This is a genomic window from Streptomyces sp. NPDC002671 (assembly GCF_053592475.1).
Map to the genome: position 1 here is coordinate 468,063 of NZ_JBSFVU010000001.1, position 57,255 is coordinate 525,317.

Annotated in this window: 50 protein-coding genes and 1 riboswitch (1 of these 51 cut by a window edge); of the genes, 12 read left to right on the top strand and 38 right to left on the bottom strand. The window is 71.4% G+C overall.

From position 1 onward, the window contains the following. Positions 1 to 1,150: 1,150 nt before the first annotated feature. From ACWD35_RS01980 to ACWD35_RS01995, 4 genes are read right to left on the bottom strand one after another with little or no spacing between them, the layout of a single operon-like run. A complete protein-coding gene (locus ACWD35_RS01980; RefSeq protein WP_451349166.1) occupies positions 1,151 to 1,309 on the bottom strand; it encodes a DUF6760 family protein in 159 nt (52 codons plus the stop codon). Further along, a complete protein-coding gene (locus tag ACWD35_RS01985; RefSeq protein ID WP_451349167.1) occupies positions 1,306 to 1,797 on the bottom strand; it encodes a hypothetical protein in 492 nt (163 codons plus the stop codon). The genes ACWD35_RS01980 and ACWD35_RS01985 overlap by 4 nt, the downstream gene beginning before the upstream one ends. Beyond that, complete coding sequence (locus ACWD35_RS01990) at positions 1,794 to 2,234, bottom strand: phage tail protein (RefSeq protein WP_041127466.1); 441 nt, start codon at positions 2,232 to 2,234, stop codon at positions 1,794 to 1,796. Before ACWD35_RS01990 ends, ACWD35_RS01985 begins: the two co-directional genes overlap by 4 nt. 41 nt (positions 2,235 to 2,275) lie before the next feature. Continuing rightward, entirely contained in the window at positions 2,276 to 3,826 is a 1,551-nt protein-coding gene (locus ACWD35_RS01995) for a phage tail sheath family protein (protein ID WP_451349168.1), read from the bottom strand. A 244-nt stretch (positions 3,827 to 4,070) separates the two neighbouring features. On the opposite strand from ACWD35_RS01995, the gene ACWD35_RS02000 reads away from it, so the two are divergent. Then, positions 4,071 to 6,101 carry an eCIS core domain-containing protein gene (locus tag ACWD35_RS02000; protein WP_451349169.1) on the top strand — a complete coding sequence of 677 codons (2,031 nt, stop codon included), beginning with the start codon at positions 4,071 to 4,073 and terminating at the stop codon, positions 6,099 to 6,101. A 16-nt stretch (positions 6,102 to 6,117) separates the two neighbouring features. Here the strand turns inward: ACWD35_RS02000 and ACWD35_RS02005 are convergent, their stop codons facing one another. The 4 genes from ACWD35_RS02005 to ACWD35_RS02020 form a co-directional block, all read right to left on the bottom strand. Then, entirely contained in the window at positions 6,118 to 8,214 is a 2,097-nt protein-coding gene (locus ACWD35_RS02005) for an ATP-binding protein (protein WP_451349170.1), read from the bottom strand. After that, positions 8,211 to 8,918, bottom strand: a complete 708-nt coding sequence (locus ACWD35_RS02010; protein ID WP_451349171.1) for a DUF4255 domain-containing protein — start codon at positions 8,916 to 8,918, stop codon at positions 8,211 to 8,213. Before ACWD35_RS02010 ends, ACWD35_RS02005 begins: the two co-directional genes overlap by 4 nt. After that, positions 8,915 to 12,124, bottom strand: a complete 3,210-nt coding sequence (locus ACWD35_RS02015) for a hypothetical protein (protein WP_451349172.1) — start codon at positions 12,122 to 12,124, stop codon at positions 8,915 to 8,917. Before ACWD35_RS02015 ends, ACWD35_RS02010 begins: the two co-directional genes overlap by 4 nt. Before the next feature lie 170 nt (positions 12,125 to 12,294). Continuing rightward, the gene (locus ACWD35_RS02020; protein ID WP_451349173.1) at positions 12,295 to 12,987 is read right to left on the bottom strand and encodes a LuxR C-terminal-related transcriptional regulator; all 693 of its coding nucleotides are present in this window, start codon (positions 12,985 to 12,987) and stop codon (positions 12,295 to 12,297) included. Between the two features lie 235 nt (positions 12,988 to 13,222). Between ACWD35_RS02020 and ACWD35_RS02025 the strand changes: the two genes are divergently transcribed. Then, the gene (locus tag ACWD35_RS02025; RefSeq protein ID WP_451349174.1) at positions 13,223 to 14,572 is read left to right on the top strand and encodes a COG1470 family protein; all 1,350 of its coding nucleotides are present in this window, start codon (positions 13,223 to 13,225) and stop codon (positions 14,570 to 14,572) included. Positions 14,573 to 14,613: 41 nt separating this feature from the next. Here the strand turns inward: ACWD35_RS02025 and ACWD35_RS02030 are convergent, their stop codons facing one another. The 5 genes from ACWD35_RS02030 to ACWD35_RS02050 form a co-directional block, all read right to left on the bottom strand. Further along, positions 14,614 to 14,952, bottom strand: a complete 339-nt coding sequence (locus ACWD35_RS02030; protein ID WP_451349175.1) for a hypothetical protein — start codon at positions 14,950 to 14,952, stop codon at positions 14,614 to 14,616. Positions 14,953 to 15,075: 123 nt separating this feature from the next. Further along, positions 15,076 to 15,744 carry a discoidin domain-containing protein gene (locus ACWD35_RS02035; RefSeq protein WP_451349176.1) on the bottom strand — a complete coding sequence of 223 codons (669 nt, stop codon included), beginning with the start codon at positions 15,742 to 15,744 and terminating at the stop codon, positions 15,076 to 15,078. A 284-nt stretch (positions 15,745 to 16,028) separates the two neighbouring features. Continuing rightward, on the bottom strand, positions 16,029 to 16,196 hold the full coding sequence (locus ACWD35_RS02040; protein ID WP_451349177.1) for a hypothetical protein: 168 nt from the start codon (positions 16,194 to 16,196) through the stop codon (positions 16,029 to 16,031). A 335-nt stretch (positions 16,197 to 16,531) separates the two neighbouring features. Further along, complete coding sequence (locus ACWD35_RS02045) at positions 16,532 to 17,863, bottom strand: class I SAM-dependent RNA methyltransferase (RefSeq protein ID WP_451349178.1); 1,332 nt, start codon at positions 17,861 to 17,863, stop codon at positions 16,532 to 16,534. 118 nt (positions 17,864 to 17,981) lie between these two features. Continuing rightward, positions 17,982 to 20,033 (bottom strand): APC family permease, encoded by a 2,052-nt coding sequence (locus ACWD35_RS02050; protein ID WP_451349179.1) that lies wholly within the window; start codon positions 20,031 to 20,033, stop codon positions 17,982 to 17,984. Between the two features lie 372 nt (positions 20,034 to 20,405). On the opposite strand from ACWD35_RS02050, the gene ACWD35_RS02055 reads away from it, so the two are divergent. Continuing rightward, positions 20,406 to 21,077 carry an NAD-binding protein gene (locus ACWD35_RS02055; RefSeq protein ID WP_451349180.1) on the top strand — a complete coding sequence of 224 codons (672 nt, stop codon included), beginning with the start codon at positions 20,406 to 20,408 and terminating at the stop codon, positions 21,075 to 21,077. After that, positions 21,077 to 21,748, top strand: a complete 672-nt coding sequence (locus ACWD35_RS02060; protein WP_451349181.1) for a potassium channel family protein — start codon at positions 21,077 to 21,079, stop codon at positions 21,746 to 21,748. Before ACWD35_RS02055 ends, ACWD35_RS02060 begins: the two co-directional genes overlap by 1 nt. A 73-nt stretch (positions 21,749 to 21,821) precedes the next feature. On the opposite strand, the gene ACWD35_RS02065 is transcribed toward ACWD35_RS02060, so the two are convergent. From ACWD35_RS02065 to ACWD35_RS02100, 8 genes are all read right to left on the bottom strand, one after another. Next, positions 21,822 to 22,589: a DUF3159 domain-containing protein gene (locus ACWD35_RS02065; protein ID WP_451349182.1), complete on the bottom strand. Its 768-nt coding sequence runs from the start codon at positions 22,587 to 22,589 to the stop codon at positions 21,822 to 21,824. Between the two features lie 3 nt (positions 22,590 to 22,592). Next, the gene (locus tag ACWD35_RS02070; protein WP_451349183.1) at positions 22,593 to 22,991 is read right to left on the bottom strand and encodes an OB-fold nucleic acid binding domain-containing protein; all 399 of its coding nucleotides are present in this window, start codon (positions 22,989 to 22,991) and stop codon (positions 22,593 to 22,595) included. Between the two features lie 43 nt (positions 22,992 to 23,034). Then, a complete protein-coding gene (locus ACWD35_RS02075) occupies positions 23,035 to 23,754 on the bottom strand; it encodes a response regulator (RefSeq protein ID WP_451349184.1) in 720 nt (239 codons plus the stop codon). Continuing rightward, positions 23,748 to 26,291: an ATP-binding protein gene (locus tag ACWD35_RS02080; protein WP_451349185.1), complete on the bottom strand. Its 2,544-nt coding sequence runs from the start codon at positions 26,289 to 26,291 to the stop codon at positions 23,748 to 23,750. The genes ACWD35_RS02075 and ACWD35_RS02080 overlap by 7 nt, the downstream gene beginning before the upstream one ends. A gap of 126 nt (positions 26,292 to 26,417) precedes the next feature. Then, on the bottom strand, positions 26,418 to 27,110 hold the full coding sequence (locus ACWD35_RS02085) for an ABC transporter ATP-binding protein (RefSeq protein WP_451349186.1): 693 nt from the start codon (positions 27,108 to 27,110) through the stop codon (positions 26,418 to 26,420). Between the two features lie 213 nt (positions 27,111 to 27,323). Further along, positions 27,324 to 28,088 carry a DUF3710 domain-containing protein gene (locus ACWD35_RS02090; RefSeq protein ID WP_451349187.1) on the bottom strand — a complete coding sequence of 255 codons (765 nt, stop codon included), beginning with the start codon at positions 28,086 to 28,088 and terminating at the stop codon, positions 27,324 to 27,326. A 1-nt stretch (position 28,089) separates the two neighbouring features. Further along, on the bottom strand, positions 28,090 to 28,641 hold the full coding sequence (gene dut, locus ACWD35_RS02095; RefSeq protein WP_451349188.1) for a dUTP diphosphatase: 552 nt from the start codon (positions 28,639 to 28,641) through the stop codon (positions 28,090 to 28,092). Then, the gene (locus ACWD35_RS02100; protein WP_451349189.1) at positions 28,638 to 29,222 is read right to left on the bottom strand and encodes a PaaI family thioesterase; all 585 of its coding nucleotides are present in this window, start codon (positions 29,220 to 29,222) and stop codon (positions 28,638 to 28,640) included. Before ACWD35_RS02100 ends, dut begins: the two co-directional genes overlap by 4 nt. A gap of 112 nt (positions 29,223 to 29,334) precedes the next feature. Between ACWD35_RS02100 and ACWD35_RS02105 the strand changes: the two genes are divergently transcribed. Continuing rightward, positions 29,335 to 29,793: a DUF3093 domain-containing protein gene (locus tag ACWD35_RS02105; RefSeq protein ID WP_451349190.1), complete on the top strand. Its 459-nt coding sequence runs from the start codon at positions 29,335 to 29,337 to the stop codon at positions 29,791 to 29,793. Positions 29,794 to 29,832: 39 nt separating this feature from the next. On the opposite strand, the gene ACWD35_RS02110 is transcribed toward ACWD35_RS02105, so the two are convergent. From ACWD35_RS02110 to ACWD35_RS02125, 4 genes are all read right to left on the bottom strand, one after another. Then, positions 29,833 to 30,729, bottom strand: coding sequence for a hypothetical protein (locus tag ACWD35_RS02110; protein ID WP_451349191.1), 897 nt, complete (start codon positions 30,727 to 30,729; stop codon positions 29,833 to 29,835). Between the two features lie 13 nt (positions 30,730 to 30,742). Continuing rightward, positions 30,743 to 31,039 carry a DUF4193 domain-containing protein gene (locus ACWD35_RS02115; protein ID WP_005481602.1) on the bottom strand — a complete coding sequence of 99 codons (297 nt, stop codon included), beginning with the start codon at positions 31,037 to 31,039 and terminating at the stop codon, positions 30,743 to 30,745. Between the two features lie 392 nt (positions 31,040 to 31,431). Then, on the bottom strand, positions 31,432 to 32,697 hold the full coding sequence (locus ACWD35_RS02120) for a sensor histidine kinase (RefSeq protein WP_451349192.1): 1,266 nt from the start codon (positions 32,695 to 32,697) through the stop codon (positions 31,432 to 31,434). 5 nt (positions 32,698 to 32,702) lie between these two features. Further along, positions 32,703 to 33,356, bottom strand: coding sequence for a response regulator transcription factor (locus ACWD35_RS02125; RefSeq protein ID WP_161297296.1), 654 nt, complete (start codon positions 33,354 to 33,356; stop codon positions 32,703 to 32,705). 412 nt (positions 33,357 to 33,768) lie between these two features. Between ACWD35_RS02125 and ACWD35_RS02130 the strand changes: the two genes are divergently transcribed. Then, positions 33,769 to 33,942: a hypothetical protein gene (locus ACWD35_RS02130; protein ID WP_451349193.1), complete on the top strand. Its 174-nt coding sequence runs from the start codon at positions 33,769 to 33,771 to the stop codon at positions 33,940 to 33,942. 77 nt (positions 33,943 to 34,019) lie between these two features. On the opposite strand, the gene ACWD35_RS02135 is transcribed toward ACWD35_RS02130, so the two are convergent. Further along, positions 34,020 to 34,835: an inositol monophosphatase family protein gene (locus ACWD35_RS02135; RefSeq protein ID WP_451349194.1), complete on the bottom strand. Its 816-nt coding sequence runs from the start codon at positions 34,833 to 34,835 to the stop codon at positions 34,020 to 34,022. An 8-nt stretch (positions 34,836 to 34,843) separates the two neighbouring features. Continuing rightward, positions 34,844 to 35,971 (bottom strand): ferrochelatase, encoded by a 1,128-nt coding sequence (locus tag ACWD35_RS02140; protein WP_451349195.1) that lies wholly within the window; start codon positions 35,969 to 35,971, stop codon positions 34,844 to 34,846. 161 nt (positions 35,972 to 36,132) lie between these two features. Between ACWD35_RS02140 and ACWD35_RS02145 the strand changes: the two genes are divergently transcribed. Both ACWD35_RS02145 and ACWD35_RS02150 read left to right on the top strand, forming a co-directional pair. Continuing rightward, on the top strand, positions 36,133 to 37,371 hold the full coding sequence (locus tag ACWD35_RS02145) for an MFS transporter (RefSeq protein ID WP_451349196.1): 1,239 nt from the start codon (positions 36,133 to 36,135) through the stop codon (positions 37,369 to 37,371). Further along, a complete protein-coding gene (locus tag ACWD35_RS02150; protein ID WP_451349197.1) occupies positions 37,331 to 38,659 on the top strand; it encodes a D-arabinono-1,4-lactone oxidase in 1,329 nt (442 codons plus the stop codon). The genes ACWD35_RS02145 and ACWD35_RS02150 overlap by 41 nt, the downstream gene beginning before the upstream one ends. Here ACWD35_RS02150 and ACWD35_RS02155 read toward each other — a convergent pair. Next, positions 38,583 to 39,332, bottom strand: coding sequence for a hypothetical protein (locus tag ACWD35_RS02155; protein ID WP_451349198.1), 750 nt, complete (start codon positions 39,330 to 39,332; stop codon positions 38,583 to 38,585). The genes ACWD35_RS02150 and ACWD35_RS02155 overlap by 77 nt on opposite strands. Before the next feature lie 479 nt (positions 39,333 to 39,811). Here ACWD35_RS02155 and sepH point away from each other — a divergent pair, with 479 nt between their 5' ends. Next, positions 39,812 to 40,852, top strand: a complete 1,041-nt coding sequence (gene sepH / locus ACWD35_RS02160) for a septation protein SepH (RefSeq protein ID WP_451349199.1) — start codon at positions 39,812 to 39,814, stop codon at positions 40,850 to 40,852. A gap of 96 nt (positions 40,853 to 40,948) precedes the next feature. Here the strand turns inward: sepH and ACWD35_RS02165 are convergent, their stop codons facing one another. Further along, positions 40,949 to 41,800 (bottom strand): sulfurtransferase, encoded by an 852-nt coding sequence (locus ACWD35_RS02165; RefSeq protein ID WP_451349200.1) that lies wholly within the window; start codon positions 41,798 to 41,800, stop codon positions 40,949 to 40,951. 256 nt (positions 41,801 to 42,056) lie between these two features. Here ACWD35_RS02165 and ACWD35_RS02170 point away from each other — a divergent pair, with 256 nt between their 5' ends. After that, on the top strand, positions 42,057 to 42,860 hold the full coding sequence (locus ACWD35_RS02170; RefSeq protein WP_451349201.1) for a VOC family protein: 804 nt from the start codon (positions 42,057 to 42,059) through the stop codon (positions 42,858 to 42,860). A gap of 67 nt (positions 42,861 to 42,927) precedes the next feature. Here ACWD35_RS02170 and ACWD35_RS02175 read toward each other — a convergent pair whose 3' ends face one another. The 4 genes from ACWD35_RS02175 to ACWD35_RS02190 form a co-directional block, all read right to left on the bottom strand. Continuing rightward, positions 42,928 to 43,578, bottom strand: a complete 651-nt coding sequence (locus ACWD35_RS02175) for a thymidine kinase (RefSeq protein ID WP_451349202.1) — start codon at positions 43,576 to 43,578, stop codon at positions 42,928 to 42,930. 64 nt (positions 43,579 to 43,642) lie between these two features. Then, entirely contained in the window at positions 43,643 to 44,833 is a 1,191-nt protein-coding gene (locus ACWD35_RS02180) for an alkaline phosphatase family protein (protein WP_451349203.1), read from the bottom strand. After that, positions 44,833 to 45,429, bottom strand: a complete 597-nt coding sequence (locus ACWD35_RS02185; protein WP_451349204.1) for a DUF5998 family protein — start codon at positions 45,427 to 45,429, stop codon at positions 44,833 to 44,835. Before ACWD35_RS02185 ends, ACWD35_RS02180 begins: the two co-directional genes overlap by 1 nt. Before the next feature lie 107 nt (positions 45,430 to 45,536). Further along, positions 45,537 to 48,380 carry a bifunctional acetate--CoA ligase family protein/GNAT family N-acetyltransferase gene (locus ACWD35_RS02190; RefSeq protein WP_451349205.1) on the bottom strand — a complete coding sequence of 948 codons (2,844 nt, stop codon included), beginning with the start codon at positions 48,378 to 48,380 and terminating at the stop codon, positions 45,537 to 45,539. A 179-nt stretch (positions 48,381 to 48,559) separates the two neighbouring features. On the opposite strand from ACWD35_RS02190, the gene ACWD35_RS02195 reads away from it, so the two are divergent. After that, entirely contained in the window at positions 48,560 to 48,841 is a 282-nt protein-coding gene (locus tag ACWD35_RS02195; RefSeq protein ID WP_451349206.1) for an HPr family phosphocarrier protein, read from the top strand. Positions 48,842 to 49,016: 175 nt separating this feature from the next. Here the strand turns inward: ACWD35_RS02195 and ACWD35_RS02200 are convergent, their stop codons facing one another. The 4 genes from ACWD35_RS02200 to ACWD35_RS02215 form a co-directional block, all read right to left on the bottom strand. Then, positions 49,017 to 49,712, bottom strand: coding sequence for a GntR family transcriptional regulator (locus ACWD35_RS02200; protein WP_451349207.1), 696 nt, complete (start codon positions 49,710 to 49,712; stop codon positions 49,017 to 49,019). 190 nt (positions 49,713 to 49,902) lie between these two features. Beyond that, positions 49,903 to 50,655: a M23 family metallopeptidase gene (locus ACWD35_RS02205; protein ID WP_451349208.1), complete on the bottom strand. Its 753-nt coding sequence runs from the start codon at positions 50,653 to 50,655 to the stop codon at positions 49,903 to 49,905. A 13-nt stretch (positions 50,656 to 50,668) separates the two neighbouring features. Continuing rightward, positions 50,669 to 50,831, bottom strand: a riboswitch (cyclic di-AMP (ydaO/yuaA leader). A 235-nt stretch (positions 50,832 to 51,066) separates the two neighbouring features. Beyond that, complete coding sequence (locus ACWD35_RS02210) at positions 51,067 to 52,455, bottom strand: M16 family metallopeptidase (protein ID WP_451349209.1); 1,389 nt, start codon at positions 52,453 to 52,455, stop codon at positions 51,067 to 51,069. Continuing rightward, positions 52,452 to 53,858, bottom strand: coding sequence for a M16 family metallopeptidase (locus ACWD35_RS02215; RefSeq protein ID WP_451349210.1), 1,407 nt, complete (start codon positions 53,856 to 53,858; stop codon positions 52,452 to 52,454). Before ACWD35_RS02215 ends, ACWD35_RS02210 begins: the two co-directional genes overlap by 4 nt. Before the next feature lie 257 nt (positions 53,859 to 54,115). Between ACWD35_RS02215 and ACWD35_RS02220 the strand changes: the two genes are divergently transcribed. After that, positions 54,116 to 56,575, top strand: coding sequence for a DNA gyrase/topoisomerase IV subunit A (locus ACWD35_RS02220; RefSeq protein ID WP_451349211.1), 2,460 nt, complete (start codon positions 54,116 to 54,118; stop codon positions 56,573 to 56,575). On the opposite strand, the gene ACWD35_RS02225 is transcribed toward ACWD35_RS02220, so the two are convergent. Further along, positions 56,572 to 57,255: the 3' portion of a CobW family GTP-binding protein gene (locus ACWD35_RS02225; RefSeq protein WP_451349212.1), read on the bottom strand. The gene runs 408 nt beyond the window's last position; only the last 684 of its 1,092 coding nucleotides appear in the window; its start codon lies off the right edge, out of view; its stop codon occupies positions 56,572 to 56,574. The genes ACWD35_RS02220 and ACWD35_RS02225 overlap by 4 nt on opposite strands.

Below are 57,255 nucleotides of genomic sequence, written 5' to 3' on the forward strand. Positions count from 1 at the left end.
CACGGGTCCCGCAGCGGGCACGACGGAGGCATCCTCCACCGGCGACGCACCCAACGGCGGGCGGCTTCCCGCACGCTGTACGGCGGCGCTCGGCGAAGGGCTGACGGAGGAACTCTGGACGTCCTCGGCCTGCCGCTGAACCACGGGAAACACCGGACCGGGCACGGGTCCCGCAGCGGGCACGACGGAGGCATCCTCCGCCAGCGGCGCACCCAACGGCGGCCGGTTTCCCGCACGTTGTCCGGGCGTGCTCGGTGCGGCCGTCTCGGCGACCACCGCAGACCTCAGGGCAGGGACATGGCGTACAGGCCCCGTCACCCGGGGGGCGACCGTCAAGTGGGGCCCCACCCACCGTGGCTGGACGGCGGGGAGGGACACCTTCGACCGGTTTCCGCTCGGCGCGGGCTGCGCACCCGTCTCCGGCGCCTCCTTCGCGGCACGCTGGACGGACGGTCCGGCCGCCCCGGGGATCACCGCGATACGTCGTACGAGCGGAATCGGCGCGGCGGCCGACGGGGCAACGGGCCGTTGGACAGCGGGAGTCGGGGAGGAAAGGACAGTGGGGGAACCCACGGACGACGTGATGTCACGACTCTGCGAAGTTCCGCCCGACCTCCCCTTCCCCACAGTGCGGTTGGCACCGGAGGAGCCACCACGAGCTGGACGTACCGACGCCGACGTCGACTTCGAGCGAGAATCCCCCTGCGCCCCGTCCTCCGACTCCTCGCCCCCTTCGGTCCGCACCGCCCGAAGCACCAGCGCCCCCCCGTCAGCGCTCACAGCGCGCGGGCCGGCCGGGCGAGCCACACCCCGCACCAGCCCAGCCGGAGCCGTCGGCAGCAGCGCATGCCCGAGCCCGCTGTCAAAGGAAGGGTTCTGCCAGGCGGCGAGCGCCGCACGGAAGGTGAGGCCGTCACTCACGCCCAACGGAGCGCGGGAGACCGTCAGTTGAGGTGGGGCGGTGCGGCGCCAACCGCCGTCCCAGTCGCCAGGCATGGAGGAACCCACAGTACCTGATGTACCCGATGCACCCGAAGGATCCGAACCGCCGTCGCCACCGGCATCCGAGCCCCCAGGCACGGCAGAGTCCCGGGCCCCCGACCCGCCCGCCCCGGCGCGGCGGCGCAGCCTGTCCCGCCATGCCATCTACTCAACCGCTTTCGTTCATACGGGTGTTGATACGGGCGATCTCGGCCACCCACTGCTGGCGTTCACCATGCGTGAGATCGAGGATCTCGTCGCGCTCCCAGTGGAAGTGGTAGGCGATGTACGCGATCTCCTCCCGGAGCCGGGGAAGGGCGTACGTCACGATTCCCCCAGGCGCCCACCCGAGAGGTCGACCTCGAAGCCGCCCTCGCAGTGCGGACAGGTGACCGCCGCGCGGGTGTGGCCCTCGCTGTTGACGCGGCGGTAAAAGTCCTGGAGGAACGCCACGTCTGTGGCGTACATCCGCTCGACGATCCCGGCGTGCACATCCGTGATCGTGCCGAGCCGGGTGATCACCTGGCTCAGCAGCACCACGCTCAGATACGCCGGGTTCTCCTTGACCCGCAGGTCGATCTGGGGCCGCAGTTCGTCGCGGGCCGTGGCCAGCCGCATCGAGCCGTACCGGTGCACGGTGCCCGCCTCGTCGACGTACCCGCGCGGCAGCTCGAACTCGAACTCCGTGCGCAGCCCGCTGTTGTCGTCCTCACGGCGCGGCGGGGTGGGGGCCGCCGTCTGCTCCGGCGCCTGGGCGGGCGCCGTCACCTGGAGGAGATCCTCCAGGTTGCCCGCCGTCACCGTACGGCGTCTCATTCGACGACGATCTCCTCGAACGTGATCGTGACCGACTCGGTGGCCGGGGACGACTCGCCCGCCTTAAGGGAGGGGCCCTCCCACTTGGAGGCCCAGCCCTGCATGAGCTGGATACGGCGGACGGTGTTGCCCTCGGTGTCCTTGATCTCGATGGTGAGGTTCTGCCGCGCGGTGTTGACGGCCCCGTTGTTCAGGGTCTCCTTGATCCACTGGGTGAACTCGCTGCTCTGGTCGAGTCCCCGCGTGATCGTGATCTCACCGGCCTGCCGGGCACCCGGCTGCTTGCGAATGATCTGCTTGCCCTCCGCGGTGACCTGCTTGACCTCGACGACATCCTCTTCGACGGTGAACCCGCTGATCTCCTGGATGGACTCCACCAGGTATCCGCCGAGCTGCACGCCGAAGACGTGAGTGGAAAGAGCATCGCCCGTTGCCATGACTGTCTGTCAACCTTTCCTTACAGAACCGGACTCGCGGATCACTCGTCGATGAGGCTGGTGGTGTCGGAGAACTGGGCCAGCCGGAAGACCACGAACTCGGCGGGCTTGACCGGCGAGACGCCGATCTCGCAGACGACCCGGCCCTGGTCGATGGACTCCTGCGGGTTGTTGTCGCGGTCGCACTTGACGTAGAACGCCTCGTCGGCGGTACGACCGAACAGCGCGCCCCGGCGCCATTCCTCGGTGAGGAACGCGGTGACGTTGCGACGGATGCTGGACCACAGCCGGTCGTCGTTGGGCTCGAACACGACCCACTGGGTGCCCAGGAGGATGGACTCCTCCAGGTAGTTGAACAGGCGGCGTACGTTCAGGTAGCGCCAGGCCGGGTCGGAGGAGAGCGTGCGGGCCCCCCAGATCCGGATGCCGCGGCCGGGGAAGGCCCGGATGCAGTTCACGCCGATCGGATTGAGCAGGTCCTGCTCGCCCTTGCTGAGTCGGAGTTCGAGGTCGACCGCGCCGCGGATCACCTCGTTCGCCGGCGCCTTGTGCACACCGCGCTCGGCGTCGCTGCGCGCCCACACGCCGACGACGTGACCGCTCGGCGGGACGGTGGTGTTGCGTCCGAGGGCCGGGTCGAAGACCCGCACCCACGGGTAGTAGAGGGTGGCGTACCGGGAGTCGTAGCCCGCCTCGTCGTTACGCCAGGTGCGCACCTGCTGGGCGTTGAGCCCGGGCGGGGCGTCAAGGACGGCCACGCGGTCGCCCATCTGCTCGCAGTGCGAGATGACGGCGAGCTGCACGGTGCGCACGCCCTCGGCATCGATGTCGCCGCGCTGGTAGGCGCCCATCAGGTCGGGCACCGCGACCATGGTGATCTCGTCGATGGTCTCCAGACCGCCGAACCCGGTACGGGCCGCCGCGTCGCCGACGTACTCGGCGGGGTCGATGCGGGCCAGCTCACCGGAGCCGTTGGAGGCGGGGGCGGCGGCGTCGGGGATCGCGACGGTCTGGGCGGCGGGCTTGGTCTGGGACGCGCCGCGCTGCTCGGTGACCTCGATCAGCTTGGAGGCGCGGGCCTGGGTGACCAGGTAGCCCTTGACGTTCTTGCGGGTGGAGGCGTCGTACGTCTCCACCACCTCGTCGCCGCGCCGGACCAGGACCTTGAAGCGGTCCTCCGGCGGGTTCTCGCCGTCCACGTCGGCGACCTCCACCGACACCCCGGTCATGCCCGGCTTGGCCGCGATCAGGAAGCCGCCGAGTTCGACCGGCGCAGCCGCCTTCGGCTGCCGGCCGCCATTGACCGACGGGCCCGAGGTGGCCTCGGCGGCCCCGCCGATGCGCACCACGTACGCGGCGCCGCCGCCGTTGGAGAAGTACCCGTAGAGCGCGTGGGCGAGATAGGTGCCCTCGGTGAAGCCGCCGAACACCTGGGAGTACTGGTCCCAGCTGGTGACCAGCGTCGGCGCGTGGAACGGCCCCTTCTCGGCGAAGCCGACGAACGCGGCGACGGCCGTGCCGACCCCTTCGATCGGTCGGGCACCGGACTGCACCTCCTCCACGTATACGCCCGGGGTGAGGTACGTCGGCATGCTCGCTCCTTAACGTCCTTACGGTCACCTGTGTCCAGGCCGAGTCTGCGTGGCGTACCGGCACAGCGGCAGGGACCTGCGGACCTGCCCGGGGGCAATACATCTGCCTTTACGGACGCCCCAGGTTGACCGTCCCGACGTCGCCCACCGTTGCCCTCGCGCTGCCCCTTCGGGCCTGGACGCCCCGCTCGCCCCCGCGATGAACTGGAGAGCCGCAGCATGGGCGCCGACGAGGAGGCAGCAGGTGCAGACTTCCAAGCCGCGCACCGGCCGGAGCGAGGACCAGGAACCGGCGCGCGGCCAGGCCGGCGCCCGACGGGAGGCGTCCGGGAACGGCGCCGCCGTACCGCCCCCGCTCACGGCCGCCGCGCTCCAGGCCGCCCAGGGCACGGCGGGCAACGCCGCGGTGGCCGGCATGATCGCCCGCCGGGCACGCACCACGGAAGCCCCGGAGCAGCCCGGCACCGAGGTGCACGACGTCCTGCGCTCGGCCGGCAAACCCCTCGCCGGGCCGGTGCGCCAGGAGATGGAGTCCCGGTTCGACACCGACTTCTCCGACGTACGGCTGCACACCGGCGCCTCGGCGGCCCGCTCGGCCCGTTCCGTCGGCGCGCGTGCCTACACCTCCGGCAGCCATGTCGTCATCGGCGAAGGCGGCGGCGACAAGCACACCCTCGCGCATGAACTCACCCACGTCGTCCAGCAGCGGCAGGGGCCGGTCGCGGGCACCGACCACGGCAACGGCCTGCGCGTGTCCGACCCTTCGGACCGGTTCGAACGGGAGGCCGAGGCGAACGCGCACCGGATCATGGCGGGGCCCGCACCCGTGCAGCGGGCGGAAGCGTGCACCGCGGAGCACTCCGGGCCGGTGTCCTCCGGGGCGGCGGTGATCCAGCGCAAGGGCCATGAGGCGCTCTCGGACAAGCTGCCGGCGGTCGGGTCCGACGGCAACCCCCTGAAGTCCTTCCTCAAGTCCTGGGGGAGCACGCCCGCGCAGGAGTCACCCGAACTGGCGGAGATCCGCGAGGGCATCAAGGCGTACGACGCGGATCCCAAGCGTGACCCGATGCACTGTGCGCAGGTGCTGATGACACTGCTGTTGGCGGTCGGCAGCGCCGAGGAGAACCTCACCAAGGAGTCCGGGACCGCCGCCCGGCACTTCCTGACCGAGGCCCGCACGGCTCTCAAGGCCGAGAACAACCTGGTGACCGAACAGATCGGCAGGGACAGCGACTTCCCCGCCGAAGCACGCGCCCCCTTCGAGGCGATGACCGCGCGCGGCCTGCTCTGGAACGAGGAGACCTGGGCCGACAGCGCCGTGGCGTTCGCCATGAACGGGCCGAGCTATTTCCGCGAACTCTCCGAGATGAACCGGGCCGGTATGGCCAACGAGATCAATACCCGCGGGCGCAAGGACTGGGTGAGCGGTGTCGAACGAAACCTGACAGCCGCGCTGCGGCAGAGCGTGCTGTGCCACTACACCAAGGACGAGGCCCGGGCTGACCTGCTGTCGCAGGCGAACCAGATCAAGTCGAAGGCGGAGCTGCTGAAGGACAACCCCGACGCGGCCAACAACTCCGAGGGCTACGACGCACACGTCCTGGCGAACGAGGGCTTCGTCTTCTTCTTCCTGGAGGCACCGGGCAGCGAGTTCCGCGACACCCGGTTCGGAAAGGTCCGGTTCGAGATCCCGCTCGCGGACTCGCCCCTGGAGTCCCAGGGCTGGCTCATGCTCAGCGACTTCGCCCAGCGTGAGTATCCGGTGATCAAGGCCGACCCCACCGAACCCACGGCCTTCAAGAGTGAACTGCCCACCCGCATGGACAAGATGCCCAAGCAGTTCTCCCGGCCCGTGCGGAATTTCGACCGCGGGATGAACAAGACGGACCTCGACATGATGGAACTCATCATGCAGGCCAAGGCACAGGAGACGGACCCGGAGCGGGCCAACCTGCTCCCCGTCGTCAAGAGCGAGGTCGCGGCGGACGAGTTCAGCACGATGACCTACGGCGCCGGCCACCGGAAGGAGAAGGAGTACAAGGAGCGGATCCGCTCCAACACCCTGAGGGGCAGGGACATCATTCCCGGCCTGGTGGACCGCGCGGTGCTGGAGATCATGCGGATGGAGGACGCCAATCCCGCCTTGGCGAACCGGCTGAAGAGCATGTCCGGCGCGGAACTGATGAAGTTCCTCCTCAAGGACCTCCTGCGTCCGCAGGCGATGCTGCCCAACAGCGTGGATCTCAGCAAGGCCACGAGAAGGTCCAAGCCCTGACCTCGGGCCGGTCGCCTCACACGCCGGCGGCCTGCGCCAGGTACGGCCCGAACTCGCTCTCCAGGACCAGCCGTCCGAGCTTGCGGTACTCCTGGGCGATCGCGGTCACCGTCTGCCGCATGGTGAGCGGCTCGCCGGACTCGGCCGCGAGGTAGGCGGCGGTGACCGCGCAGGCGCGGATCGAGCCGCCGGCCAGTTCGAAGCGGTCGGCGCAGAAGGCGAGGTCCAGGTCGTCGCCCCGGGGCAGTCGGTCGCCCAGGCACCGGTCCCACAGGGCAAGGCGCTGGCCGTCGTCCGGCACCGGGAAGTCCGCGACCACGTCGAGGCGTCGGGTGAACGCCTCGTCCAGGTTGGCCCGCAGGTTGGTGGTCAGCACCGCGATCCCGTCGAACGACTCCATGCGCTGGAGCAGATAGGCCGACTCGATGTTGGCGTGCCGGTCGTGGGCGTCCTTCACCTCCGAGCGCTTGCCGAATATCGCGTCGGCCTCGTCGAAGAGCAGCACCGCGTTGACCGCCGACGCCTCGGTGAAGATCCGCTCCAGGTTCTTCTCGGTCTCCCCGATGTACTTGTCGACGACCGTGGACAGATCCACCACGTACAGGTCCATGCCCAGGTCCGCGGCGACGACCTCGGCGGACATGGTCTTGCCGGTGCCCGACTCGCCGGCGAACAGCGCGATGACACCGCGGCCCCGGCCGCCGCCGGGCCGCATCCCCCACTGCCCGAGCACCTGCTCGCGGTGGCGGGCGCGCAGCGCGAGTTCACGCAGCCGGCGGTGGGTGGTCGGCGGCAGCACCAGATCGTCCCAGCCGACCCCCGGCTCAACGCGCCGGGCGAGCCGGTCCAGCCCGGCGCCGTTCTGCGCCCGTACGGCGGTACGCAGATCGTCGGGACCCACCTGCCGTCCCTCGATGGTGGCTGTCCGCACCGCCGCGTCGGCGGCCCGGCGCAACTGCCCGGAGTCCAGGCGATGCGCGGCGACGGCCCGGGCGAGCGCCTCGACGTCACCGGTCACGGCGTCACCGGCGGCCTGGTCCAGCGCGTGGCGCCAGCGTGCGGCCTGTCGTTCCGGGGAGGGTGCCTCGACGTTCAGCACGACGGGGGTGTCGGCCGCCCATGCCGGATCCCAGCCGGTCGTGCCGTGGGTGAACAGGGGGATGCCGCGTAGTTCGGCGCACAACGACGAGAGCGTTCGGGCTCGTTCGGCGGGTTCTCCGGGCAACGCGGTCAGCGGGCCGAGGACCACACCGGCGCCGGTCAGCCGGGCTTCGAGGGCGATCACCCGGGCGAGTGCCGGCACGTCGGCCGAGCGCCGGGCGAGCGCCACCGCGTCCAGGACGAGCGGGCCGAGTCCGGCCGCGTGCAGGGCGGCGGTGGCCAGCCCCTCGGCGTCGCCGCCCCGGCTGCGCAGATGGACGAGACCGACGCCGGTGCCGACCGCGGCCGCCGCGCGGTGGACGTCCGCGGCCTCGGCGGTCGGGTCCTCCCGGGCCTCGCCGAGCACACCGGTGAGCCGGGCGTCGGGCCGTGTGCCGCCCAGGAGGTGCGCGGTGACCCGGTCGGGGACGGCCAGGACACGAGACAGCGGCGGCCGCTCCGGTTCGGTGACCTCCACCAGACCGTGTGCGATCAGCGGCGCCCCGGGGGCGAGGCGGAACCGGGCGGGCGAGGCGCCGCCGAGTCCGCACAGCTCCAGCGCGAGCCCGACCGTGGGCCGACGGCGTGTCAGGTCATCGTTGAGGTAGCCGTAGAGCCGCTCGAACCGCGCGTCCAGGTCGGGTGCCATCGCGACCAGCAGCAGGTCCAGGTCGAGCGAGGACAGCCCGAACCGCCGGACGAGTCCGTCGAGCACAGACCCCGCCGGCGGCTGCCAGAGTCCCTGGGCGGGCACTAGCCCACCCGGCTCGTCCAGGATCCGCGCCGCCGCTTCCGGGGTGAGGTACTGGCCCCGGTAGGGATCGTCGGGATCGGGGTCCGCGGACCGTCGTACCGCCACGGCCTCCCGTACCCGCGCCTCGACGGCACCGAGCCGCTCCCACAGGGGATCCACACCGGTGTCCCCTCCCGCGCCGACACCGCCCCCGACCGCGGGTTCCACGGTGTACGTCACGCCTGCCGATCCCCCCTGCGCCGCCTGCGCGCCGGGGCCGGCGGCCGTTCACGGGGCCCGGTGAACCCGTCGCGGCCGGGGTCGGTGGCCTCCGTGTAGCGCAGCCGGCGGCCCGGGCTCGTCTCCTCACCCTCGCGGGCGGCGGCGGAGCGCACGACGAGGCCTTCGGTGACGGGCGGCGCGGCGGCCCTGGTCACACCGGCGAGCGGTGCCCGCACCTGTACCCCGAGCGACGCCTTCATCTCTCCGCCGAGCGCCGACCAGACGTCCGCGGCGGCCGGCGCGTCCATGCCCGTCCCGGCGGTCTCCAGGCCCACAGTCAGGCCGAGTTCGGCGAGCGAGCCGGTGAGCAGCCCGGCGGGCAGCGTGTCGTGCGCGACCAGCGCGCCGAGCACCTGGGACAGCAGCCGGTGCTCGTCCTGCGGGCGACTCGCCCAGGCCGTGACCAGATAGGTCAGCTGGAACCAGCGCGGCGGGGAGCGCCGGGCGACGAGGTGTCCATCCTCGTCGTACACCTCCCCGGCACCGGTACCGCGTCGTACGGCGTCCTCGCGGATGTCGTACAGGAAGACGCAGACCGTCGGAGCGCTGCGGCGGGCCGCCCAGTCCCGGGTGGGGGCGTCGAAGACCACCTCGATGCCCGATGCCTCCAGACCGCTCTCGGCGAGCAGCCGCCGCAGGCCCTCGTCGACCTCGTGGATCACCGGCGGGTCACCTCGTCCGGCGGCTGCACACTGCCGTTGACGACCAGGAAGTCGGTCTTCACCGGGGAGAATCCGGGTCCGCTGGCGGTGATGGTGCGCGGCCCGGTCTGGTCCTTGGCGAGGATGAGCAGCTGGCCGATGAACGTGCCGTCGGTCTTCGGGATCGTGGGCGCCGCCGCCGCGGTGATCCCCGGGTTCCACTTGAACTTCACCGGCACTCCCGGCGGGAAGTCCTTGCCGCGCACGGAGGTGACGAAGCCGGGCTTGCCGATGTCCGGCACCGCGACGATGCGCGGCTGGAGGATGCGCAGCCGCTCCTTGGCCGTGTTGTCATTCTTGTTCGCGTCCGTGCCGGTGGTGGTGAGCACGCCGGTGACCTGGCCGGTCATCGCCTTCTTCGGGCTGAGCACGACCCGTACGACGGTGCTCGCGCCCGGCGTGAGGTCGGGCAGCGCGCACATCCAGTTCTGGTCGCAGCCCTCGGGCGGCCCGCTGTTGGGCAGCCCCGAGGGCAGGCCGATCTTCAGCCGCAGTCCGGTGGCCAGCGCGTTGCGGCCGTTGCGAACGGTGTACGTCACCACGACGCGCCCGCCGACATAGCCGGGGTTCGGCTGGGCCGTGACCCGCACCCCGGGCCCGGCCTTCGGCTCCTCGGGCTCCGGGGGCACCGTGGGCGGCGTGGTGGGGGTCGGGGTGGGCGTGGAGCTCGGGGGCGGCGTCGAGGGGGGCGGTGTCGAGGGAGGCGGTGTCGAGGGGGGCGGTGTCGAGGGGGGCGGTGTCGCCTCGCGCACCGGCACCACGGTCCGGCCCGTGTTGTCGCTGGGCTGCGGGTCCAGGACCGTGCCGGTGACCGACCAGTCGACCGGGGCGTCGCCGGGGGTGACTCCGGTGAGCGTGACGTCCACCGGCACGGTGGTGCCGGGTTCCACCACGCCCAGGTCGCACTGGAGCGAGGAGGCGTCGCAGGTGCCGCCGGGCCGGCTGATCCCGGTGACCTGCACGCCGGTCGGCGGCGCGACGGTCAGGCGGGTGCCGGGCGAGGCGGCGGGGCCGTTGTTGACCACGTCGACGCGGACCGTGGTGGAGTCGCCGACGGTGACCTCCGGCGTGGTGCCGGGCGCACGGACGGCGAGGTCCACGGACTGCTGGACGGTGGGTTCCTTCTGGCGGCCCGCGAGTTCGGTGGTGAGTGGGGTGATATCGCCGGAGTCGACGTCCAGGAGGCTCAGCTTCTCGGGGCTGTTGACCGCGGCCTCGGCACGGGAGCTGAATACCAGGCTCTTGCCGTCGGCGGTCCAGGCGGCGTCGCGCGGCTGGTGCGGTCCGGTGGTCGTGGTGTCCGGCAGCTCCCGGCCGCAGGCGCTGGACTGGCCGCGGGCGACGGTGGGCAGCAGCACCTGGCAGTCGTCGCCGGACACGGACGTCAGGAGGATGCCGTTCTCCTCGTCGATCCGGCCGGCGCCGTTCTTGCGGTTGAAGGCGATGCTGCGCCCGTCCGGTGAGAACGCCGGGCTGTCGTCGATGACCGCGCAGTCGCCCGGGCAGTTGGCGGCGCTCAGGTCACGCTGCTGGGTCAGGTCGTTCACGGGCACGGTCCACACGTGCTTGTTGCCGCCGCCCCCGTTGATCTCCATGTTGCGGGTGAAGGCCAGGGTGGTGCCGTCGGACGACCAGGTGGGCTGGGCGTCCTGGCCCTGGAGCTGCCCGGCCGGCGGCACGATCTCGCCGGTGATCGCGCCGGTGGCGACATCCGCGATGAGGATGCGGCTGGCTCCGGCGGCATCGCCGACGCCGCCCGGCGAAGTCCGGGTGAAGGCGAGGTACTTGCCGTCCGGGGAGAACGTCGGGTCGGTGTCCCAGTCGTTCGCGCCGCGTCCCGCGAGCGGCAGCGGCGCCGCGTTGGAGCCGTCGGCGTCGGCCATCCAGATCCGCTCGATCCGGCCGTCGGCGCCGTCCTCGAAGCGGGTGAGGACGATCCGGCGGCCGTCGGGCGTGTAGTTCTGCCGCTCGGTCCACGGGTCGTGGCCGGCCGCGGGCTGGAACAGCGGGTCCTTGGCGGGGTCGGTGTTGGTGTCGGCCGCGGGATCCTCGTTGAGGATCGTCAGACCCAGGTCGCGTGGGTCGGAGCCGTCCGCCCGGGCGTCCTGGAGTGTCACCACGTGCGGGTTGGCCGCCGAGGTGCGCTCCACCACCGCCCTGCCGCCGTCCATGGAGCCGAGCCAGGTGGGCGACAGGACGTTCCGGTCCTCGTTGAGCACCAGCGAGGGGACCTGGTCGGAGTGGGCGGTCGAGCGGAACACATGGTCCCAGTCGCCCTCGCACTGACAGGTGATCTCGGGGCTGAGGAACAGCACACCGTCCCCGTCGGGCAGCCACGCTGCCCCGTGGGCCCGCCAGGTTGCCTGCGCGCCCCCGAACAGCGGCTCGTCGGCGGTCCCGTTCGTGATCCGCAGCCGGGTCACGGACTGCCCGTCGACGGTCGTGGTGGCGGTGTACGCGATCCAGTCGCGGTTGACGTCGTCGTCGACCGGGTTCCAGGCCGGCTCGGAGGCCGTGCCGTTGGCGGGATCGGTGATCCGGGTGGCGGTGCCACCGCTCAGGGCCCGTACGTAGATCTGCCGGCCGACCAGCGGGTCGCTGTCGTCGGCGTACGCGATGCGCTGCCCGTCGGGGGAGACCGTCGGGTCCTCCTCGTTCGCGGACGTGTCGGTCAGCCGGGTCAGGCCGGTGCCCTCGGTGCGCACCAGCCACAGGTCGCGCTGGGTCCCGCCGCCCAGTCCTCCGGACTCGGCCGCGTCGAACACCACCGACTGGCCGTCGGGGGTCAGTTGGGGGTGCGCCGCGTCCATGCCGCTGGTGAGCCGTCGTACCGAACCGTCGGCGGCCCGCAGATAGACCTGCGGGTCCTTCTCGTCGCGGCGGCTAGCGAAGACCATCTGGTCGCCGAGGGCGGACGGCTGCGTGTCGTAGTGGACCGGGCCGTCACCGAACAGCGGGGTGCTGGAGGTGGTGGAGGCGACCTCACCGAGGCTGCGGTGGCCGGTGCCCGCGTACGCGACCCGGGTTTCCGCGGCGTCGGCAGCCGCCGCGGGCTCGGCGCTGCCCGGCCCGGCCGCCACTGTCACCCCGAGCAGGGGGATCAGCAGCAGGAGCGAGGTGCCGAGTCTCCCCAGGCGGTACCGCCCGCCGGGGCCAGCGGTTTCCATCACGGTCCCCTTCGCAGTCTGATGCGGCATCTGGATGTGCCCCCGCCACCGTCTACCGGCCGCGCGCGGGACGGCAGGGCTCGGGGGCCGCACCCGGGGGAAGCACGCGGTGTGCTTTCGGGCACCGCCGCCTTCCCCTCCGCCGTCGGGCGGTCCGTCGAACGGGCCTGTCAGATCAGCCCGTTGCGCAGCGCGTAACCCACCGCGTGGGCCCGGTTGCGCAGTTGGAGTCGCGTGATGATCTCGTGCAGGACGTTCTTGACGGTTCTCTCGGAGTACGAGGTCTTGCGGGCGATCTCCGCGGTGTCCAGGCCCTCCGACACCAGGCGCAGCATGTCCGCCTCGCGCGTGGTGAGCGTGGACAGGGACAGGGCCCCGGGGTCGAGCGCCGAGCGCTGGAGATTGCCGACGTGACTGAGCAGTTCGCCGAGCAGATCGCCGGGCAGCACCCCCTCACCGTTGGCCGCCGCCAGGACCAGCCGCATGAGCTGGTCCTGATCGGCCTCGGCGCGGCGCAGCACCGCCGACACACCGCACTCGATGACGCGTTGCAGCCCGCCGGCCCCGAGGGTGCCTATCACCAGGCCGGTGCGGGTGGCGCTGTTGTACCGCAGCCGGTTCAGCAGGGCGGCCACGTCGTCGTCGATGCCATCCACGACCACCAGCGAGACCTGGGCCCGCTCCGCGTCGGCGTCGTCCACCAGTTCGACCTCGGGGCGCTGGCGCAGTTGCTGGACGACACCGACCCGCAGCACGGGGTCGGCGGCGTAGACGGCCACGCTTGCCCGGGTCGGGCCGCCGGAGCGAGAGGTGCGGTGGATCGAGCCGGTCCGGAGGAGATCACGTGTCGTGGTGTCGGACATGGCAGGACCGTTCTCCTCTGCGCGGAACATGGGATACCTGTTTTCATGAGTCAGTGGGGGGTTGAGTGATACAGCGCGAGGCGATCACGGGTCAGTGGTGCACCGAAGGCGGCTCGCCACAGTAAGAGCCCACCGCTACCAGGGAGTTGACAGTGGCTTGACGGGCAGCGTCACTGCCCGCGCATTGCCCTCCCGTCCCTCCCCCGCCTCCCGGGCACCTTCCTACGGTGAGGGCGTGACGCCTTCCGCAGCCTCTTCCGGTCCCGGTGCGCCCGGCCTCGACATCCCGGCCGTGACCGTGACCCCGGGTGACATCGCCACCACCAGCCTGACCGTGCGCAACGACAGCGACATCGTCGAGGCGTACGACCTGAAGGTCGTCGGCGACTGCGCCGCCTGGACCATCGTGGAACCCGAGCGCGTCTCCCTCTACCCCGGCACCTCCGAGACGGTGACGCTCCGTCTGGCGCCGCCGCGATCCCCGGAGATCCGGGCCGGCGAGATGCCCCTCGGCGTACGGGTCCTGCCGAACGAGCACCCCGAGTCGGTCAAGGTCCTCGAAACCACCGTGCACGTCGGGGAGTTCCACGAGCTGAAGACCGAGCTCGCCCCACGCCGCCGGCGTGGCTGGCTGCGCGGCCGCTATCTGCTGGCCGTGCGCAACCAGGGCAACACCCCGGTGCAGGTACGCTTCGCCCCCGGCCAGGCCGGCGAGGAACTGGGGTTCACCTTCGCCCCGGCGGAGCCGAAGCTGGAACCCGGGGAGTCGACGGAGGTCCGGCTGCGGGTCCGTACCGCCAAGCCGGTGTGGTTCGGCAACCCCGTGGTGTGGCCGTTCACCGTGGACACCCGCGAGACCGGCGAGCAGGAGGAGACGGCGGAGGCCCGCTGGGACGAGCCCGTCGTCCGGCCGCCGCTGGACGCGGAGTTCGTCCAGATGCCGATCTTCCCGAAGTGGCTGCTCGCAGTGCTCGCCGCGCTGCTCGCGCTGTTGCTCGCCTGGTTCGCGCTGGTCCGTCCCGCGGTGCGCAGCGCCGCCAAGGAGGCGGCCACCGAGGCGGTACAGCCGCGTACCACCCCGCCCGGCGACCAGGCGGGCGGAGAGTCCCCCGGCACCGGCACGAACAACCAGCCCGGCGGCGGCCAGGAGTCGGGGGCGGCGACCGGATCGGGCGGGGGCGGGGGCGGGGGCTCCTCGGCCGAGGGCGGCACCGCGACCGGCGCCGGTCAGCAGAGCTCGGCGACCATCGACCTGAAGACGGGCACCGGGCAGACCAAGACCGGCACCTACAAGGTGCCGGAGAACAGCATCTTCGGGGTCACGGACATCGTCGTCGCCAACTTCCAGGGCGACGAAGGGGTGATGACGATCACCTTCGGCGACCGCAAGATCACCACGATCGCGCTGGAGACGTTCCGCAACCAGGACTACCACTGGGTCACCCCCATCAAGATCCCCGAGAACGACACGGTGACCATCAACGTGACCTGTGCGAAGCCCGGTACACCGGCCACGGGCCAGCAGGCGCAGGAATGCCACGAGGTCCTCAATGTGAGCGGATCGCTCAGCCGCACCACCGAGTGAATCGGACGTTCTTCTTCCGGCTCATTGTCGACCATTAGTGCCTACATCTGTAAAGCTCGGTATCCCTTTCGGCCGGAAATCGATAACCCGGGTCTCAAAAGCAGCACCTGCGCCGGCTTCCCGCGGGCCTGGTTGAGCCGGCTGCGCACGGTGCCGACCGGTACCTCGCAGACGTCGGCGTTTTCCTGGTAGGAGGTGATGCCGCTGAAGCGCCGCAGCATCAGCACCAGCCGGGCGCCCGAACCACCACGGGTCGCGGGCCCCGGCAGGGCAGGGCCCCCTGACCGACGTCGCAGCGGGGCCAGGGCGAACCCTGCCAACTGGCCACCCATGGTGATCGAGTAGGCCTCGCGGTCCGGGGCCGTGAAGTAGCTGTCCAACCAGCAATGCCGAACGTGCCATCCGCCGACAACTCCAACGGCAGAAACTCATAGAAGTCGTGCAGATGCAACTCCAGCAGTTTCGCCAGGGCAGGTTTGCCATCAGCCCCGACAGCGGCGAGTTCAACACGGCACATGTCCGTTGTAGATGGTGAATTCAGCGATCGACCACCAGTTACTCGCGACATTGCCGGTGTTGACGACCTTGACGTACACGTACACGTCCGCGCTAGGCGCATAATCGCCGATGTTGCTGCCGGAATGGAGCAGGATCTTGTCGAACGTCTGCGTCTGCCCCATGTCGACTTGGATCCACAGGCCGTCGTACTGGCCTGTTCCGGAGCTGTACCGGGTGTCGGAATTGCCGTCCAGCATGTTTGCGGGACCGTCGTTGTACGGGCTTGTGTCCGAGGTCGTTGCCGTCCAGCCCGTGCGCGACAGCGCGGGGCCCAGGTCTATGACGTCGAAGGAAGCTCCACCTGCGTCTGCTCCGTCGGCTCCGTTCACCGAGACCTTGTACGTCCCCACCGGAAGCCCGCTCGGCACGTACGCTCTGATGCTCGTGTCCGACCAGCTGTCAATTTCGGCGAAGCGCTTCCCGAAACGCACTGTACCGAGCCCCTGCGCGTCACCGAAATGAGAACCGCTGATCGTGAACTTGGCACGCGGTATGCCTTGCTTCGGCTTCAGGCTTCCGAAGACCGGTGCGGGGAAGCTTGACAGCTTCTGCGTGGTGAACATCGCCGACGTCCCGCTCGGCAGGGTGTAGGTGTACGAGCCGTCGGCGGACACCGACCCGGTTCGGGGCCTCGCAGGCCGCCACGGCCGCGGAGGAAGTCCCCAGAGACAGTGCCGACGTGAGGTGCAGGTGGGAACAATCGCACCGTGCCCTCATCCAGCGCGACATCTCCACCACCTCCCCCGCCGAAGCAGATCGCGAGGCAGGAGAGGCCACGAAGGAGGCACTGAAGTCGCCGACAACGGCGGGGAAGCTGAACATGGACAGGGTGACGCACGCGCTCGGTCTCGTGCTGAAGGGGGTGTCGCTGTCAGTGGCTCTGCGTCCAGTCCCGCGCTCAACGACTGACCCGCGCGTACGCGGCCTGGTCACGTCTCCGACGTCTTGGCTCGACCGCGCACCGCTCGATGAGGATCTCCAGGAAACCTGGGTCGGGGGTCGACCCGGCCGCCAGGGCCGCCTGTAGCCGGACCGACGAGCCCTCGGCGCTCAGGGCGTCGGCCACACGGCCCTTCTGCGACGCCGCGGGTGAGCGCGCAGGAGACCCGTTCGGCAACCCCCATGTCTCGCTCGGCCTCGGCGCCGACGAGGTGCTCGACTTGGCCGACAACCGACCGAGCGAACGTCATGACGCCTCGTCAGAATCAGCGTCGAGCGAGCGTCAAGACGGTCCCCAGCCGCCCCTCACGGAGGTGAGACGGAGCGCTCCCACCCTGTGCCCGTTCGCGAAGCCGCAGGTGAGACACGTGGCAGGAACCTGCGACACGCTCCACGCGGTGGACTCCCGGAAACAGATCGACTTCACTCGTCATCAATCGACCTCGCCCACAAAGCAGCAGGTCAGGAGCCCTTTTGCGCAGGCTCCAGAATCGCCACGCACTCCACGTGATGCGTCATCGGAAACAGATCGAACGCCCGAAGCATCCGCACCCGGTACCCGCCCTCCCGGAAGTACCCCAGGTCCCGGGCCAGCGCAGCGGGATCGCAGGCGACGTACGCGATTCGGCGTGCTCCCAGCGAAGACAGGTGCTCGACCGTGTCGCGGCCCGCGCCGGCCCTCGGCGGGTCGAGGACGATCAGGTCGACCTCGGTGATGCCGGTGCGCGGGAGGACCGATTCGACCTTGCCCTGTTCGATGCGGACTCGGGGGAAGTCGGCGAGGTTGTGGCGCGCGTCCTCCACCGCCCGCTTGCCGGACTCGATGCCGAGGACCGCGCCCTTCTCGCCGAGTCGGTCGGCCAGCGCCCCCGCGAACAAACCCACTCCGCAGTAGAGGTCCAGAGCCATCTCGCCCTTGCGCGGGAGCAGGCCCTGCATGACCGCCGTCACCAGGGTGTCCGCGGCCTTCGGATGGACCTGCCAGAAGCCGCCGTTGCCCACCCTGTACGTACGGCCGTCGGCGCGTTCGCGGACGAAGGGGCGGCCGTGGACCCGGTGGATGCCGCCCGACTTCTCGTCGACCCGGAGGACCGAGACCGGCTTGTCCAGCTCCACCAGGGGGAGGCGGGCGCCGGGGCGGGGGGTGAGGATGACCTGGCGGTCCTGCGAGCCCGTCGCCGCGATCGCCTCCACCGACTCCATGCCGGTCCAGTCGCGCTGCTCGATGCCCAGCTCGCTGACGCCCTCGGCCGCGATCATGCAGTGCTCGATCGGCTCCACCTCGTGCGAGCGGTGGCGGCGCAGGCCCGCCCGGCCGGTCGTGGCGTCCACGGCGTACTGGACGCGGGTGCGCCACTGCGGTACCTCGCCCGCCGGCAGCTTGTCTCCCTCGGCCGGCATCACCGTGCCGTCCCAGCCGGCCTCCTCCGGCGTGAGGCCCGCGAGCCGCTTGAGCTGCTCGGCGATGACCTCGCCCTTCAGGCGGCGCTGGGCGCCCGGCTTGGCGTGCTGCCAGTCGCAGCCGCCGCAGCGGCCGGGGCCGGCGTAGGGGCAGGGGGCCTCGACGCGGTCCTTGGAGGGCTCCAGGACTCGTACGGCGTCCGCACGCAGGAAGCGCGCGCCCTCCTCGCCCTCCGTCACCCGGGCGACGACCCGCTCGCCCGGCAGCGCGTGGCGGACGAACAGGACCTGGCCCTCGGACGTACGGGCGATGCAGTGACCGCCGTGGGCGACGGGGCCGATCTCGACCTCGTACTCCTCCCCCACCAGCGACTTCTTCGGTTCTGCGGGCATGGCGGGGTGACTCCAGATCGGGAACGGGAAACGGCCGGACAACAGCCCACCAGTTTACGTGGCTGTCGTCCGGCCGTTCACCACCGGCCGGATCCCGGGCTCAGAGTGAAGCTCGAACTCAGTCCTTGGTCGCCGACGGCTCCTTGGGCCGCTCCCCCGCCGGGCCGCGCCGCACCGCACCCGGCGCGCTCCACTCCTGGCGCCTGCGGGCACGGAGCTTCGCCGCCTCGGAGGACTGCAGCTGGTAGGGCACGGAGGTGACCATCACACCCGGTGTGAAGAGCAGGCGGCCCTTCAGGCGCAGGGCGCTCTGGTTGTGCAGCAGGTGCTCGTACCAGTGGCCGACCACGTACTCGGGGATGATCACGGAGACCGCGTCGCGCGGGGACTCCGTGCGCAGGCTCTTGACGTACTCGATCACCGGGCGGGTGATCTCGCGGTACGGCGAGTCCAGGACCTTCAGCGGTACGTCGACGCCACGCCGCTCCCACTCCTCGCGCAGCACCTTGGTCTCCGCCGGGTCGACGTCGACGGTCACTGCCTCCAGGCCGTCCGAGCGCATCAGCTGGGCGTAGGCCAGGGCGCGCAGGGTGGGGCGGTGGATCTTGGAGATGAGGACGACCGAGTGGACGCGGGAGGGGCGGACGCTGTCGTCGGAAGGGCCCTCGGGGGCCGCGAGCTCGTCGGCGACGCGGTCGTAGTGCCTGCGGATCGCGGTCATCGTCAGATAGAAGAGGCACATGCCCAGGAGGGCGACCCAGGCGCCGTGCGTGAACTTCGTGACGAGGACGACGACGAGCACCAGGCCGGTGAAGAAGGCGCCGAACGTGTTGATCGCGCGGGAGCGGATCATGTGGCTGCGCTTGGCCGGGTCCTGCTCGGAGGCCAGGTGGCGGTTCCAGTGCCGGACCATGCCGGTCTGGCTGAGCGTGAAGGACACGAACACGCCGACGATGTACAGCTGGATCAGGCGCGTGGAGTCGGCGCCGTAGATGACCGTCAGCAGGGCCGCGGCGCCTGCGAGCAGCACGATGCCGTTGGAGAAGGCGAGGCGGTCGCCGCGGGTGTGCAGCTGGCGCGGCAGGTAGCGGTCCTGGGCGAGGATCGAGCCGAGCAGCGGGAAGCCGTTGTACGCCGTGTTGGCCGCGAGGAACAGGACCAGGGCCGTGGCCGCCGCGAGGACGATGAACAGGAAGCTGCCCTTGCCGAACACCGCCTCGGCGACCTGGGAGATCACCGGGTTCTGGACGTAGCCGGAGCCGAGCGGGTGGCCGTTGTGGATCAGGTCGGTGGCGGGGTTCTCGGCCATGCGGACCTTGGTCGACATGGCGAGGACGATGATCCCGCAGAACATGGTGACGGCGAGCCCGCCCATCAGCGCGAGCGTCGTCGCCGCGTTCTTGGACTTGGGCTTGCGGAAGGCCGGGACGCCGTTGGAGATGGCCTCCACGCCGGTGAGCGCGGCACAGCCGGAGGAGAAGGCGCGCAGGAGCAGGAAGACCAGGGCGAAGCCCGCGAGGCCCTGGTGTTCGGCCTTGATGTGGTAGTCGGCCGTCGGGGCGTGCATGGTGTCGCCGAGGACCATGCCGCGGAAGGCACCCCACGCGATCATGACGAAGACGCCGCCGACGAACACGTACGTCGGGATCGCGAAGAGCTTGCCCGACTCCTTCACGCCGCGCAGGTTCATCAGCGTCAGCAGCACGATCACGGCGACCGCGCACAGCACCTTGTGCTCGACCACGAAGGGGACCGCGGAGCCGAGGTTCTCGATGCCGGAGGCGATGGAGACGGCGACGGTGAGGACGTAGTCCACGAGCAGGGCGCTGGCCACGGTCAGGCCGGCCTTGGGGCCGAGGTTGGTCGTCGCCACCTCGTAGTCGCCACCGCCACTCGGGTACGCGTGCACGTTCTGCCGGTAGGAGGCGACCACGGTGAACATCAGCACGACGACCGCGACGGCGATCCAGGGGCTGAAGTGGTACGCCGACACTCCCGCGATGGAGAGCACCAGCAGAACCTCGCCGGGCGCGTACGCGACGGAGGACAGCGGGTCGGAGGCGAAGACGGGGAGGGCGATGCGCTTCGGCAGGAGGGTCTCGCCCAGCCGGTCACTGCGCAGAGCGCGCCCGATCAGGATCCGTTTGGGCACGTCGGTCAGTTTGGACACGAGAGAGGATCGTAAGGCGTCGAACAGGCTGCCGCCCAGCCGGTCGCCCTTATCTGCTTCAAGAGTGAACTCTGCGGCCGGTGGAACTGCGGATTCCGTGGCGGGACCGCTCGCCGTGCCTGGATGGCAAACCCCGCCTGTCGCCGCACCTCGGAGGTCCCATGCCCGTGACCGCAGAGCTGATCGGAGCTGTGGTCGCCCTCGTCGGCCTCGGAATCCTGACCCTGTACAGCGTGCGCAGTATCACGCGCCGCTGATCGCGACAGCCCCGGCACGGGGGTGCCCGTCCTGGACGGTGCCTGTGTAGCTTGGGCCGCAGTCTGAGAACCTGTTAAGGCCAAGTCGACATCTCTTGACATCGGAAGGACGGTCGTGCACATCGTCATCATGGGCTGCGGGAGAGTGGGTTCCACTCTCGCCCAGACCCTGGAGCAACAGGGCCACACGGTCGCTGTGATCGACCAGGACCCCACCGCCTTCCGACGGCTGGGCCCGGGCTTCGGCGGCCGACGGGTCACCGGCGTCGGCTACGACCAGGACACCCTTCGCGAAGCGGGCATCGAGGAGGCGGGCGCCTTCGCCGCCGTCTCCAGCGGCGACAACTCCAACATCATCTCCGCGCGGGTGGCCCGCGAGATGTTCGGCGTGGAGAACGTGGCCGCCCGGATCTACGACCCGCGCCGTGCCGAGGTCTACCAGCGCCTGGGCATCCCCACCGTGGCCACGGTCCGCTGGACCGCCGACCAGATGCTGCGCCGGCTGCTGCCCTCGGGCGCCGAGCCGCTGTGGCGCGACCCCACCGGCGGGGTGCAGCTGGCTGAGGTGCACGCCTCCGCCAAGTGGGTAGGCCACAAGATCAGCAAGCTGCAGGAGGAGACGGGCGTCCGGGTGGCGTTCCTGACCCGCCTGGGCGAGGCGGTCCTGCCCACCTCCCAGACGGTGCTGCAGGAGGGCGACCTCGTGCACGTGATGATGCGGTCGGACGACGTGGAGAAGGTCGAAGCGGCGTTCGCCGGGGGGCCGGAAGAGGAGGGCGGTCACTGATGAGGGTCGCCATTGCCGGGGCCGGTGCCGTCGGCCGCTCGATCGCGGGCGAGCTGCTGGAGAACGGCCACGAGGTCCTGCTGATCGACAAGGCGCCGACCGCGATCTCGGTCGAGCGCGTCCCGCAGGCGGAGTGGCTGCTGGCCGACGCCTGCGAGATCACGTCCCTGGACGAGGCCGCGCTCCAGCGCTGCAACGTCGTTATCGCCGCGACCGGCGACGACAAGGTCAACCTGGTCGTCTCGCTGCTCGCAAAGACGGAGTACGGCGTTCCGCGCGTCGTCGCCCGCGTGAACAACCCCAAGAACGAGTGGCTGTTCAACGAGGCGTGGGGCGTGGACGTCGCCGTGTCCACCCCGCGCCTGATGTCCGCCCTGGTCGAGGAGGCGGTGAGCGTCGGCGACCTGGTCCGCCTGCTCCGCTTCAGCCACGGCGACGCCAACCTGGTCGAGCTGACGCTGCCCGAGGAGTCGGCCCTGGCCGGCACCCAGGTCGGCGCGGTCGAGTGGCCGCAGGACACGTCCCTGGTCACCATCATCCGCGGCGCCCGGGTGCTGACGCCCTCCAAGGAGGACTCCCTGGAGGCGGGCGACGAGCTGCTGTTCGTGGCCGCGCCGGCCCGCGAGGAGCAGCTGGAGGAACTGCTGTCGGTGCGGCGGGACGAAGGCTGACCTCATACGAGACCGCATACGAGAAGGGCGCCCTTGGCATCCAAGGGCGCCCTTCTCGTCGTACGACGGCTGCTCACGCCTCCCGGCGGTGGCGTCCTGCTGTCGGCTCGCCGCCCTCGGCGGCCAGCGCGGCCTTACGTTCCTCTTCGGCCTTCTCCTCGGCCTCCATCTCCGCGAACACGTCGATCGGCGCGGGCGCCTTCGCCAGGAAGACCCAGGTCAGCCACACTGCCAGCAGGAACGGCGGGATCTTCAGGGCGATCAGGATCCAGCCGAGCTTGGTGGTGTCGGACCACCAGTAGAGCGGGAAGAGGATCGCGCACTTGGCGAGCAGGATCAGGCCCCAGGCCCAACTGGCCTTCGCGTACGCCTTCTTGCGGCCGGGGTTGCGGGTGCGCCAGGAGAGGTTCTCCTTGAAGACCGGGCCGAGGATGAGGCCGATCAGGGGCACTCCGGCGAGGGTCGTGAAGATGTACGCCAGCGCCAGGCCCAGCGTGTAGAGCATGCCGGGGAGGTAGAAGTCCTTGGCGTTGCCGGTGAACATCGCGAAGACGACGCCGAAGGCCACGCCGAAGACACCGCTGAAGGCGTGCTTGAGGGTGTCCTTCATCGCCAGCCGGACCACGACCAGGATCAGGGACACGGCCAGCGCGGCGATCGCCGAGATGTGCAGGTCCTTGCTGACCGTGAAGATCGCGACGAAGAGAAGGCCCGGTACGACCGTCTCGACCATGCCGCGGACGCCGCCGAACGCCTCGAACAGCGCTGCCTCGGTCACCGCCCGGGCGTCGTCGGTCTGAGCCTGTCCGGCGTCTTGGGTCGGCTTGTCGAGGGACGTCACCGGCTACTCCCGTCCGAGGGGTCGCAGTTCGTATTTCGGGTTGAACAGCACGCGGCGGCCCCGGCTCATCGCGATCCGGCCCGAAGCGATCAGCCTGCGCCCCGGTTCAATGCCCACGATGGAGCGCCTGCCGAGCCACACCACGTCCAGCGCGGCCGAGCCGTCGAACAGCTCGGCCTCCAGGGCCGGGACACCGGCACGCGGACGCAGAGTGACCGTGCGCAAGGTACCAGTTACGGTGACGATCTGCCGGTCCTGGCAGTCACCGATCCTGGTGCACCCTGCCGTCTCGGCGTCCTCGCGCAGCTCCTCGGACTCCAGATCCTCCTGCGAAGAGGAGAGCCGGTCGATCATGCGGCGGAACCGGCCGGCCGGCTTTTCGGAACGAGAAACAGCACTCATATCAGAAGCGTACCGGCGCACACCGACAGCGCCGTAGCGCAGCTCACTTCTCGAACCGATAGCCCATGCCGGGCTCGGTGATGAAGTGCTTCGGGTGCGAGGGGTCCGCCTCCAGCTTCCTGCGCAGCTGGGCCATGTAGACGCGCAGGTAGTTGGTCTCCGTCCCGTACGACGGGCCCCACACCTCCTGGAGCAGCTGCTTCTGGCTGACCAGGCGGCCGGTGTTGCGGACCAGCACCTCCAGCAGGTGCCATTCGGTCGGGGTGAGGCGGACATCCTTGCCGGCCCGGTTGACCTTCTTCGCGGCCAGGTCGACGGTGAAGCCCTCGGTCTCCACGGTCGTCACGTCGTCCTCGCCCGCCCCGACCGGCTCGGACCGGCGCACGGCGGCCCGCAGCCGGGCCAGCAGCTCGTCCATGCCGAAGGGCTTGGTGACGTAGTCGTCGGCGCCCGCGTCCAGCGCCTCGACCTTCTCGTCGGAGGAGTGCCGGGCGGACAGGACCAGGATGGGGACGCGGGTCCAGCCGCGCAGGCCCCTGATCACCTCGACGCCGTCCATGTCGGGCAGGCCCAGGTCGAGGACGACCACGTCGGGGTGGCGGGAGGCGGCGAGTTCGAGGGCGGTCCTGCCGTCGGGGGCCGCGTCCACCTCGTACTTGCGTGCCTTGAGGTTGATCACGAGGGCGCGCACGATCTGCGGCTCGTCGTCGACCACGAGCACCCTCGTGGGGGTCTGGGGGGTCCCCCCAGTGGTGCTCAGCATAGGGCCTGCCTTTCTGGTTGTGCGGGGGTGAGCTGTGCGGACGGCGTTCCCGCCGCGCGCAGGCTGAGGACCATGGTGAGTCCGCCGCCCGGCGTGTCCTCGGCGTTGAGGGTGCCGCCCATCGCCTCGGCGAAGCCGCGGGCGACCGCGAGGCCGAGGCCGACCCCGGCGCCGCGCGGCGCGTCGCCATGCCGCTGGAACGGTTCGAAGATGCGGTCCTTGGCCTCGTCGGGGACGCCGGGCCCGCGGTCGGCCACGCGCACCTCGACCCGGTCGCTGATCGCGCTGGCGGAGACGAGGACGCGCCGGCCGGGCGGGCTGTACTTCACGGCGTTCTCCACCAGGTTGGCCACCGACCGCTCCAGCAGCCCGGGGTCGACGGCGACCATGGGCAGCGTTTCGGGCACGTCCAGCTCGACGCTGTCCTCGGGCACGCCGACCAGCGCCATCGGGACGACCTCGTCGACGTCGATCTCCCGGATGATCGGGGTGACGGTGCCGGTGTGCAGGCGGGACATGTCGAGCAGGTTCCCCACGAGGTGGTCGAGCCGGTCGGCGCCCTCCTCGATGCCCTCCAGCAGCTCCGCCTGGTCCTCCTCCGACCAGGCCACGTCGTCCGAGCGCAGCGAGGAGACGGCGGCCTTGATGCCGGCGAGCGGGGTGCGCAGGTCGTGGCTGACGGCGGCGAGCAGGGCGGTGCGGATGCGGTTGCCCTCGGCGAGCGCACGGGCCCGGTCGGCCTCCTCCTGGAGGCGCCTGCGGTCGAGGACGACGGCGGCCTGGGCGGCGAAGGCGGCGAGCACCCGGCGGTCCTCGGCGGGCAGCACCCGGCCCGTGAGGGCGAGGGCCATGTGGTCGCCTATCGGCATGTCGACATCGGCGTCCTCGGGCCGTTCCAGCTCCGGCCCGAATCCGGCGCGGCCCGCGCAGGTCCAGGGGTCGACGTCGCTCGCCCGCTCCAGCAGGGCGGCCGACTCCATGGCGAAGGTCTCCCGGACCCGTTCCAGCAGCTCCTCCAGGCTGGTCTCGCCGCGCAGGACGTTGCCGGCGAGGAAGGAGAGGATCTCGGATTCGGCGCGCAGCCGGGCCGCCTGGTGGGTGCGCCGGGCCGCGAGGTCCACCACGGAGGCCACGGACGCGGCCACCCCGAAGAAGATCGCGATGGCGACGATGTTCTTCGGGTCGGAGATGGTCAGCCGGTGCAGGGGCGGGATGTAGAAGTAGTTCAGCAGCAGCGAGCCGAAGGCGGCCGAGGCCAGGGCGGGCAGCAGGCCGCCGAGCAGGGCCGCCGCGACCGTGACGGCCAGGAACAGCAGCACGTCGTTGGCGAGGCCGAGGTCGATGGTGTGCAGCGCCGCGAGCACGGCGGGGCCGATCAGGCCGACCGCCCAGCCCGAGATGATGCGGGACCTGCCGAGCCGGGCGCCCCGGCCGACGGGCAGCCCGCGGCCCTTGGCGACCTCTTCGTGGGTGACGATGTGGACGTCGAGGTCGGGTCCGGAGTCCCGGGCGACGGTGGCGCCGACGCCGGGCCCGAAGACGTACTGCCAGGCCTTGCGGCGCGAGGAGCCGAGCACGATCTGGGTGGCGTTCACGCCGCGCGCGAAGTCCAGCAGCGCGGCGGGTATGTCGTCGCCGACGACGTGGTGGAAGGTGCCGCCCAGGTCCTCCACGAGGGTGCGCTGGACGGCCAGTTCCTTCGGCGAGGCCGCGGTCAGACCGTCGCTGCGGGCTATGTAGACCGCGAGCACTTCACCGCCGGCGCCCTTCTCGGCGAGCCGCGCGGCCCGGCGGATCAGTGTCCGCCCCTCAGGACCGCCGGTCAGCCCGACCACGATCCGCTCGCGCGAGCCCCAGATCTTGGAGACGCGGTGCTCGCTGCGGTACTTGTTCAGGTACTCGTCGACCCGGTCGGCCACCCACAGCAGCGCCAGCTCGCGCAGGGCCGTGAGGTTGCCGGGCCGGAAGTAGTTGGACAGGGCCGCGTCGACCTTGTCCGGCTTGTAGATGTTGCCGTGCGCCATGCGGCGGCGCAGCGCCTGCGGCGACATGTCGACCAGTTCGATCTGGTCGGCGCGGCGGACGACCTCGTCGGGCACGGTCTCGCGCTGCCGCACCCCGGTGATCGACTCCACCACGTCGCCCAGCGACTCCAGGTGCTGGATGTTGACCGTCGAGATCACGTCGATCCCGGCGGCCAGCAGCTCCTCGACGTCCTGCCAGCGCTTGGCGTTGCGGGAGCCGGGGATGTTCGTGTGGGCGAGTTCGTCCACCAGGGCGATGGCGGGGTTGCGGCGCAGTACGGCGTCCACGTCCATCTCGCCGAAGGTGGTGCCCCGGTACTCCAGCCGCCGGCGCGGGATCTGCTCCAGGCCGTGCAGCATCACCTCGGTGCGCGGCCGGTCGTAGTGCTCCACGTAGGCCACGACACAGTCGGTGCCCCGCTCGATCCGGCGGTGCGCCTCGGACAGCATGGCGTAGGTCTTGCCCACGCCCGGTGCCGCACCGAGGTAGATCCGAAGCTTGCCGCGTGCCATGGTCCTATTGTCTTCCCGTCACTGCTGCGTACGCAGCGTCGACCTTACGGCCAATGATGTGGACAAAAGGGACAATGGCCCGGTCAACGGGGGTCTTTGACACAACTCTGACGGTGCCGGACAGCCTCAGTGCTGGACGATCTCGCCGTCGCTCAGCTCCAGCACCCGGTCCGCCAGGTCGAGCAGGGTCGCGTCGTGCGTGGCGACCAGGGCGGTGACCCCCTCACTGCGGACCACGGCCCGCAGCAGCTCCATGACGGAGTGCCCGGTCTCGGCGTCCAGCTGGCCGGTCGGCTCGTCGGCGATGAGCAGGGCGGGCTGGTTGGCGAGGGCGCGGGCGATGGCCACGCGCTGCTGCTGGCCGCCGGAGAGTTCGCCGGGCCGCTGGGCCGCGTGGTCGGCGAGTCCGACGAGGGAGAGCAGCAGCTCGACCCGTTCCTCGCGCTCGCGCGGCTCGGCGCGGCGCAGCCGCAGCGGTACGCCGACGTTCTCGGCGGCGCTGAGGATCGGGATGAGCCCGAAGGACTGGAAGACGAACCCGATCCGGTCCCGGCGCAGCCCCAGCAGGCCGTTCTCGCCCAGCTCGGCGAGGTCCCGCCCGTCGAGCTCGACGCGCCCCTGGTCGGGCGCGTCGAGGCCGCCGACGATGTTGAGCAGGGTGGTCTTGCCGGAGCCCGAGCGCCCCTTGAGGGCGACGAGTTCGCCACGCGGGACCTCGAAGGAGACCCCGCGCAGGGCATGGACGGCGGCGGCGCCGCGGCCGTACGACTTGTGCACGTCCGTGGCGCGCACCATGGTCTCGGTGACCACCTCGGTCATCACGCCTCCCCCCGTGGGCCGGGCGCCAGTATCACCGCACAGGACCCGAGGGGACAACGCTTCAGTTCACTTCCGGTTCAGTTCGGGTTGTCGCCGTGCGCGACCCCTTGACGGGTGATTGCCCGACTTCACGCACACCGGGTACGGCAGGCAAAAGGGCCGCACCCCCGGAAGTGGGATGCGGCCCTTGCACTGTTCAGCCGAGCGGAGCGCCTAGCGGACCTCGGTGATCTCCGGTCCGCGCTGCAGCTGGCCCATGCCGCCGGAGAAGCGCGAGCCCTCCTCCTGCTGGACGCCCTCGGGAACCATCTGGGCGTCGTTCGGCAGCTTGAGGACGATCGGGTCGCGGGGCGCCATCGGGCCCTCGCCGCGGACCACGACCGTGTCCCGGAAGATCTGCTCCAGCAGGCCGGCCGCCTGCGGCTGCACCGCGCCCTGGCCGGAGATCACACCGCGCAGGAACCAGCGCGGGCCGTCCACGCCGACGAACCGCACGACCTGGAAACCGCCCGTGCCGTCCGGCAGCTGCACCGGCACCTGGGCGCGCAGTTCCCAGCCCAGCGGACCCTCGACCTCGTCGACGATGCCGCCCTGCTGAGTGATGCCGGCCCCGATCTCCTCGCGAACCTCGCCCCAGATGCCCTCGCGCTTGGGCGCGGCGAACGCCTGGAGCTGGACGGCGCTGTCGCCCAGCACGACGGTCGCGGCGACGATGGCGTCACCGGCCACCTCGACCCGCAGTTCCATGCCGTCGACGCCAGGTACGAAAAGACCGCCGAGGTCGACACGGCCCTCGGCCGGGTCGCGCACCTCTTCGCTGTCCCACGGCCCGTCGGGCCGGGGCTCGGGCTCCAGCCGGACGCGCTCGCGCTCGACCTCTTCTTCCTCGTCCGCCTCGGTGTCGACGCTGTCGACGACCTGCTCGGTCTCGCCGGCCGCGTCCTCGGCGGCACCCTTCTTCTTGCGACGTCCGAACACGTCACTGTCCTTCCCGGTCGGATACGACCGAAGCGTATCGATTCCCACCCGTTTGACCGCCCATGGCGGCCTGACCGCTTGTGCCGCTCTCGCCGCCCACCGCGGCATGCCCGCCGGTGGACCCGAAGCCCCCCTCGGCCCGCGCCGAGCCGGGAAGTTCCGCCACCTCCTCGAAGCGGACCCTCTCGACCTGCTGGACGACCAGTTGGGCAATCCGGTCGAAGCGCTCGAACCGCACGGACTCGCGCGGGTCGAGATTCACCACGATCACCTTGATCTCCCCACGGTACCCGGCATCCACCGTCCCTGGGGCATTCACCAGCGCGACACCGCAGCGGGCGGCGAGACCGGAACGTGGGTGCACGAAGGCCGCGTACCCCTCCGGGAGGGCGATCGACACCCCTGTGGGCAGCACGGCTCGCTCGCCGGGCTTCAGTTCACAGGCCTCGGTGGTGCGCAGATCGGCACCGGCGTCGCCGGGGTGCTCGTAAGCCGGAAGCGGTACGTCCGGGTCGATGCGCCGGAGCAGCACGTTCAGGGGGTCTCGGCTCACGGGTTCACCTCGAAGGCGCGGGCACGCCGGATCTGGTCCGGGTCGCTCATGGCGGCCTGGATCTCCTCCTTGCGGCCATGGTCGATGAAGTGGTCGACCTTCACCTCGATGAACAGGGCGTCGGCGCGGACGGCGACGGGCCCGTCGGGGCTGCCGATGCGCCCGGTCGCGGTCGAGTAGATCTTCCGCCCGGCCACCGCGGTGACCTCGGCCTCCAGGTGCAGCGTGGTACCCACCGGGACCGGCCGCACGAAGTCGGTCTCCAGCCGGCCGGTGACGGCGATGGTCCGCAGCAGCCAGTTCAGCGAGCCGAGGGTCTCGTCGAGGGCGGTGGCCAGCACCCCGCCGTGCGCGAGGCCCGGGGCGCCCTGGTGGGCGGGCTGGACGGTGAACTCGGCCGTGAGGGAGACACCCTCACCGGCCCGCGCCTCCAGGAGCAGGCCGTGCGGCTGCCCGGGGCCACAACCGAAACAGTGTTCGTAGTGGGCGCCGAGGGTCTCGCCGGGGGCGGGCGCGTCGGGGTGCCGAACCGGTTTCACCGCGTCGGCAGGAGGCTGAAGAGCTGCGGAACTACCACTCACAGCCGCAGACCTTACCCGCCCGCCCGTCACCCACCACCGCCCCACCCGACAGCGCTTCGCGCTGGCTGCCCCGACTCTGGCCATTCCCCGACACCGTGCCAAGCTTGGCTCCATGCAGCACTCCGCCACCCCCTACGAAGAACGCCTCACCGCCCCCCGCTCGTGGTGGGTGATCAGCTTCCTCGTGGGCCTCTCCCTGGCCTTGATCCTGCTCCCCTACGGCACCCTGCCGATGCTCGGCGGCCTGGCCGGCGGCACGGCCGCCGCGGCCGTCGCGGCCAGCTCCTACGGGTCACTGCGGATCCGTGTCGTGGGCGGCTCCCTGATCGCGGGCGAGGCGAAGATCCCGGTGTCGGCGCTGGGCGGTTCGGAGATCCTGGACCCCGAGGAGGCCCGCGCCTGGCGCACCTACAAGGCCGACACCCGCGCCTTCCTGCTGCTGCGCTCCTACATCCCCACGGCGCTGCGCGTGGAGGTCACGGACCCGGAGGACCCGACGCCGTACCTGTACCTGTCGACGCGGGAGCCGGAGCGGCTGGCGGCGGCGATCGAGGCGGCGCGGAAGGCCTAGGGGCCGGCCGGCGCAAGGCCTAGAGGCACCCAGAGGCGCCTAGAGGCCCTCCAGGGGTTCCGCCGGCTCTTCCAGCGGCGGCAGTTCCGGCAGCTCTTCCCACGGGACCTGGATCTTCCTGAGGTCCGTACGGATACGTGCCGCGAGTTTCTTGGTGTCCCGGCGGTTCATGACCGCCCCCACCGCCGCGCCGACCATGAACGGCATCAGGTTGGGCAGGTCCCGGACCATCCGCTTCATGATCTGCTGACGCAGTTCACGCTTCATCTGGCCCCCGAGGGCCGTGTTGATCGTCGACGGTCTCATCACGTCTATGCCGCGCTCCCCCGACCAGGAGGACAGATACGCGGTACTGCGCGCCTTGAGGTTCCCCGGCGGCCGTACGCCGTACACCTCGTGCAGCTCGGCGATGAGTTTCAGCTCGATCGCCGCGACCCCGGTGATCTCCGCGGCCAGCTCGGTCGGCATGGCCGGCGGCACCGGCAGCATCGCCGCCGCCCCGACTCCGGCCCCGACCGTGGAGGTCGCGGCTGCCGCGCCCGCCACGAGCTTGTCGGCGAGCTGCTCGGGCCCGAGGCCCGGGAACTGCCGACGCAGGGTGGCAAGGTCGCGTACGGGGATCCGCGGGGCGATCTCGATGATCCGGTCCGCGAGGTACGCCAGCCCCGCGCGGGCCCGGCTGCCGCCTATGCGGACGCCTTCCCGGGCCAGTTCCCTGGCCTTGTCCCGGATCACCACCGCCCGTCGGCGGGCAAGGCGTGCAGGCTGCTCCGCCGGCGCCGGGAGGTCACCCCGGCCGCTCGCCGGTTCGAGCGAGGCTCCCGCTTCGGGTGAGCCCCGCTCGTCGGCACGCGCGCCGTGCAAGCCGTCGGACGGCCCTTGGTCCGCTCCCCGCAGGGGGAAGCGGCGCTTCCGCGGAGGGGTCGAGCCGGTCACGGCCGACCCGTCCTCAGTCGCAGTCGCGGCAGATCGGCTGACCGTTCTTCTCGCGGGCCAGCTGGCTGCGGTGGTGCACCAGGAAGCAGCTCATACAGGTGAACTCGTCCTGCTGCTTCGGCAGCACCCGGACGGCCAGCTCCTCGTTCGAGAGGTCGGCGCCGGGCAGTTCGAGGCCCTCGGCGGCCTCGAACTCGTCGACGTCCACCGCGGAGGTGGACTTGTCATTCCGGCGAGCCTTCAGCTCTTCAAGGCTGTCCGAGTCGACGTCGTCATCGGTCTTGCGTGGAGTGTCGTAATCGGTTGCCATATCGCTCTCCCCCTCTGGGTGTCTGCGGTGTCTCCAGCGCACGTAACGCGTGAGAGGCCGGACTTGTGCCCGACCTGAGGCGGAGATTTTGCCTCACATCAAGGTCTGTTACTCAATCGACACCCAATCCGATCCCTCAAGTGTGATCGGCTTGGATGGCGGTGAGGACCGTACACGGTTCGAATGCCGCACCTCAAAGGCGCCTCACCGTGTACTTCCCGTGATCAAGTGCCCTGAAAACCAGGATTTTCCCGGCTTTCCACCTAGTGTCATGATCACAGAGAGTGCATGGCCGGAAATCCGCCCATGTGATCGATCACACAACGAAAACCTCGTTCGGGGTCTGGAAAATTCCGCGTGTAGCGAACACCTTCCGCGTGTGTTGGAACGGATCACAACGGCAGGGTGACGCGCATCACCAGGCCGCCGCCCTCCCTCGGCCTCGCCACGATGTGGCCGCCGTGCGCGCGGGCCACGGAACGGACGATGGAGAGACCTAGGCCCACACCCTTGTCGCTGCCCGTGCGCTCCGTACGCAGCCGTGTGAACGGCTCGAAGAGGTTGTCGATCTCGTACGCCGGCACCACCGGCCCGGTGTTCGACACCGTCAGTACGGCCTGCCCGTGCTCCACCTCGGTGGCGACCTCGACCCAGCCCGCCTCCGGCACGTTGTAGCGCACCGCGTTCTGGACGAGGTTCAGCGCGATCCGCTCCAGCAGCACGCCGTTGCCCTGCACCACGACGGGCTTGCGCTCGCCGCGGATCTTGACGCCCTTCGCCTCCGCCTCGGCGTGCACCTGGTCGACGGCCTGCCCGGCCACCTCGGCCAGATCGACAGGCCCTCGCTCGACGATCTGGTTGTCGCTGCGGGCGAGCAGCAGCAGGCCCTCGACCAGCTGCTCGCTGCGCTCATTGGTGGCCAGCAGCGTCTTGCCGAGCTGCTTCAGTTCCATCGGCGCGTTCGGATCGGACAGGTGCACCTCCAGCAGGGTGCGGTTGATCGCGAGCGGCGTGCGCAGCTCGTGGGAGGCGTTGCCGACGAAGCGCTGCTGGGCGGTGAACGCCCGCTGGAGGCGCTCCAGCATGTCGTCGAAGGTGTCGGCCAGCTCCTTCAGCTCGTCGTCCGGGCCGTCCAGCTCGATCCGGCGGGACAGGTCGGAGCCGGCCACCTGGCGGGCGGTGCGGGTGATCCGACCGAGCGGGGACAGCACGCGGCCGGCCATCGCGTAGCCGAACGCGAAGGCGATCACGGCGAGACCCAGCAGGGCCAGCAGGGAGCGGCTGAGCAGGTCGTTCAGGGCCGCCTGGCGCTGCAGGTCGGTGCACTGGCTGATCGCGTCGTTGAAGTCCTGCAGCGACAGCTGGGCCGTGTTGGCCGTGTTGATCGCGGGGCAGTTGGCGCTGGTGATCTTCAGCTGAGAGCCCGTAGGGAAGCTGACGATCTTGAACAGCGGCTGGTTTCCGGTGTTGATCGCCTGCGCGGCCAGCAGGTAGATGATCGACAGCAGCAGGATGCCGGCGATCAGGAACATGCCGCCGTACAGCAGCGTGAGCCGTATCCGGATGGTCGGGCGCAGCCAGGGAAGAGGGGCCTGCGGCCTCCTGGGGTCCCAGGTGGGTTTCGGGGGCGCCTGGGGCGGCGCGGGTGTCGCGGCCACGGGGATCAGATCCGGTAGCCGGAGCCGGGCACGGTGACGATGACGGGCGGCTCGCCCAGCTTGCGGCGCAGCGTCATGACCGTCACCCGCACCACGTTGGTGAACGGGTCGGTGTTCTCGTCCCAGGCCTTCTCCAGCAGCTGCTCGGCCGACACGACAGCGCCCTCGCTGCGCATCAGCACCTCCAGCACCGCGAACTCCTTGGGCGCGAGCTGGACCTCCTTGCCGTCGCGGAAGACCTCGCGGCGGTTGGGGTCGAGCTTGATGCCGGCGCGCTCCAGGACCGGCGGCAGGGGCACGCTCGTGCGGCGGCCGAGGGCGCGCACGCGCGCGATCAGCTCGCTGAAGGCGAACGGCTTGGGCAGGTAGTCGTCGGCGCCGATCTCCAGGCCCTCGACGCGGTCGCTGACGTCGCCGGAGGCGGTGAGCATGAGCACGCGCGTGGGCATGCCCAGCTCGACGATCTTGCGGCAGACGTCGTCGCCGTGCACGCGCGGGAGGTCGCGGTCGAGGACGACCACGTCGTAGTCGTTGACGCCGATGCGCTCCAGGGCAGCCGCACCGTCGTACACGACGTCGACGGCCATGGCCTCCCGGCGCAGTCCGGTGGCCACCGCATCGGCGAGCAACTGCTCGTCTTCGACGACGAGTACGCGCACGTCGCTTGTCCTTCCTGTGTCCACCCGTGTAGCGCGCCGTGAGCGCGCGCGGGCAGGGCTGAGATGGGATGTGACCTCCATCCTGCCCTTTTCGGCCATAAGTCGGCTGTAAGACGGGTGCCCGGACCGCAGGGATCGAGGCAACGGGGCGGGAATGCGAGATTTTCTCTCCTGGTTGAGGTTTCCGCGGAAGGGAGCGGGGGGAGGACGGCTGGTACACCCCGCGATCACGCTCTGCATGTGCCGCAGCACCATGCGGTACACCGCCGTCGCTTCGCAGCGCGGGCGTGGGTGTCCGGCACCGTCGCCGCCCGGCCGGGCAGCGCTGGGCACCCGCGAGAGACGTGATCGCCCCTTCCGAACGGCACACCCCCGTGCCACCGACCCACGACCCAGGACGAGGGGGCGCAGCATGGACGCATTCACGACGGGACTTCTGCAGCGCATAAAGGCGACCGAGTCCGACCTGTCGCGGGCTCGTGACGAGGGCGACGACTTCCTGGTGGAGGTGGAGCAGGCCGAACTCGACGACCTGCGCCGTCTCGCCGCCGAACACGGTGTGGAGGTCGGCGCCTCGCACGCCTGACCGGCCCGAAGCGCAGGAAGGGACCCCGACGAATCCAGCGTCGGGGTCCCTTTGCGTTTCCGGCTGCGGGCAGGCCCTCAGTCGTGCCAGGCCCCGAAGTCCTCCAGCAACCGCTGGAGGGGCTCGAAGACGCCCGGCGCACCCGCGACCGTCAGCTCGCGCGACGGCCGTTCTCCGGGCCGTCCGCCGGTCAGGGCGCCGGCCTCGCGGGCGATCAGGTCCCCCGCGGCGACGTCCCAGGCGTTGAGCCCCCGCTCGTAGTACCCGTCGAGCCGGCCGCACGCCACGTCGCACAGGTCGATCGCCGCCGAGCCCCCGCGCCGGATGTCCCGGACCAGGGGGATCAGCCGGCCGGCCACCTCGGCCTGGTGGGCGCGGACCTCGGCGACGTAGTTGAAGCCGGTGGAGACCAGCGCCTGGTCCAGCGGGGGCGCGGGACGGCAGGACAGCGCGCGCTCGCCCTCCCAGGCCCCCGTGGCCCAGGCCCCGCCGCCGCGCACCGCGTGGTACGTCTCGCCGCGCATCGGGGCCACGACGACCCCGGCGACGGTCTCGCCGTCCCGCTCGGCCGCGATGGACACCGCCCAGGTCGGCAGCCCGTACAGGTAGTTCACCGTGCCGTCGAGCGGGTCGATCACCCAGCGCACTCCGCTGCTGCCCTCGACGGCGGCGCCCTCCTCCCCGAGGAAGCCGTCGTCGGGGCGCTCGCCGGAGATCAGGTCGGTGATCAGCTTCTCCGCCGCGATGTCCATCTCGGTGACGACGTCGATCGGGCTGGATTTGGTCTTCGCCACGGCCAGGTCGGCCGGGCGGCCGTCCCGCAGCAGCTCGCCGGCGCGGCGGGCGGCCTCCAGAGCGAGTTCGAGCAGTTCCCTGTGGAGGGCGTCGGACACGGGTCTCCTCACGCGTAGGGGCTGTCGGCACCCGCGGCGGCGGGGTGCGGAGTGCGGGCCGGGCAGCAGCCGACGGGGCACAGCTGGTGGCTCGGGCCGAGCGCGCCGAGGGCGCAGGGGGTGACGTCCTGCCCCCGCTCCACGGCGGCGCGCTCCAGGATCAGTTCGCGCACGGCGGCGGCGAACCGCGGGTCGGCGCCGACCGTGGCCGAGCGGCGCACGGGCAGGGCCAGCTCCTCGGCCTTGGCCTCGGCCTCGGTGTCGAGGTCGTAGAGGACCTCCATGTGGTCGGAGACGAAGCCGATGGGCGCCATGACGACGGCGGGTGCGCCGGCGGCCTGCCGCTCCTCCAGGTGGTCGCAGATGTCCGGCTCCAGCCACGGGATCTGCGGGGCGCCGGAGCGGGACTGGTAGACGAGCCGCCAGGGGTGGTCGACGCCGGTGCGCTCGCGGACGGCGTCGGCGATCAGCTGAGCCACGTCCAGGTGCTGCTCGACGTAGGCGCCGCCCTCGCCGTGCGCCTCGACCGGGCCGGAGGTGTCGGCGGCGGCGGTCGGGATGGAGTGGGTGGTGAACGCGATGTGGGCGCCCGCGCGGACGTCCTCGGGGAGGTCGGCGAGGGCGTTCAGCACACCGTCGGTCATGGGCTCGACGAAGCCCGGGTGGTTGAAGTAGTGCCGCAGCTTGTCGATCTTCGGCAGCTCCAGGCCCTCGCGCTCCAGGGCGGCCAGCGCGTCGGCGAGGTTCTCGCGGTACTGGCGGCAGCCCGAGTAGGAGGCGTAGGCGCTGGTGGCGAGCACCAGGATGCGGCGGCGGCCGTCGGCGACCATCTCGCGCAGGGTGTCCGTGAGGTACGGCGCCCAGTTGCGGTTGCCCCAGTAGACAGGCAGGTTCAGGCCGTGTTCGGCGAAGTCCTTGCGGAGGGCGTCCAGCAGGGCGCGATTCTGGTCGTTGATCGGGCTGACCCCGCCGAACAGGAAGTAGTGCTGCCCGACTTCCTTCAGGCGTTCCTTCGGGATGCCGCGCCCGCGCGTGACGTTCTCCAGGAACGGGACTACGTCGTCCGGGCCTTCGGGGCCGCCGAAGGAGAGCAGGAGCAGGGCGTCGTACGGGGTGGCATCGAGCGCGTCTGGCATGCCCTGATCCTGCCACCCGGTACTGACAGCCAGGAAACAGCAGGGTGAAGAGTCGGATTCAGGATATTTGCGGGGATAAATCCCGAGCCGAAAATCGGATGACTTAGGATTACCTAACCCGTAAGCTGTAACAACCCTCTTTACGCCTTACGGAGACCCGCGTGCCCAGCCCCTACCGCGCCCTGTTCGCCGAGCCCGGCACCAAGGCCTTCTCCGCCGCCGGGTTCCTCGGCCGGCTGCCGCTGTCGATGATGGGCATCGGCGTCATCACGATGGTCTCCCAGCTCACCGGGCGGTACGGGCTCGCGGGCGCGCTCTCGGCCACCATCGCGCTGTCCGCCGCGGCGATCGGGCCGCAGGTCTCCCGGCTGGTGGACCGGCACGGGCAGCGCCGGGTGCTGCGCCCCGCGACCCTGGTGGCGCTCACCGCGGCGGCCGGGCTGCTGCTCGCCGCGCACTGGCGATGGCCGGACTGGGTGCTGTTCGTCTGCGCCGCCGGCATCGGCTCGGTGCCGAGCCTGGGCGCGATGGTCCGGGCCCGCTGGGCGGCCCTGTACCGGGGCACGCCGAAGCTGCACACCGCGTACTCGTTCGAGTCGGTCGTCGACGAGGTCTGCTTCGTCTTCGGGCCGATCGTCTCCATCGGTCTGTCCACGGCCTGGTTCCCGGAGGCGGGCCCGCTGCTGGCCGCCTGCTTCCTGGCCGCCGGTGTCCTCTGGCTGACCGCCCAGCGCGCCACCGAGCCGGCTCCTCACCCGCGCGTGCAGGACGGCGGCGGTTCGGCCCTGCGTTCGCGCGCGCTCCAGGTGCTGGTGGCGACCTTCGTGGCCACGGGGACGATCTTCGGGGCGATCGACGTGGTCACCGTGGCCTTCGCAGACGAGCGCGGCCACAAGGCCGCCGCGAGCGTGGTCCTCGCCCTGTACGCGGCGGGTTCCTGTGTGGCCGGGGTGATCTTCGGGCTGCTGCGGCTCGCGGGGCCGCCGGAACGCCGGTGGCTGCTGGGCGTGACGGCGATGGCCGTGAGTATGATCCCCCTCCTACTGGTCGGAAACCTGCCGCTTCTGGCCGTGGCGCTGTTCGTTGCGGGGCTGTCCATCGCACCGACGATGATCACGACGATGTCCCTCATCGAAGAGCACGTACCTCGCGCGCAGCTCACCGAGGGCATGACCTGGGTGAGCACCGGCCTCGCGGTCGGGATCGCGCTCGGCTCCTCCGTGGCCGGCTGGGTGATCGACTCGGCCGGTGCGCGCGCCGGGTACGGGGTTCCGGCCGTGTCCGGGGCCGTCGCGGTCGCGGTCGGTTTCCTCGGGTACCGCCGGCTCCGCAGGCCGGCCGCGAGTCGGGGAGGCATCGTTGAGCAGCACAGCGAGCGGAAAGAGCGGCACCTGGCGTAACTGGGGCGGCACTGTCACGGCACGCCCCGCGCGGCAGGTCGCGCCGGCCTCCGTGGAGGAGCTGGCCGCGGCGGTGCGCCGGGCCCGCGAGGACGGCCTCAAGGTGAAGGCGGTCGGCACCGGACACTCCTTCACCTCGATCGCCGCCACCGACGGTCTCTTGATCCGCCCTCAACTGTTGACCGGTATCCGCAACATTGACCGGGACTCCATGACCGTCACGGTCGAGGCGGGCACCCCGCTCAAGCGACTCAACGCGGCCCTCGCGCGTGAGGGTCTGTCGCTCACCAACATGGGCGACATCATGGAGCAGACCGTCTCCGGGGCCACCAGCACGGGCACCCACGGCACGGGCCGCGAGTCGGCCTCGATCGCCGCGCAGATCAAAGGACTCGAACTCGTCCTCGCCGACGGCTCGGTGCTCACCTGCTCGGAGGAGGGGACCGAAGAAGAACGCGCGGTCTTCGCGGCGGCCCGCATAGGCCTGGGCGCCCTCGGCGTCGTCACCGCGATCACCTTCGCCGTGGAGCCCCTCTTCCTGCTCACCGCGCGTGAGGAGCCGATGCCGCTCGACCGGGTCCTCGCCGAGTTCGATCAACTGTGGGCCGAGAACGAGCACTTCGAGTTCTACTGGTTCCCGCACACCGGCAGCACCAACACCAAGCGCAACAACCGCAGCGCGGGTCCCGAGCAGCCGGTGGGGCAGCTGGCCGGCTGGTTCGAGGACGAGTTCCTCTCCAACGGCGTCTTCCAGGTGGCCCAGTGGGTCGGGCGCGCCGCCCCCGCCACCGTCCCGGCGATCGCGCAGATCTCCAGCAAGGCCCTGTCCGCGCGGACGTACACCGACATCCCTCACGAAGTCTTCACCTCGCCGCGCCGGGTGCGCTTCGTGGAGATGGAGTACGCCGTCCCGCGCGCGGCCCTGGTCGACACGGTGCGCGAGCTGAAGGCCATGATCGACGGCTCCGGGCTGCGGATCAGCTTCCCGGTGGAGGTGCGCACCGCCCCGGCCGACGACATCACTCTGTCCACCGCCTCCGGCCGGGACAGCGCGTACATCGCCGTGCACATGTACCGGGGCACGCCGTACCAGGCCTACTTCACCGCCGCCGAGCGCATCTTCACCGCGCACGAGGGCCGGCCGCACTGGGGCAAGGTGCACACGCGGGACGCAGAGTACTTTGCCCAGGTCTATCCGCGTTTCGCCGAGTTCACGGCGCTGCGGGACCGTCTTGACCCGGAACGGCTGTTCCAGAACGACTACTTGCGGAGGGTTCTGGGGGCGTAGGGCTCGCGGACGACCGGCCGGGCACGGGGGTCGGGCCGGCCGGGGCCGCACTCGGCTCCCCGCTCGGCTCCGGGCTCGACTCGCCGCTCGGGGAGCCGTCGGGCGTGGGTGTGGGCGTCGCGCCGCGGGCCGTGCCACCGTGGGCGTCGGGCGTGCGCCCGACGGACGGCGTGTGCGAAGGGGCCGGTACGTCTTCGGACTTCGCACGGAACGGCCCCCGGCCGGCGACGGCGTCGCTGACCGTCGTCCCCCGGCCGCCGCTGAAGCTGCTCCCGGACACCAGCTCGTACGCCGTGATGCCGCCCATGGTGACCCCGAAGACGACGGCGACCGCAAGGGCGGGCCGCTGCCAGCTCCTCGCACGCGCGCGGTAGACGGTGCCCGGCGTGAACTCGCCCGGCGACGGCGGCACTTGCGCCGCCTGCCGTCCTACCGGCCGGGAGGCCGTCGTCGTCTTCTCCCGCAGCTGCTCCCCGGTCCGCCGGAAGAAGTGCTGGAACAGGGGACCGCCACAGGTGGCGACGACACTGACGACGCCGGCGCCGAGGATCGTGCCGTACACCCCGAAGTACGAGGCCATTTTGGCCGCCACGACCGCCGCCAGGGCACTGCCCGCGACCTGGGGGACGCTCAGCTCGATCCGCTTCCGCCTCGCGTCGGGCATTTCACGCATACCCGGAACTTGCCTGCCTTTCCCGTACTCGATCGTCCTGATCGACCGTCTGCACCAGAAAGGGACGTACAAGCGAAACCATTAGTTCCGTTTCAGGGGATTGCGTGAACTTCACCACGTTCGTGATCGGCAGAACCCGGTCGCGACGGCCAAGTCGCACGCCTTGCCAGAAGTTGGGCGGCGCGCCAATCCACGCACGTGGTCCAAATGGAGTACTGTTGCGAGCCCTGGGTCCGGTCTCCCACCAGGGTGTCCGCGGCCTTGCAGGACCGCCGGGAGGGGGCTTGTTGCACAGGGTGACGGAGTTCGTCACTTAGCGTTGCGAATAGGTAACCGTGCCATAACGGCGGCCCAGGGCCCGTGCCCGACACGCCGGGCAACTCGGCAAGGTTGTGGCAGGCTGCACCCGGGCAGGCCACACTCGACTAGCGGAAGCAGCGACGCACGTGACGTCGGCAGGCACCACCCGGGAGGTCCCCATGCCCGAACTGCGTGTCGTGGCCGTCTCGAATGACGGCACACGGCTGGTGCTCAAGGCTGCCGACGCAACGGAGTACACGCTTCCGATCGACGAACGGCTCCGCGCCGCCGTGCGCGGCGACCGGCCCCGCCTCGGCCAGATCGAGATCGAGGTGGAGAGCCATCTCCGCCCGCGTGACATCCAGGCGCGTATACGCGCCGGTGCCACCGCCGAAGAGGTCGCGCAGCTCGCCGGCATCCCCGTCGAGCGGGTCCGGCGCTTCGAGGGTCCGGTGCTGGCCGAGCGTGCCTTCATGGCCGAGCGGGCCCGCAAGACCCCGGTCCGCCGCCCCGGCGAGAACTCCGGCCCGCTGCTCGGCGAGGCCGTCCAGGAGCGACTGCTGCTGCGCGGCGCCGAGAAGGACACCGTGCAGTGGGACTCCTGGCGCCGCGACGACGGCACCTGGGAGGTCATGCTCGTCTACCGGGTCGCGGGCGAACCGCACTCGGCGAGCTGGACGTACGACCCGCCGCGGCGGCTCGTCCAGGCCGTGGACGACGAGGCGCGCTCGCTGATCGGCGAGTCCGACGACCTCGCCGTACCGGAGCCGAGCTTCCCGTTCGTGCCGCGCATCGCCCGGCTGCCGCGCGACCGCCCGCTGGACCGCACCCTCGACCGGGGCGACCGGGAGCGGCCGAGCCTCCCCGCGCAGGCGTCCGAGCCCGCCGAGGAGACCACGGGCGAGCGCGACTCGCTGACCAGCCTCCTGGAGGCAGTGCCGAGCTTCCGGGGCGACCTGGTCGTGCCGGAACGCCCGGCGGAACCTGCCGAGGAACCGTCCGACGAGCCCGCGACGGAGGAGCCCCCGGCGCCCGCCGCCTCGGCCGGCTCCGCCTACGCGGACGTCCTCATGCCGCGCTCGGTGGGCAGCCACCGCGACCGGCTGGTCGGCGCCACCGACCGCCAGGCCGAGGCCGACGGCGTCCGCCCCGGCCGCCGGGCCGCCGTCCCGAGCTGGGACGAGATCGTGTTCGGGACGCGGCGCAAGAAGCAGGAGTAGTACGGCCGTACGACCCGCGCAGGCCGTACGGTCCGCGCAGGCTGTGCGGTCCGCGAAGAGGGGGCACGCGCGCGTGCCCCCTCGTTCCGCTGCTCGCTATTGCGGGTCCGCGCCCACCGCCACCGGGCGGGACGGGTCCGCGGACCACTCCGACCAGGAGCCCACGTAGAGGGCGGCCGGAATGCCCGCCACCGCGAGGGCCAGCACCTCGTGCGCGCCCGAGACGCCCGAGCCGCAGTAGACGCCCACCTCCGGCGCCTCCAGCACCCCAAGGGCCTTGAAACGGTCCCGCAGTTCGGCCGCGGGCAGGAAACGGCCGTCGGGGCCCACGTTCTCCGTCGTCGGCGCCGACACCGCCCCCGGGATGTGCCCGCCGACCCGGTCGATCGGCTCGACCTCGCCGCGGTACCTCTCCCCCGCGCGCGCGTCGAGCAGCACACCCGAGCGCGCCAGCGCGGCGGCCCCGTCGGCATCGAGGAAGCCCGCGGCGTCCGGCTTCGGCACGAAGTCGCCCGCCGCCGGCTCGGGCACCTCCGTCGTCAACTCGCCGTCCCAGGACGGCAACCCGCCGTCGAGGACCCGCACGTCCGGGTGACCCGTCCAGCGCAGCATCCACCAGGCGCGTGCCGCGGCCCAGCCCTGCCCGCCGTCGTACACGACTACCGGCCGGGTGGCCGACACGCCCGCGCGGCGCATGACCGCGCCGAACTCCGTGAGATCCGGCAGCGGGTGCCGGCCGTGCGCGCCGGGGGCCGAGGCGAGCTCCCGGTCCAGATCGACGAAGACCGCGCCGGGGATGTGCCCGGCCTCGTACGCGGCCCGTCCGTCGAAGGCCGGGGCCCCCGCCGCCTTCGCCACGCTCAGCTGCCAGCGGACGTCGAGCAGGACGGGCGGCTGCGTCCCGTTCAGGGCAAGTGCCAGTTCGGTTGCGGTGATGATGGCTGTCATGGCGTCCATGCATACGCCAGGGGTGGCCGCGGCGTCCAGGTCCGGCTACTCTGCTCGGCCACACAGGCTCGATCACGAGGCGTACGGGATCGAGCACATGCTGTACAGCTGATGGACATGCGTCGTCAATCGCCACGAAACGGCAATAAAGCGACAGATCGGGCAACCTCCCGGAGAAACCGTCACACGGCGGCACACCCCTTCCGGGGAGCGGACGCGACACGGCCACCACAAGAGGCCGGGGAGAGAGTGATCGATGACCGAGGCACGGGAGTCGGCCGGCCCGCACGCGCCGTGCGCGCCCGGCACGCCCTGCTGGGCGAGCCTGATGGTGCACGGACTGAGCGCGACCGAGGAGTTCTACGGGGAGCTGTTCGGCTGGGAGTTCCGGCCGGGGCCGCAGCAGCTCGGCCCGTACGTGCGGGCGCTGCTCGACGGGCAGGAGGTGGCGGGCATCGGCCAGCTGTCCCCGGACCGCAGGCTGCCGGTCGCCTGGACGCCCTACCTCGCCTCGGACGACGTGGACCGGACGGCCGATGCCGTACGGCTGTGCGGCGGCACGGTGGCCGTCGGCCCGCTGGACGCGCCCGAGGCCGGGCGCATCGCCGAGCGCATGGTCATCGCCGCCGACCCGTCCGGGGCGGTGTTCGGGATCTGGCAGGGGGCCGCGCACCTCGGCACGGAGGTCACCGGAGTGCCCGGCACGCCCGCGTGGAACGAGCTGCTCACCTTCGAGACGGTGAGCGTCGCCAAGTTCTACGAGAGCGTGTTCGGCTACGAGGAGGAGCCGTTGGTTTCGGCCGACTTCGACTACGTGACCCTGCACATCGGCGGACGCCCGGTGGCCGGTCTGCACGGCGTGGGCCACGCCCTCCCCCGCGACCGGGGGCCGCACTGGCTCACGTACTTCGAGGTCGCCGACACCGACGAGACGCTGCACCAGGTCACAGGCCTGGGCGGCCAGGTCCTGCGGCCGGCCCGCGACAGCGCCCACGGCCGGGTCGCGACGGTCGCGGACCCGGAGGGGGCGGTGTTCTCGGTGGTCCAGGGCCCGCGATGAGCACTCCGGCAGGAGAGGTGAGCGCTCAGGCAGGAGAGGTGAGCGCTCAGGCAGGAGAGGTGAGCGCTCAGGCAGGAGAGACGGGCAGGACGTCCGGGGACAGGGCCGCCGCGCGCGCGGAGGCGCTCGTCATACGACGCCGGTGGTGGCGCCGGCACAGCACCTCGTAGCCGACCTCGCCCGCGGACTGGTTGACGTCTCCGACGACCACCTGGGCGCCTTCGACCACCATCTGCCCGCCGACCGTGCGGGCGTTGTGCGTGGCCCGGGCGCCGCACCAGCACAGCGCCTCGACCTGGAGCACCTCGATACGGTCGGCGAGCTCCACGAGCCGCTGCGAGCCCGGGAAGAGCTTGGAGCGGAAGTCCGTGGTGATCCCGAAGGCGTAGACGTCCACGCCGAGGTCGTCGACCACGCGCGCGAGCTGGTCGATCTGCTCGGGCACGAGGAACTGCGCCTCGTCCGCGATCACGTAGTCCGCCCGGCCGCCCTGCGAGAGGTGGTCCACCAGGTAGGCGTACAGGTCCTGGCCGTCCTGGACCTCCACCGCGTCGGTGACCAGGCCGAGCCGGGAGGACAGCTTGCCCTCGCCCGCGCGGTCGTCCCGGGTGAAGATCATGCCGACGAGACCTCTCGTCGAGCGGTTGTGCTCGATCTGCAGAGCCAGCGTCGACTTCCCGCAGTCCATCGTTCCGGAGAAGAACACCAGCTCGGGCATGAGGAGTTGAGCACCTTTCGGTGAGGGGTGAGGAGGGTCGGCGGTCGGGGAGGTCCGGGAGCGGTCAGGAGCGGGCTTCGAGCAGCGGGACCAGCTGCTCGGCCGGGGTCATCGAGCCGTGGTTGCCCACCAGCGCGGACTCCTTCGGCTCCTTCTCGGTGGCGATGATCAGGACGTCGTCGTGTGCCGCCGCGACCACGTCTCCGATCCTCGCGTACACGCGCTCGTCCACCTGTGGCCCGAACCAGCCCGCCGCGATCGCCTCGTCCCGCGAGGCCACCCAGAACTGCTCGCCGAGCACCTCGCGCCAGACGGTCAGTACGTCGTTCTCGGCGCCCGGCACCGCGTACACGTGGCGCGCCCGGCCCTCGCCGCCCAGCAGCGCGACCCCGGCGCGCAGCTCCCAGTCCTCGTCGAAATCGATGCGGTGCTGCTCGTCGAACGGGATGTCGACCATGCCGTGGTCGGCGGTGACGTAGAGCGCGCTGCGCGGCGGCAGCTGCTCGGCGAGGCGCTGGGCGAGCCGGTCGACGTACATGAGCTGGCCGCGCCAGGTGTCGGAGGCGACGCCGTAACGGTGTCCGGAGCCGTCCAGCTCGGCGTAGTACGTGTACACCAAGGAGCGGTCCCCGGCGGCGAGTTGCTCTGCCGCGAGGTCCATGCGCTCCTCGCCGGTGAGCCGCCCGTGGAAGGTGCCGCCGCTGAGCGCGATCTTGGTGAGCGGGGTGTGCTCGAAGGCGGGCGAGGACACCTGGGCGGTGTGCACCCCGGCCTCGTGGGCCAGCTGGAAGACCGTGGGGTACGGCTGCCAGGGGCGCGGGTCGGTGTACGGCTGCCAGCGGAGCTGGTTCATCAGCTGGCCGGTGGCCGGGTTGCGGGCGGTGTAGCCGGGCAGACCGTGGGCGCCCGGCGGCAGGCCGGTGCCGACGGAGGCGAGGGAGGTCGCGGTGGTCGCCGGGTAGCCGGCGGTGAGCGGGCGTCCGGTGCCGCCGCGGGAGCTGCCGAGCAGCGAGGCCAGGAAGGGAGCCTCGTCCGGATGGGCCGCGAGCTGTTCCCAGCCGAGCCCGTCGACCAGGAACACGCAGACCCGGTCGGCCGGGGTCAGCTCCGGGATCGCGGCGGTCATGCCGGGCACGCCCATCCCGGCGGCCAGGGTGGGCAGCAGGTCGGCGAGGGAGCCGGTGCCGTACGCGGGCAGCGGCGCGGTGTCCAGGGCGAGCGGTTCCGGGTGGTCCCAGGCGGAGAGCTGGGACATCAGCGCGTGAGGTCCGCGGTTGCCTCGGAAAGGGCCTGCGCGAAGGCGAGCGCCTGGCGCACCGTCTCCGGGCCGTCCCCGGCCTCGCTGACGCGCAGGCTGAGGTCGTCCGCCGTGGAGCTGCCCGTGTAGCCGTGGTCGGCGTCGCAGTTGGGGTCGCCGCAGGCGGCGGGCTCCAGGTCGATGCGGCTGACCGCGCCCCAGCCGATGGTGAGCACGACCTCACGGGGCAGCGTGCCCGGCGTGTACTGCTCCGGATTGGAGACCACGCGGCTGACCACGACGGAGGAGATCCGGCCGAGCTTCACGGACTCGGTGGAGGTCGTGGCGTACGGTGCCGGGGAGGTGCTGTCGGCAGCCTGCTCGTCGGTGTGGCTCACGATGAAGCGGTTCTCGGTGAGGACCAGCACGGTCACGTGCCGACGCACCTCGTTCTGGTCGAACGTGGTCTCCTGGTGAACCAGGTACGACCGGATCGGCTCGCCGCCCACAGCGGCCTCCACCGCCTCGGACACGAGGGCCGGGTAGTAGCCGCTGCGCTCGATCGCCGTGCGCAGCCCCTGGGTCGTCGTACTGGTCTTGGCCATGGCGTCCATCCTAATCCGTGGGCAAGGGGGGTCCGGGCCAGTCGCGGGTACCCGCTGCGACCCGCACGCCCGCGCGCGGGTGCCTCGGGACGACCAGCGCCTGCCCCCTTCGCCGCTCAGTACGCCGGCAGGGTGCGCGGGCCGAGGTCGTCGCGGGCCGGCGGGGGCGCGAGGCGGACGGTGGCGCCGAGGACGCTCACGCCGTGTGCGGCCACGACGACCGGCTCCAGGGTGACCGCGACGACCTCCGGGTGGTCGTCGACCAGCCGGGACACGCGCAGCAGCAGCTCTTCCAGGGCGGGGGTGTCGACGGGCGTGGAGCCGCGCCAGCCGAAGAGCAGCGGTGCCGTCCGGATCGACCGCACCAGCGAGGTCGCCTCCCGGTCGGTGACCGGGATCAGCCGGTGCGCCATGTCCCCGAGCAGCTGTGAGGCAGCTCCGGCCAGCCCGAAGGACAGCACGGCCCCGGCTGCCGGGTCGATCACCGCCCGTACGACCGTGTCGACACCCCGGGGTGCCATTCCCTGCACCACCGGGCGCAGGTCCTCCCGGCCGCCGAACAGCTCCGTCAACTCCGCGTACGCACGGCGCAGTTGCCCCTCGTCGGCCAGGTCGAGCCGTACGCCGCCCAGGTCGGCGCGGTGTCTGAGGTGCGGGGCGGTGGCCTTGAGGGCCACCGGGTAGCCGAGGGAGCGGGCGGTCTCGGCGGCGGCGCCGGCGGTGGGGGCGGGGAGCGCGCGGCGGACGTGGATGCCGTACTTGGCGAGCAGCTCGCAGGTCTCCGCGGCCGGGATGGTGAGCCCCTCCCCGCGCGCGAGCAGCTCACCGATCAGCTCGGCGGCCCCCTTCTCGTCGATGTCGTCGTACTCCGGCACCTTCCCGGGATCGGCAGCCTCCCGCCGCCACTGTCCGTACTTGACAGCTTCGGCGAGAGCCCGGACGGCGCGTTCGGCGGCGGGGTAGGCGGGGATGAGACGGCTGTCCTCGGGAGCCGGGCCTTCTGAAGGCACCGCGGTGGGCAGTCGTTCCGCAGGGGGGAACGGGTGGGCATCGCCCGCAGCGCCGGGTGCCTTCTCGACGGCCCGAGGTGCGGTACTGGTCGCAGCCGACAACGCCTCAGCCAGCCCCCCGAGCTCCACGTGCACCACCAGCACCGGCTTACCAGGAACGGCCGACGCAGCCGACCGCAACGCTTCAGCCAACTCCGCATCCCCCGCCGACCCCTCCCCGATGGCGGGGATCGCGGTGACCACAACGGCATCACACGTGTCGTCCGCCAGCGCAGCGGCCAGCGCCCGATGGAAGTCCTCCGCCCGCGCCCCCGTCGTCAGGTCCAGCGGCAGTGACGGCCGCAACCCCTCCGCGAGGCACCGGTCGTACGTCAGCACGCCCAGCGACTCCGAGTTCCCGACGATCGCCACGCGCGGCCCCGCGGGCAGGGGCTGGCGGGCGAGCAGCAGGCCCGCGTCGACCAGCTCGGTGATCGTGTCCACCCGGATCACCCCGGCCTGCCGGAGCAGCGCGGAGACGGTCGCATGGGGCAGCCGGGTGGCCCGGACCGCGTGCCCCTGGGGGGCCGAGCCGACCCCCTGCACCACGACCAGCGGCTTCGCCGCCGCGGTCCGCCGGGCGAGGCGGGTGAACTTGCGCGGGTTTCCGATGGACTCCAGGTACATGAGGACGACGTCGGTCTCGGGGTCGTCGTACCAGTACTGGAGGACGTCGTTGCCGGAGACGTCCGCGCGGTTGCCGGCGGACACGAACGTGGACACGCCGGTGACCCCCGTGACCCCTCCCCCGCGCCGGTGCAGCCGCGACAGCAGGGCGATGCCGATGGCGCCGGACTGCGCGAACAGACCGATGCGCCCCGGGCGGGGCAACTCGGGGGCGAGCGAGGCGTTCAGCAGGACGTCCGGGGCGGTGTTGATGACCCCGAAGGCGTTCGGGCCGATGATCCGCATGCCGTACGCGCGCACCTGCTGCACGAGCGCACGCTGCCGCTCTCGTCCCTCGGGCCCGCTCTCCGCGTAGCCGGCGGAGAGGACGACGAGTCCCTGGACGCCGTGTTCGCCGCACTCGGCGACCACTGCGGGGACGTACTCGGCCGGGACGGCGACGACCGCGAGGTCGACGTGCCCCTCGATCTCCCGCACCGACCGGTGCGCGGGCACCCCGTCGACGTCCTCGACGTCCTCGGGGAAGGCCTTGTTCACGGCGTACAGCCGGCCCGCGTAGCCGGCGTCCCGGAGGTTGGCCAGGACGCTGCGGCCGACCCCACCGGGCGCGCGGCCGACCCCGACGACGGCCACGGAGCCGGGTGCCAGCAGCCGTCGTACCGAACGGGCCTCGGCGCGCTGCTCACGCGCGCGCTGCACGGCGAGGGAGCGGTCGGTGGGTTCCAGGTCGAACTCCAGGCGTACGACGCCGTCCTCGAAGCTGCGCTTCTGGGTGTACCCGGCGTCCGTGAACACCTTGATCATCTTGGTGTTGGCGGGCAGCACCTCGGCGGCGAAGCGACGGATCCCGCGCTCGCGCGCCACGGCGGCGATGTGCTCCAGGAGGGCGGAGGCGACCCCGCGGCCCTGGTGGGCGTCCTGCACGAGGAAGGCGACCTCGGCCTCGTCGGCCGGTGCGGAGGCGGGCATTCCGTCGGGGCCGATGCGGTCGTAGCGCACAGTGGCGATGAACTCGCCGCCGACGGTGGCCGCGAGCCCCACCCGGTCCACGAAGTCGTGGTGCGTGAAGCGGTGGACGTCCTTGGCGGAGAGCCGGGGGTACGGCGCGAAGAAGCGGTAGTACTTCGACTCGTCCGAGACCCCCTCGTAGAAGCTGACCAGGCGGTCGGCGTCATCGACGGTGATGGGCCGCACGCGTGCGGTGCCGCCGTCGCGCAGCACCACGTCCGCCTCCCAGTGGGCGGGGTACTCGTGCCGGTCCTGCCGGTCCGCCGGGGTCTGCATGGGCCCCAGCGTACGGCTCGCCCACGACAACGGCGCGAGGCAGTCTGTGGAGGACGGAAGCCGGATCGAGGCCGCGGTCCGGCGACACGGCCGGGGGGTGACGAAGGTCCCCTCCGGACTTGCTTCACGATGTGGGAAACTGGTCTAGACAACCCTGAGAACCTGAAGGGCAGCATCACATGGCTGAGCGCCGCGTCAACGTCGGCTGGGCCGAGGGCCTCCACGCCCGCCCCGCCTCCATCTTCGTCCGAGCCGCCACGGCCGCAGGCGTCCCGGTGACGATCGCCAAGGCCGACGGCAACCCCGTCAACGCGGCCTCCATGCTGGCGGTCCTCAGCCTGGGCGCCCAGGGCGGCGAGGAGATCGTCCTCGCCTCCGGCGCCGAGGGCGCGGACGCCGCCCTGGACCGGCTGGCCAAGCTGGTCGCCGAGGGCCTTGAGGAGCTGCCCGAGACCGTCTGAGTCGCACCAGGAAGCCGCGCCCCCGGAACCGGGGGCGCGGCTTCCGCGTTTTCGCGGCCGGCCGGACGGATTCGCACGCGGATTTACGCACCTGCCTGAATTCACGGCACGCCGAAAAAGGGCAGCGGAAATGCACGTCCCGCCGAATATCCCCTCTTTGTATACGGCGCCCGTGTTAATGCCGCGGGCTCGCTGTGTTTACGGCATGTTGCGAGTCCCTCACACGCTCCGCGCGGTCCCCGCCGGAGGCGAACCGCAGCCGGTGCGCGCCCACCGCGCGCTCGGTGTGCAGGGCCGTGACCGCCCGCGCGCGCTCGCTGTCGCCGCGCGCCACCGCGTCCACGATGACGCCATGCTCGGCCCAGGACTCCACCGGGCCGACCGGAGCCCGAACCGCGTACATCCAGGCGATCTTGTGCCGCAGCTGGGTGAGCGTCGAGGTCAGCGAGTGGCTGCCCGCGGCCTGGGCGAGCGTCTCGTGGAACCAGCCGTCCAGCGAGCGCAGTTCCTCGCTGCCGCCCTGCCTGGCCCGCTCCTGGCCCAGCCGCACCAGGCCGCGCAGCACCTTCAGATGGGCCTCCGTGCGCCGCTGGGCGGCCCGTGAGGCGCCGAGCGGCTCCAGGAGCATGCGCATCTCCAGCAGGTCGGCGGCCTCCCGCTCGGTCGGCTCGGCGACACACGCGCCCGCGTGTCGGCGGGTCACCACGAAGCCCTCGGCCTCCAGGGTGCGCAGGGCCTCGCGGACGGGGACGCGCGAGACGCCGTAGCGGCGGGCCAGAACTTCCTCGGTGAGGCGGCTGCCGCGCTCGTAGACACCGGCCACGATGTCGTCCCGGATCGCCGTGCACACCGAGTGCGCCGGAATACGCATGACCGACCTCCGTCTTAATCCCCGTGAAACGTCGACGATGGACGCATGTTCCGTGACTCTATTGCAATGAGCGGGAATTTCCGACGGCGGCCCGGAATCCATGGATATTTTTTGGTCAGCGGGCACCTCGGACGCCGCGAAAAACGACGAAAGCCCCGGCTCGGTGAGCCGGGGCTTCGCGATGAGTGCGTCAGACGTTCAGGCCGTGCTGGCGGAGGTAGGCGACGGGGTCGACGTCCGAGCCGTACTCCGGGGTCGTGCGGGCCTCGAAGTGGAGGTGTGGGCCGGTGACGTTGCCGGTCGCGCCGGACAGGCCTATCTGCTGGCCCGGGACGACCTGCTGGCCCACGCCGACGCCGATGGACGACAGATGGCCGTACTGGGTGTACATGCCGTCGGCCATCCGGATCACGATCTGGTTGCCGTACGCGCCGCCCCAGCCGGTGGAGACGACGGTGCCGAGGCCGACCGCGTGCACGGGGGTGCCGCTGGCCGCGTGGAAGTCGATGCCGGTGTGGGAGCCGGAGGACCACAGGGAGCTGCTGGCGTGGTAGCCCGTGGAGACGTAGGAGTTCGCGATCGGCAGCACGAAGGCGTTCAGGCGCTTGCGCTCGGCCGCGCGGGCGGCGCGCGCCTTGGCCTCGCGCTCCTCCTTCGCCCGCTCGGCGGCGGCCTTGGCCGCGGCCTGCTCGGCCGCCTTCCGCTCGGCGGCCTGCTGCTGCGCGGTGGCCTGCGCGTCGATCTGCTCGGCGATCTCGTCGCTCACGGTGATGACCGGGGTGAGGCCGGTCTGCTCGACGGAGTTCTCGGCGGCGAGCGACGGGGTGGCCGCGAGGGTGCCGATGACGCCGGTGGTCAGGGCCGCGACGCCGGCCGCCTGAGCGGTGGTGCGCTTGACCCGGCCGGGCTTGCGGTGCTTCCCGGTGGCGCACATGAACGCCATGAAGTGGCTGGTCCTTTCCTTCCCTGCTCGCCTACCGGGTTAGCTGACGGGTTCGGAGGAGGAAGGTCTCCTACGGACTCCCTCGCGCACGCGCGGGAGTCCGATTCACCCCAGGGGACGTGTGGGTCCCCGGCTCCCCTGGCTCGCGCCGTATGGGGACTCGGCGATGGCTGTCCGGTGCCGCGGGTGCGGCGCACTGCCTGACGGACAGCCCGCACGACGCTACGGGGGGTGGCTTTCCCCGCCCAAACGGATCCGGGCTTTTGTAGCGCATCCCACAGGCCAGACAGGCAACCTCCGCCCCAATTCGGACATCTGGGGAGCGGCTGGGGAGCAGCCGGTGAACAGGCGTGGGGCCCTGACGACCCGTAAGTCGCCGGGGCCCCATTCCCGCGTGCGTGCGCCCGGGCTCTACTCGGCCGCCACGACCGTGACTTCGCCGATGCCGAGCGCCTCGACCGGTTCCTTGATCTGGGCCGCGTCACCGACGAGGACCGTCACCAGACGGTCCACCGGGAAGGCGTTCACGACCGCCGCCGTGGCCTCCACGGTGCCGGTGGCGGCGAGCTGCCGGTAGAGCGCGGCCTGGAAGTCGTCGGGCAGGTGCTGCTCGACCTGGTCGGCCAGGGTGCCCGCGACGGCCGCCGCGGTCTCGTACTTCAGCGGCGCGACCCCGACGAGGTTCTGCACGGCGACGTCCCGCTCGGCGTCGGTCAGGCCCTCCGCCGCGAGCGTGCGCAGCACCGTCCACAGGTCCTCGAGCGCGGGGCCGGTGTTCGGGGTGTCCACGGAGCCGCTGATGGCGAGCATCGAGGCGCCCGTGCCGTCCGGGGCGGAGCGCAGCACCTGCCCGAAGGAGCGCACGCCGTAGGTGTAGCCCTTCTCCTCGCGCAGGACGCGGTCCAGGCGGGAGGTGAGGGTGCCGCCGAGGCAGTAGGTGCCGAGCACCTGGGCGGGCCACACGCGGTCGTGCCGGTCGGGGCCGATCCGGCCGATGAGCAGCTGCGTCTGCACGGCACCGGGCCGGTCCACGATGACCACGCGCCCGGTGTCGTCGGCGCTGACCGGCGGCACGGGCCGCGGGCTGCCCGGGGTGCCCGTCCAGGCGCCCAGGGTGTCGCCGAGCAGCTCGTCCAGGTCCGTGCCGGTGAGGTCGCCGACCACGACCACGGTGGCCGTGACGGGGCGCACATGGCGGTCGTAGTAGGCGTGGACGGCCGCCGCGTCGATCTTCTCGACCGTCTCCTCGGTGCCCTGGCGCGGTCGGGACATGCGCGAGGTGGCCGGGAACAGCTCCTTGGAGAGTTCCTTGGCGGCCCGGCGGGCGGGGCTGGCCAGCTCGTGCGGGATCTCGTCCAGGCGGTTGCGGACCAGCCGCTCGACCTCGCTCTCGGCGAAGGCGGGCGCGCGCAGGGCGTCGGCGAGCAGGCCGAGGCCCTTGGCCAGGCGGGAGGCCGGGACCTCCAGGCTGAGCCGGACGCCGGGGTGGTCGGCGTGCGCGTCCAGCGTGGCGCCGGCCCGCTCCAGCTCGGCGGCGAACTCCTCGGCGGAGTGCTTGTCGGTGCCCTCGGAGAAGGCCCGCGCCATGATCGTGGCGACGCCGTCCAGGCCGGCCGGCTCGGCGTCCAGGGGCGCGTCCAGCAGCACCTCGACGGCGACGACCTGCTGGCCGGGGCGGTGGCAGCGCAGCACGGTCAGGCCGTTGTCCAGCGTGCCGCGCTCGGGGGCCGGGAACGCCCAGGGCTTGGCCTCGCCGGCCTGCGGCTGGGGGTGGAAGTCCATCGTGGCGAGCTCGGTCACTTGGCCGTCTCCTCGTCGTTCTCGTTGCCGGCCTCTACGGTCGCTTCCTGCTCCGGGTCCTCGCCGCGCCCGGCCTCCTCGGTGTGCTGGGCCGACTCGGCGGACAGCGGCTCGTAGACGAGGACCGCGCGGTTGTCGGGGCGCAGGCGGGCCTGGGCGACCTCCTTGACCTCCTCCGGGGTCACCGCCAGGACGCGCTGGACGGCGGTGAGGGCGAGCTGCGGGTCGCCGAACAGGACGGCGAACCGGCACAGTTCGTCGGCGCGGCCGGAGACCGTGCCGAGCCGGTCCAGCCACTCGCGCTCCAACTGCGCCTGGGCGCGCTCCATTTCCTCGGGCGTGGGGCCCTCCTCGGCGAACCGGGCCAGCTCCTCGTCGATGGCGGTCTCGATGACCGGCACCTCGACGTCACCGGAGGTCTTCACGTCCAGCCAGCCCAGCGAGGGGGCGCCGGCCAGGCGCAGCAGGCCGAAGCCGGCCGCCACGGCCGTACGGTCGCGGCGCACCAGCCGGTTGTACAGGCGGGAGGACTCGCCGCCGCCGAGGACGGTCAGGGCCACGTCGGCCGCGTCGCACGCGCGCGTGCCGTCGTGCGGGAGCCGGTAGGCGGCCATCAGGGCGCGCGCCGGGACCTCCTCCACGACGACCTCGCGCAGCTGCCCGCCGATGACGTCCGGCAGGGAGCCGTCGCGCGGCGCGGGCTTGCCGTCGTGCGCGGGGATGGACCCGAAGTACTTCTCGATCCAGGCGAGGGTCTGCACGGGGTCGATGTCGCCGACCACGGAGAGCACCGCGTTGTTGGGGGCGTAGTAGGTGCGGAAGAACTGGCGGGCGTCCTCCAGGGTGGCCGCGTCCAGGTCCGCCATCGAGCCGATCGGCGTGTGGTGGTAGGGGTGGCCCTCCGGGTAGGCGAGGGCGGTCAGCTTCTCGAAGGCGGTGCCGTAGGGCACGTTGTCGTAGCGCTGGCGGCGCTCGTTCTTGACGACGTCCCGCTGGTTCTCCATGGACTCGTCGTCCAGGGCCGCGAGCAGCGAGCCCATGCGGTCGGCCTCCAGCCACAGCGCGAGCTCCAGCTGGTGGGCGGGCATGGTCTCGAAGTAGTTGGTGCGCTCGAAGCTGGTGGTGCCGTTGAGCGAGCCGCCGGCACCCTGGACCAGTTCGAAGTGGCCGTTGCCCTTCACCTGACCGGAGCCCTGGAACATCAGGTGCTCGAAAAGGTGAGCCAGACCGGTACGTCCCTTGACTTCGTGGCGCGAGCCGACGTCGTACCAGAGGCAGACCGCCGCCACCGGGGTCAGGTGGTCCTCGGAGAGCACCACGCGCAGACCGTTGGCCAGGCGGTGCTCGGTCGCTGTCAGGCCTCCGGAGCCTGCCTCGGCTGTGGTCGTGTGACCCATGGGCATGTACGTCCCTTCGCGAGCGGAGGCGGTCGTCGAAACCGCGGTTTTCCTGCCGGTCCTGCCACTGTATGCAAGCGTGCGCAGCGGCGGCGAAGTTCCCGCCGGACGTACGCCCACAGCGGATCACGTAGCCTGCGTCGCGCGTGGGGACCGGGCCGTGGACCACGTTGCCACCGGGTCGCGGACCATGTTGTCAGTGCCGCGGTCCACAATGGTCCGCGTCAGATCCGTCAATCGCTTCAGCAAGGAGCCAGGCAGCGATGGCCCGCCGCAGCACGAAGACCCCGCCGCCCGACGACTCGTTCGAGGAGAGGATCCTCGACATCGACGTCGTCGACGAGATGCGTGGCTCCTACCTCGAGTACGCGTACTCGGTCATCTACTCGCGCGCCCTGCCGGACGCCCGTGACGGTCTCAAGCCGGTGCACCGCCGGATCGTGTACCAGATGAACGAGATGGGCCTGCGCCGCGACCGGGGCTATGTGAAGTGCGCCCGCGTCGTCGGCGAGGTCATGGGCAAACTGCACCCGCACGGCGACGCGTCGATCTACGACGCCCTGGTGCGTATGGCGCAGCCCTTCTCCATGCGCGTGCCGCTGGTGGACGGCCACGGCAACTTCGGCTCGCTGGGCAACGACGACCCGCCGGCCGCCATGCGGTACACGGAGTGCCGGATGGCCGAGGCGACGAGCCTGATGACCGAGTCGATCGACGAGGACACGGTCGACTTCACGCCGAACTACGACGGCCAGGAGCAGGAGCCGGTGGCGCTGCCGGCTGCCTTCCCGAACCTGCTGGTCAACGGCTCCTCGGGCATCGCGGTCGGCATGGCGACGAACATGCCGCCGCACAACCTGCGCGAGGTCATCGCGGCGGCCCGCCACCTGATCAGGTACCCGAACGCCGACCTGGACGCGCTGATGAAGCACGTCCCGGGCCCCGACCTGCCCACCGGCGGCCGGATCGTCGGCCTGGACGGCATCCGGGACGCGTACGCCAACGGCCGCGGCACCTTCAAGATCCGCGCGACGGTCTCGATCGAGGCCGTGACCGCCCGCCGCAAGGGCCTGGTCGTCACCGAACTGCCGTTCACGGTCGGTCCGGAGAAGGTGATCGCGAAGATCAAGGACCTGGTCAACGCGAAGAAGGTCCAGGGCATCGCCGACGTCAAGGACCTCACCGACCGCGAGCACGGCCTGCGCCTGGTCATCGAGATCAAGAACGGCTTCGTGCCGGAGGCCATCCTGGAGCAGCTCTACAAGCTGACCCCGATGGAGGAGTCCTTCGGCATCAACAACGTGGCCCTGGTGGACGGCCAGCCGCTCACCCTCGGCCTCAAGGAGCTGCTGGAGGTCTACCTCGACCACCGCTTCGACGTCGTGCGGCGCCGCAGCGAGTTCCGGCGCACCAAGCGGCGTGACCGGCTGCACCTGGTGGAGGGCCTGCTCACCGCGCTGGTCGACATCGACGAGGTCATCCGGCTGATCCGGTCCAGCGAGAACTCCGCGCAGGCCAAGGAGCGCCTGATGGAGCGCTTCTCGCTGAGCGAGGTGCAGACGCAGTACATCCTCGACACGCCGCTGCGCCGGCTCACCAAGTACGACCGCATCGAGCTGGAGGCGGAGAAGGACAAGCTCACCGCGGAGATCGAGGAGCTGACCCGGATCCTGGATTCCGACACGGAGCTGCGCAAGCTGGTCTCGGCCGAACTGGCGGCCGTCGCCAAGCAGTTCGGGACCGACCGGCGTACGGTCCTGCTGGAGGCCGGGGGCGCTTCGGCGGCCACCGTGCCGCTCCAGGTGGCCGACGACCCGTGCCGGGTGCTGCTGTCCTCGACGGGGCTGCTGGCCCGTACGTCGACCGCCGAGCCGTTCGCCGAGGAGGCGGACGCGCGGCGGGTCAAGCACGACGTGATCGTCTCGGCGGTTCCGGCGACCGCGCGCGGCGAGGTCGGCGCGGTGACCTCGGCGGGCCGGCTGCTGCGGATCAACGTGGTCGACCTGCCTCAGCTGCCCGAGACCGCGACGGCGCCGAACCTCGCCGGAGGGGCCCCGCTCGCGGAGTTCGTCTCCCTGGAGGACGACGAGACGGTGGTCTGCCTGACCACGCTGGACGAGTCCTCGCCGGGCCTGGCGCTCGGCACCGAGCAGGGCGTCGTCAAGCGCGTGGTGCCCGACTACCCGTCCAACAAGGACGAGCTGGAGGTCATCACGCTCAAGGACGGCGACCGGATCGTCGGCGCGGTGGAGCTGCGCACCGGCGAGGAGGACCTGGTCTTCATCACCGACGACGCGCAGCTGCTGCGCTTCCAGGCGTCCATCGTGCGCCCGCAGGGCCGTCCGGCGGGCGGTATGGCGGGCATCAAGCTCACCGAGGGCGCCAAGGTCATCTCGTTCACGGCGATCGACCCGGCGGCCGACGCGGTGGTCTTCACGGTGGCGGGCTCGCGCGGCACGCTGGACGACTCCGTGCAGACGACGGCGAAGCTGACGCCGTTCGACCAGTACCCGCGCAAGGGCCGGGCCACCGGCGGCGTGCGCTGCCAGCGGTTCCTGAAGGGCGAGGACTGCCTGTCGCTGGGCTGGGCGGGCCCCGTCCCGGCACGTGCGGCGCAGAAGAACGGCACTCCGGCGGAGCTGCCGGAGCTGGACCCGCGCCGGGACGGTTCGGGCACGTCGCTGGCGAAGACGGTGTCGGTGGTCGCGGGACCGGTGTTCTAGGCCGGTTCCAGGCCGGTGTTCCAGGTTCCGTACGTCTCCGCGTCGGGCTCTTCCTCGGCGCCCTGGACGTAGCGCAGGACGCCCCACATGCCGTGCTCGTCGGCGTGCGGGGCGTCGTTCCTGCCCGCCTCCAGCTCCTTGTTCAGCGCCTCCGGGTCGATGCCGGAGCCGATCAGCACGAGCTGGGTGAGGCGGGCGTCGGCCGGGCCCCAGGGCTCCGGATAAAAGCGCAGGAACCGGCCGACGGCGTGCACGGCGTACCGGTTGCGGGTGTCGTGCGGCCCGAAGTCGACGTACCCCTTGATCCGGTACAGCCCCTCGGGCCGGCTGTCCAGGAACCGCATGAGCGTGCGGGGATCCATGGGCACGTCGGAGGTGAAGGGCAGGCTGTCGTAGCCGGTGTGCAGGTGACCGGCGTGGCTGTCGTCCGCGGTGTGTTCGTGGAGGTCGTCGAAGGACAGCTGCCCGATCCGCTCCTCGCTCGGCCTGCAGTCGAAGAGGAACTCCGGATCGATGCGGCCGTAGGTCGCGGGGACGACGGCGGCGTGGTCGGTGAGCGAGCGGACGAGCCCGAGGACGCGGTCGGGGTCGTCCGCCCGGTCGAGCTTGTTGACGACGACGAGGTCGGCGAGGGCGAGATGCCGGTCGATCTCGGGGTGCCTGGCGCGGGTGTCGTCGAA

Bases quoted from the DNA above. Each gene is read 5' to 3' on its own strand.
- ACWD35_RS01985 (WP_451349167.1), bottom strand. From the start codon at position 1,797: ATGAGACGCCGTACGGTGACGGCGGGCAACCTGGAGGATCTCCTCCAG.
- ACWD35_RS01990 (WP_041127466.1), bottom strand. From the start codon at position 2,234: ATGGCAACGGGCGATGCTCTTTCCACTCACGTCTTCGGCGTGCAGCTC.
- ACWD35_RS01995 (WP_451349168.1), bottom strand. From the start codon at position 3,826: ATGCCGACGTACCTCACCCCGGGCGTATACGTGGAGGAGGTGCAGTCC.
- ACWD35_RS02015 (WP_451349172.1), bottom strand. From the start codon at position 12,124: ATGGAAACCGCTGGCCCCGGCGGGCGGTACCGCCTGGGGAGACTCGGC.
- ACWD35_RS02020 (WP_451349173.1), bottom strand. From the start codon at position 12,987: ATGTCCGACACCACGACACGTGATCTCCTCCGGACCGGCTCGATCCAC.
- ACWD35_RS02045 (WP_451349178.1), bottom strand. From the start codon at position 17,863: ATGCCCGCAGAACCGAAGAAGTCGCTGGTGGGGGAGGAGTACGAGGTC.
- ACWD35_RS02060 (WP_451349181.1), top strand. From the start codon at position 21,077: ATGAGGGTCGCCATTGCCGGGGCCGGTGCCGTCGGCCGCTCGATCGCG.
- ACWD35_RS02070 (WP_451349183.1), bottom strand. From the start codon at position 22,991: ATGAGTGCTGTTTCTCGTTCCGAAAAGCCGGCCGGCCGGTTCCGCCGC.
- ACWD35_RS02075 (WP_451349184.1), bottom strand. From the start codon at position 23,754: ATGCTGAGCACCACTGGGGGGACCCCCCAGACCCCCACGAGGGTGCTC.
- ACWD35_RS02080 (WP_451349185.1), bottom strand. From the start codon at position 26,291: ATGGCACGCGGCAAGCTTCGGATCTACCTCGGTGCGGCACCGGGCGTG.
- ACWD35_RS02085 (WP_451349186.1), bottom strand. From the start codon at position 27,110: ATGACCGAGGTGGTCACCGAGACCATGGTGCGCGCCACGGACGTGCAC.
- ACWD35_RS02105 (WP_451349190.1), top strand. From the start codon at position 29,335: ATGCAGCACTCCGCCACCCCCTACGAAGAACGCCTCACCGCCCCCCGC.
- ACWD35_RS02115 (WP_005481602.1), bottom strand. From the start codon at position 31,039: ATGGCAACCGATTACGACACTCCACGCAAGACCGATGACGACGTCGAC.
- ACWD35_RS02130 (WP_451349193.1), top strand. From the start codon at position 33,769: ATGGACGCATTCACGACGGGACTTCTGCAGCGCATAAAGGCGACCGAG.
- ACWD35_RS02140 (WP_451349195.1), bottom strand. From the start codon at position 35,971: ATGCCAGACGCGCTCGATGCCACCCCGTACGACGCCCTGCTCCTGCTC.
- ACWD35_RS02155 (WP_451349198.1), bottom strand. From the start codon at position 39,332: ATGCGTGAAATGCCCGACGCGAGGCGGAAGCGGATCGAGCTGAGCGTC.
- sepH (WP_451349199.1), top strand. From the start codon at position 39,812: ATGCCCGAACTGCGTGTCGTGGCCGTCTCGAATGACGGCACACGGCTG.
- ACWD35_RS02165 (WP_451349200.1), bottom strand. From the start codon at position 41,800: ATGACAGCCATCATCACCGCAACCGAACTGGCACTTGCCCTGAACGGG.
- ACWD35_RS02170 (WP_451349201.1), top strand. From the start codon at position 42,057: ATGACCGAGGCACGGGAGTCGGCCGGCCCGCACGCGCCGTGCGCGCCC.
- ACWD35_RS02175 (WP_451349202.1), bottom strand. From the start codon at position 43,578: ATGCCCGAGCTGGTGTTCTTCTCCGGAACGATGGACTGCGGGAAGTCG.
- ACWD35_RS02180 (WP_451349203.1), bottom strand. From the start codon at position 44,833: ATGTCCCAGCTCTCCGCCTGGGACCACCCGGAACCGCTCGCCCTGGAC.
- ACWD35_RS02185 (WP_451349204.1), bottom strand. From the start codon at position 45,429: ATGGACGCCATGGCCAAGACCAGTACGACGACCCAGGGGCTGCGCACG.
- ACWD35_RS02190 (WP_451349205.1), bottom strand. From the start codon at position 48,380: ATGCAGACCCCGGCGGACCGGCAGGACCGGCACGAGTACCCCGCCCAC.
- ACWD35_RS02195 (WP_451349206.1), top strand. From the start codon at position 48,560: ATGGCTGAGCGCCGCGTCAACGTCGGCTGGGCCGAGGGCCTCCACGCC.
- ACWD35_RS02200 (WP_451349207.1), bottom strand. From the start codon at position 49,712: ATGCGTATTCCGGCGCACTCGGTGTGCACGGCGATCCGGGACGACATC.
- ACWD35_RS02205 (WP_451349208.1), bottom strand. From the start codon at position 50,655: ATGGCGTTCATGTGCGCCACCGGGAAGCACCGCAAGCCCGGCCGGGTC.
- ACWD35_RS02215 (WP_451349210.1), bottom strand. From the start codon at position 53,858: ATGCCCATGGGTCACACGACCACAGCCGAGGCAGGCTCCGGAGGCCTG.
- ACWD35_RS02220 (WP_451349211.1), top strand. From the start codon at position 54,116: ATGGCCCGCCGCAGCACGAAGACCCCGCCGCCCGACGACTCGTTCGAG.